At 71.7% G+C, this 57,671-nt stretch carries 43 protein-coding genes and 3 pseudogenes (1 of these 46 running past the window's edge); 22 read left to right on the top strand and 24 right to left on the bottom strand.

Annotated elements, in window-relative coordinates:
• Both BMY61_RS38500 and BMY61_RS38495 read left to right on the top strand, forming a co-directional pair.
• Nucleotides 1–36: the 3' portion of a type 1 glutamine amidotransferase domain-containing protein gene (locus BMY61_RS38500; protein WP_042452798.1), read on the top strand. Its footprint begins 663 nt before the window's first position; 36 of the gene's 699 nt are visible here — the last part of the coding sequence; its start codon lies off the left edge, out of view; it ends in the stop codon at nt 34–36.
• 176 nt (nt 37–212) lie between these two features.
• Nucleotides 213–1,568: an aldehyde dehydrogenase family protein gene (locus tag BMY61_RS38495; protein WP_042452800.1), complete on the top strand. Its 1,356-nt coding sequence runs from the start codon at nt 213–215 to the stop codon at nt 1,566–1,568.
• A 257-nt stretch (nt 1,569–1,825) separates the two neighbouring features.
• On the opposite strand, the gene BMY61_RS38490 is transcribed toward BMY61_RS38495, so the two are convergent.
• A complete protein-coding gene (locus tag BMY61_RS38490; protein WP_042452802.1) occupies nt 1,826–2,455 on the bottom strand; it encodes a MerR family transcriptional regulator in 630 nt (209 codons plus the stop codon).
• Between the two features lie 97 nt (nt 2,456–2,552).
• Here BMY61_RS38490 and BMY61_RS38485 point away from each other — a divergent pair, with 97 nt between their 5' ends.
• A complete protein-coding gene (locus tag BMY61_RS38485; RefSeq protein WP_042452804.1) occupies nt 2,553–2,963 on the top strand; it encodes a DUF3291 domain-containing protein in 411 nt (136 codons plus the stop codon).
• On the opposite strand, the gene BMY61_RS38480 is transcribed toward BMY61_RS38485, so the two are convergent.
• Entirely contained in the window at nt 2,951–5,833 is a 2,883-nt protein-coding gene (locus BMY61_RS38480) for an ATP-binding protein (RefSeq protein WP_052439026.1), read from the bottom strand. The genes BMY61_RS38485 and BMY61_RS38480 overlap by 13 nt on opposite strands.
• 329 nt (nt 5,834–6,162) lie before the next feature.
• Here BMY61_RS38480 and BMY61_RS38475 point away from each other — a divergent pair, with 329 nt between their 5' ends.
• Together BMY61_RS38475 and BMY61_RS38470 are read left to right on the top strand one after the other, a co-directional pair.
• On the top strand, nt 6,163–6,945 hold the full coding sequence (locus tag BMY61_RS38475; protein WP_042452805.1) for a dioxygenase family protein: 783 nt from the start codon (nt 6,163–6,165) through the stop codon (nt 6,943–6,945).
• A gap of 244 nt (nt 6,946–7,189) precedes the next feature.
• Nucleotides 7,190–8,230: an NAD-dependent epimerase/dehydratase family protein gene (locus tag BMY61_RS38470; RefSeq protein ID WP_042452807.1), complete on the top strand. Its 1,041-nt coding sequence runs from the start codon at nt 7,190–7,192 to the stop codon at nt 8,228–8,230.
• 124 nt (nt 8,231–8,354) lie between these two features.
• Here BMY61_RS38470 and BMY61_RS38465 read toward each other — a convergent pair whose 3' ends face one another.
• Nucleotides 8,355–8,582, bottom strand: a complete 228-nt coding sequence (locus BMY61_RS38465; RefSeq protein ID WP_042452809.1) for a hypothetical protein — start codon at nt 8,580–8,582, stop codon at nt 8,355–8,357.
• Nucleotides 8,583–8,684: 102 nt separating this feature from the next.
• Complete coding sequence (locus tag BMY61_RS38460; protein WP_042452810.1) at nt 8,685–9,602, bottom strand: helix-turn-helix transcriptional regulator; 918 nt, start codon at nt 9,600–9,602, stop codon at nt 8,685–8,687.
• A gap of 101 nt (nt 9,603–9,703) precedes the next feature.
• Between BMY61_RS38460 and BMY61_RS38455 the strand changes: the two genes are divergently transcribed.
• The 3 genes from BMY61_RS38455 (at nt 9,704) to BMY61_RS44535 (ending at nt 12,643) form a co-directional block, all read left to right on the top strand.
• Complete coding sequence (locus tag BMY61_RS38455; RefSeq protein WP_042452812.1) at nt 9,704–10,756, top strand: NAD(P)-dependent alcohol dehydrogenase; 1,053 nt, start codon at nt 9,704–9,706, stop codon at nt 10,754–10,756.
• Nucleotides 10,757–10,799: 43 nt separating this feature from the next.
• Nucleotides 10,800–11,879: an NADH:flavin oxidoreductase/NADH oxidase gene (locus tag BMY61_RS38450; protein WP_042452814.1), complete on the top strand. Its 1,080-nt coding sequence runs from the start codon at nt 10,800–10,802 to the stop codon at nt 11,877–11,879.
• A gap of 254 nt (nt 11,880–12,133) precedes the next feature.
• Complete coding sequence (locus BMY61_RS44535) at nt 12,134–12,643, top strand: hypothetical protein (RefSeq protein ID WP_052439027.1); 510 nt, start codon at nt 12,134–12,136, stop codon at nt 12,641–12,643.
• A gap of 621 nt (nt 12,644–13,264) precedes the next feature.
• Here BMY61_RS44535 and BMY61_RS38440 read toward each other — a convergent pair.
• The 4 genes and pseudogenes from BMY61_RS38440 to BMY61_RS38425 form a co-directional block, all read right to left on the bottom strand.
• Nucleotides 13,265–14,332, bottom strand: a complete 1,068-nt coding sequence (locus BMY61_RS38440) for an NAD(+)/NADH kinase (protein ID WP_042452926.1) — start codon at nt 14,330–14,332, stop codon at nt 13,265–13,267.
• A gap of 1,100 nt (nt 14,333–15,432) precedes the next feature.
• Nucleotides 15,433–15,993, bottom strand: coding sequence for a sigma-70 family RNA polymerase sigma factor (locus BMY61_RS38435; protein WP_042452816.1), 561 nt, complete (start codon nt 15,991–15,993; stop codon nt 15,433–15,435).
• Between the two features lie 545 nt (nt 15,994–16,538).
• Nucleotides 16,539–16,851 (bottom strand): annotated as a pseudogene (locus BMY61_RS48140) (hypothetical protein).
• Nucleotides 16,848–17,663 (bottom strand): phytanoyl-CoA dioxygenase family protein, encoded by an 816-nt coding sequence (locus tag BMY61_RS38425; protein WP_236656303.1) that lies wholly within the window; start codon nt 17,661–17,663, stop codon nt 16,848–16,850. Before BMY61_RS38425 ends, BMY61_RS48140 begins: the two are co-directional and overlap by 4 nt.
• 111 nt (nt 17,664–17,774) lie before the next feature.
• Between BMY61_RS38425 and BMY61_RS38420 the strand changes: the two genes are divergently transcribed.
• Nucleotides 17,775–18,584 (top strand): helix-turn-helix domain-containing protein, encoded by an 810-nt coding sequence (locus tag BMY61_RS38420; protein ID WP_042452818.1) that lies wholly within the window; start codon nt 17,775–17,777, stop codon nt 18,582–18,584.
• A gap of 22 nt (nt 18,585–18,606) precedes the next feature.
• Here the strand turns inward: BMY61_RS38420 and BMY61_RS38415 are convergent, their stop codons facing one another.
• On the bottom strand, nt 18,607–18,984 hold the full coding sequence (locus BMY61_RS38415) for a bleomycin resistance protein (protein ID WP_042452819.1): 378 nt from the start codon (nt 18,982–18,984) through the stop codon (nt 18,607–18,609).
• 98 nt (nt 18,985–19,082) lie between these two features.
• Here BMY61_RS38415 and BMY61_RS38410 point away from each other — a divergent pair, with 98 nt between their 5' ends.
• A complete protein-coding gene (locus BMY61_RS38410) occupies nt 19,083–19,928 on the top strand; it encodes a nucleotidyltransferase domain-containing protein (protein WP_143094727.1) in 846 nt (281 codons plus the stop codon).
• Between the two features lie 15 nt (nt 19,929–19,943).
• On the opposite strand, the pseudogene BMY61_RS48135 reads toward BMY61_RS38410, so the two are convergent.
• Nucleotides 19,944–20,078: pseudogene (locus tag BMY61_RS48135) on the bottom strand (universal stress protein); the annotation flags it as partial.
• 12 nt (nt 20,079–20,090) lie between these two features.
• Nucleotides 20,091–21,113, bottom strand: coding sequence for a LacI family DNA-binding transcriptional regulator (locus BMY61_RS38400; RefSeq protein ID WP_042452822.1), 1,023 nt, complete (start codon nt 21,111–21,113; stop codon nt 20,091–20,093).
• 217 nt (nt 21,114–21,330) lie between these two features.
• Here BMY61_RS38400 and BMY61_RS38395 point away from each other — a divergent pair, with 217 nt between their 5' ends.
• From BMY61_RS38395 to BMY61_RS38375, 5 genes are all read left to right on the top strand, one after another.
• Nucleotides 21,331–23,358, top strand: coding sequence for a glycoside hydrolase family 127 protein (locus BMY61_RS38395; RefSeq protein ID WP_042452825.1), 2,028 nt, complete (start codon nt 21,331–21,333; stop codon nt 23,356–23,358).
• Nucleotides 23,359–23,434: 76 nt separating this feature from the next.
• Nucleotides 23,435–24,694, top strand: coding sequence for a sugar ABC transporter substrate-binding protein (locus BMY61_RS38390; protein WP_052439029.1), 1,260 nt, complete (start codon nt 23,435–23,437; stop codon nt 24,692–24,694).
• Between the two features lie 60 nt (nt 24,695–24,754).
• Nucleotides 24,755–25,732, top strand: a complete 978-nt coding sequence (locus BMY61_RS38385; protein ID WP_042452828.1) for a carbohydrate ABC transporter permease — start codon at nt 24,755–24,757, stop codon at nt 25,730–25,732.
• Nucleotides 25,729–26,553 (top strand): carbohydrate ABC transporter permease, encoded by an 825-nt coding sequence (locus BMY61_RS38380; RefSeq protein WP_042452830.1) that lies wholly within the window; start codon nt 25,729–25,731, stop codon nt 26,551–26,553. Before BMY61_RS38385 ends, BMY61_RS38380 begins: the two co-directional genes overlap by 4 nt.
• A 99-nt stretch (nt 26,554–26,652) precedes the next feature.
• Nucleotides 26,653–28,410: an RICIN domain-containing protein gene (locus BMY61_RS38375; RefSeq protein WP_042452832.1), complete on the top strand. Its 1,758-nt coding sequence runs from the start codon at nt 26,653–26,655 to the stop codon at nt 28,408–28,410.
• 74 nt (nt 28,411–28,484) lie between these two features.
• On the opposite strand, the gene BMY61_RS38370 is transcribed toward BMY61_RS38375, so the two are convergent.
• The 11 genes from BMY61_RS38370 to BMY61_RS38320 all read right to left on the bottom strand — a co-directional run bounded on the left by BMY61_RS38370 (nt 28,485) and on the right by BMY61_RS38320 (nt 41,317).
• On the bottom strand, nt 28,485–29,249 hold the full coding sequence (locus BMY61_RS38370; RefSeq protein ID WP_042452834.1) for a hypothetical protein: 765 nt from the start codon (nt 29,247–29,249) through the stop codon (nt 28,485–28,487).
• The gene (locus BMY61_RS38365) at nt 29,246–29,776 is read right to left on the bottom strand and encodes a SigE family RNA polymerase sigma factor (RefSeq protein WP_042452838.1); all 531 of its coding nucleotides are present in this window, start codon (nt 29,774–29,776) and stop codon (nt 29,246–29,248) included. Before BMY61_RS38365 ends, BMY61_RS38370 begins: the two co-directional genes overlap by 4 nt.
• Before the next feature lie 95 nt (nt 29,777–29,871).
• Nucleotides 29,872–30,771, bottom strand: a complete 900-nt coding sequence (locus BMY61_RS38360) for an expansin EXLX1 family cellulose-binding protein (protein WP_236656305.1) — start codon at nt 30,769–30,771, stop codon at nt 29,872–29,874.
• 177 nt (nt 30,772–30,948) lie between these two features.
• Nucleotides 30,949–32,697, bottom strand: a complete 1,749-nt coding sequence (locus tag BMY61_RS38355; RefSeq protein ID WP_042452843.1) for a cellulase family glycosylhydrolase — start codon at nt 32,695–32,697, stop codon at nt 30,949–30,951.
• A gap of 37 nt (nt 32,698–32,734) precedes the next feature.
• Nucleotides 32,735–34,237 carry a glycoside hydrolase family 43 protein gene (locus BMY61_RS38350; RefSeq protein ID WP_042452845.1) on the bottom strand — a complete coding sequence of 501 codons (1,503 nt, stop codon included), beginning with the start codon at nt 34,235–34,237 and terminating at the stop codon, nt 32,735–32,737.
• Nucleotides 34,238–34,241: 4 nt separating this feature from the next.
• Nucleotides 34,242–34,448 carry a hypothetical protein gene (locus tag BMY61_RS38345; RefSeq protein ID WP_042452847.1) on the bottom strand — a complete coding sequence of 69 codons (207 nt, stop codon included), beginning with the start codon at nt 34,446–34,448 and terminating at the stop codon, nt 34,242–34,244.
• 104 nt (nt 34,449–34,552) lie between these two features.
• A complete protein-coding gene (locus BMY61_RS38340; RefSeq protein ID WP_042452849.1) occupies nt 34,553–36,538 on the bottom strand; it encodes a beta-galactosidase in 1,986 nt (661 codons plus the stop codon).
• Between the two features lie 22 nt (nt 36,539–36,560).
• Complete coding sequence (locus BMY61_RS38335; protein ID WP_042452854.1) at nt 36,561–37,601, bottom strand: LacI family DNA-binding transcriptional regulator; 1,041 nt, start codon at nt 37,599–37,601, stop codon at nt 36,561–36,563.
• A 118-nt stretch (nt 37,602–37,719) separates the two neighbouring features.
• Nucleotides 37,720–38,694: a carbohydrate ABC transporter permease gene (locus BMY61_RS38330; protein WP_052439030.1), complete on the bottom strand. Its 975-nt coding sequence runs from the start codon at nt 38,692–38,694 to the stop codon at nt 37,720–37,722.
• Nucleotides 38,691–39,551 carry an ABC transporter permease subunit gene (locus BMY61_RS38325; RefSeq protein WP_082015298.1) on the bottom strand — a complete coding sequence of 287 codons (861 nt, stop codon included), beginning with the start codon at nt 39,549–39,551 and terminating at the stop codon, nt 38,691–38,693. Before BMY61_RS38325 ends, BMY61_RS38330 begins: the two co-directional genes overlap by 4 nt.
• Before the next feature lie 83 nt (nt 39,552–39,634).
• Nucleotides 39,635–41,317 (bottom strand): type 2 periplasmic-binding domain-containing protein, encoded by a 1,683-nt coding sequence (locus BMY61_RS38320; RefSeq protein ID WP_042452861.1) that lies wholly within the window; start codon nt 41,315–41,317, stop codon nt 39,635–39,637.
• A gap of 158 nt (nt 41,318–41,475) precedes the next feature.
• Between BMY61_RS38320 and BMY61_RS38315 the strand changes: the two genes are divergently transcribed.
• The 5 genes from BMY61_RS38315 (at nt 41,476) to BMY61_RS38295 (ending at nt 51,632) form a co-directional block, all read left to right on the top strand.
• Entirely contained in the window at nt 41,476–44,388 is a 2,913-nt protein-coding gene (locus tag BMY61_RS38315) for a glycoside hydrolase family 3 protein (protein ID WP_169791876.1), read from the top strand.
• An 88-nt stretch (nt 44,389–44,476) separates the two neighbouring features.
• Nucleotides 44,477–45,460: an acetylxylan esterase gene (locus tag BMY61_RS38310; RefSeq protein ID WP_042452866.1), complete on the top strand. Its 984-nt coding sequence runs from the start codon at nt 44,477–44,479 to the stop codon at nt 45,458–45,460.
• Nucleotides 45,461–45,534: 74 nt separating this feature from the next.
• Complete coding sequence (yicI, locus tag BMY61_RS38305; protein WP_042452870.1) at nt 45,535–47,823, top strand: alpha-xylosidase; 2,289 nt, start codon at nt 45,535–45,537, stop codon at nt 47,821–47,823.
• Nucleotides 47,820–49,031 (top strand): M20 metallopeptidase family protein, encoded by a 1,212-nt coding sequence (locus tag BMY61_RS38300; RefSeq protein WP_174514531.1) that lies wholly within the window; start codon nt 47,820–47,822, stop codon nt 49,029–49,031. The genes yicI and BMY61_RS38300 overlap by 4 nt, the downstream gene beginning before the upstream one ends.
• Before the next feature lie 117 nt (nt 49,032–49,148).
• The gene (locus tag BMY61_RS38295; RefSeq protein ID WP_052439032.1) at nt 49,149–51,632 is read left to right on the top strand and encodes a glycoside hydrolase family 95 protein; all 2,484 of its coding nucleotides are present in this window, start codon (nt 49,149–49,151) and stop codon (nt 51,630–51,632) included.
• Here BMY61_RS38295 and BMY61_RS38290 read toward each other — a convergent pair.
• The gene (locus tag BMY61_RS38290; RefSeq protein WP_042452873.1) at nt 51,584–53,344 is read right to left on the bottom strand and encodes a cellulase family glycosylhydrolase; all 1,761 of its coding nucleotides are present in this window, start codon (nt 53,342–53,344) and stop codon (nt 51,584–51,586) included. The genes BMY61_RS38295 and BMY61_RS38290 overlap by 49 nt on opposite strands.
• A gap of 304 nt (nt 53,345–53,648) precedes the next feature.
• Here BMY61_RS38290 and BMY61_RS38285 point away from each other — a divergent pair, with 304 nt between their 5' ends.
• Both BMY61_RS38285 and BMY61_RS38280 read left to right on the top strand, forming a co-directional pair.
• The gene (locus BMY61_RS38285) at nt 53,649–55,823 is read left to right on the top strand and encodes a cellulose binding domain-containing protein (RefSeq protein WP_052439033.1); all 2,175 of its coding nucleotides are present in this window, start codon (nt 53,649–53,651) and stop codon (nt 55,821–55,823) included.
• Between the two features lie 247 nt (nt 55,824–56,070).
• Entirely contained in the window at nt 56,071–57,243 is a 1,173-nt protein-coding gene (locus tag BMY61_RS38280; RefSeq protein ID WP_042452875.1) for an endo-1,4-beta-xylanase, read from the top strand.
• A 62-nt stretch (nt 57,244–57,305) separates the two neighbouring features.
• On the opposite strand, the pseudogene BMY61_RS38275 reads toward BMY61_RS38280, so the two are convergent.
• Nucleotides 57,306–57,671 (bottom strand): annotated as a pseudogene (locus tag BMY61_RS38275) (xylose isomerase); the annotation flags it as partial.

Genomic DNA, 57,671 nt, shown 5'->3' with positions numbered 1-57,671 from the left:
CCGCTCGCCGTCCAGCTGCTCGAGCAGATGGCCTGAACGGCGAGTTGCTCGAGCAGCCGGCCTGACCGCAGCCCCGGACCACCCCTGCCGTCATTCCTGCGCTCGTCCTGCTCCACCTCCTCCTCCCGGTCGGCGGGCGCCCACCGCCCTGACGACCCGCCGACCGGGCCCCCTTGGGCAGGCAGCGCCGCATCACAGGAAGCACCAGAAGCATGAGCACCACCCCGACACCCGAAGCCGCCCAGCTCTTCACCGAGGCCGACGCCGGCGCCCTCGTCACGCGTCACCGCGCGGTCCACCGCAGCGGCCGCACCAAGCCGCTCGCCTGGCGCAGGGAGCAGCTCGGCCGCCTGCGCGCGCTGCTGACCGAGAACCGTGAGGCGATCGCCGACGCCCTCCACGCGGACCTGCGCAAGCCGCGTGCGGAGGCCGGTGCCGCCGAGATCGACCTGCCCGTCCGCGAGATCGACCACACGCTGGCGCACCTCGAGCAGTGGCTCGCGCCCGAGCCGGTCGCCGCCGAGGAGCTCGCGGGGCTGCCCGAGGGCACCACGGCGAGCGCCACGTACGAGCCGCTCGGCACCGTCCTGGTCATCGCGCCGTGGAACTACCCCGTCCAGCTGCTGCTGGTCCCGATCGCGGGCGCGCTGGCGGCGGGGAACACGGTAGTGGCCAAGCCCAGCGAACTGGCGCCCGCGACCTCCGCGTTGATGGCCCGTCTGATCCCGCGCCACCTCGATCCCGAGACGGTGACCGTGGTCGAGGGCGGGGTCGCCGAGACCACCGCGCTGCTGGCGCAGCGCTTCGACCACATCTTCTACACCGGCAACGGCACCGTCGGCCGGATCGTCATGCGGGCCGCCGCCGAGCACCTGACCCCCGTCACGCTCGAGCTCGGCGGCAAGTCCCCGGTCTTCGTCGACCGCGGCGTGGACGTCGATGCCGTCGCCCGGCGGCTGGCGGACGCGAAGTTCCGCAACGCCGGCCAGACCTGCGTGGCCCCGGACTACGTGCTGACCGACGCGGCCACCGCGCCGGCCCTCGCCGAGGCGTTGGAGCGCGCGACCAAGGCCCTGTTCGGCGCGGACCCGCAGACCTCGGCGGCCTACGGACGCCTGGTCAACGAGCGCCACTTCGACCGCGTCGCCGCGCTGCTCGCCTCCGGTCGCACCGCCTTCGGCGGGCGCGCCGACCGGGCGGACCGCTACATCGAGCCGACGGTGCTGCTGGACGTGCGCCCGGACGAGCCGGTGATGCAGGAGGAGATCTTCGGTCCGGTGCTGCCGATCGTGACCGTCGCCGACCTGACGGAGGCGATCGCGTTCGTCAACGACCGCGACAAGCCCCTGGCCCTGTACGGGTTCACGGAGGACGAGTCCACCCGGCGGCGCCTCGCGGCCGAGACGTCCAGCGGCGGCCTCGGCTTCGGCCTGCCGATGGCCCACCTGCGCGTCCCGGCCCTGCCGTTCGGTGGTGTCGGCGAGAGCGGCATGGGCGCCTACCACGGGCAGCATTCGATCGCCACCTTCAGCCACCGCAAGGCCCGCCTCGACGTGCCCCTGGGCTGACCGCTTCCTGCGCGGGCGGCGATCAGCCGGTTGCAGGCGTCAGGGGCCCGAGGAACTGCGCGAGCCTCCACCGGCGTGCGGATGGCCCCGCTCGCTGAGCGACTCACCACGCAGGGTTGCTTGTCGCGCCCAGGGTGGCTTCTCGCTCCCAGTCAGGGGGCATCTCCCGGCCCAAGGCGGGGGAGGAGCCGCAGATCAGCAGAGCCTCGCGCCCCCTGTGGCCACGCCAGGCGCGCCCGTCACGGCCGGGCGCGGCGTCAGCCGCCGTGGCGCCGGGCGGACTCGTCCTCCTGGGCGAGCCTGCGCAGCGCCATCAGGGCCGGTTCCAGCAGGGTCGTCAGCACGACGGCGCGCTCGGCCATCTCCAGCGGATCGGGCGCGCCCTCCAGCGCGTCCAGGTCGAGACGGGCCGTCTGCTCCGCCAGTCGTGCGTAGGGGAGCAGGCCGGTCCAGTCCAGCGCGACGCCGAACTCCCGCAGGCCGGCCATGGTCCTGGCCAGCTCGGCGCGCGCGGGAGAGCCCTCGTAGACCTGCCAGCCGAGCTCCCGGACCAGCGCGTCGACCGCGCCGTCCTGCTCCGTCGGCGCCTCCGCCGCCGTGCCCTCGCCCTCGGCGGGCGGGATGACGCCGAGAGCCAGGCCCAGGACGAGGTGCGGGCTGGCCTGCTGCTCCGCGAGCGCGCCCAGCACCTGCCGCGTCGCGTCCACGGAGAGGCCACGCACGCCGATCAGCGCGCGGATCAGCCGCAGGCGGCGCAGGTGCTGTTCGTCGTAGTCGGCCTGGTTCGGAGAGGTGAGCCGGCCCGCTGGGAGCAACTCCTCGCGGATGTAGTACTTGATCGTGGGCACGGAGACCCCGCTCCGACGGCTGAGTTCCGAGATCCGCATCCTGATTCGCTTTCCGCTCGCCTATGGATAGTTCTACTGTCTATCATGGATAGTGGAACTATCCGATGTGTTGACGCGGATCCAGGAAGGCACGGCCATGCCCACCATCCCTTGGACGACCCCGAATCAGCCCGCCCCCGGCACCGCCACCGCGCTCGTGATGGCCTCCCGCTTCGAGGTCCGCACCCTGCGCGACGTGCCGCGCTTCTTCCTCCGCTCCCTCGCCGCCTGGAAGCAGCTGCGTCAGGCGCGCGGAGCCCTCGGCGCCTCCCTGGTGGCCCAGCCGCTGCGGCGCACCTTCTGGACCCTCTCGGCATGGGAGGGTCGTGAGCAGCTGAACGCGTTCGCGGCCGCCGAACCGCACCGGACGATCATGCGCGAGCTGCACCCCACCATGCGCGAGTCCGTCTTCACCTTCTGGGAGGTCCCGGTCGGCGAGCTGCCGATCTCCTGGGACGACGCCCGGCGTCGCGTCGCCGCGCAGCCGGCGGTGGATCAGGCCTCCTGACCCGCGGTTTCCCCACCCGCGGCTGCCCCACCCGCAGCTTCCCGGGGGAGCGTCACGCCGGCGCGCGCGTGGAGCTCCCGGGCCTGGATGCGGTCCGCCTCGGCCGCTGCGGGGTCGTCGGGGTTGCTGCGCGCGGCGCCGTCGAGCGCACGGGCCTCGTGGAGCGGGCTGCCGGCCGCGCGGGCGGCGTCACCGGCCCGGCGGTAGGCGGCCAGCGCCTCGCTCGGGTGGCCGGCCGCGAGCGCGAGGTCGCCGACGGCGACCAGGATCTCCGACTCGCCCTGGGCGTCGCCCGCGTTCCGGTAGATCGTCAGAGCACGCTCGAGCAGGTCGTGCGCCTGGGCCGGGTCCCCGGCGCGCGCGGCCAGCCGGGCGCCCACGTCCATGGCATTGGCCTCGCCCAGCGCGTAGCCGGTCTCCCGGCTGAGCCGCAGCGCGAGGCGGTGCGACTCGGCCGCGGCGGACCACTGTCCGGTCAGGTACTGGACCCTGCCCTGGGCGTTCAGGACGTTCGTGGTGCCCTGGCGGTCGCCGAGAGTGTTGTAGATCTGCAACGACCGGTCCAGGAAACCGCCGGCCAGGCCGTGGTCGCCCATGTCGGTGTGCACCCGACCCTCCTCCCACAGGCAGGCGGCCACGCCGTGCCGGTGGCCCAGCTCCTCGAAGCCGGCCCGGGCGCGGTTCAACAGGTCCAGGCATTGCGGGAGATCGCCGACATCCCGGTGGAGTTGGGCCAGCTCCCACACCACCGCCGTCTCACCGAACCGGTGGCCGAGACGCCCCAGCAGAGCCTGCGCGGTGTCGAGCGCCTCGGCCGCCTCCCGGGACTCGCCCCACACCCGGTGCAGTCGAGCCAGCTCCCACAGGCTGAAGGCCCGGCCCATCGGCTGGTCGAGCTCGCGGAAGATCTCCAGGGCGCGCAGGTGCGGCTTCAGCGCACCGTGGTAGTCGCCCGTCATCATCACCACCCGCCCCTGCTCCTGCAGCGCGTTCGCCTCGCCGAGCCGGTCCCCGAGCTCACGGTAGAGCGTGAGGGCCCGTTCGACCGCCTCGGCACTGCCGCCGAAGTCGGAGGTGATGATCCGCGCACGGGTGAGGTCGTACAGGGCGTTCGCCTCGCCGAGGCGGTCTCCCGCCTCCCGGGCGCGGCTCACCGCCGCCGTGTGCAGGGCGAGCGCCTCGGCCCAGTGGCCCTCCTGTCGGAGGAAGGCGGCGAGGGCGCCGCACATCGCCCTGGACCTGGCGGGCGCCGCGGTCGCCAGGTACTCCGTGGTGGCCAACAGGTTCGGCAGCTCGGAGCGGAACCACTCCAGTGCGGCGACCCCGCCGTCCGGTTCGACGGGCGCGAAGGCGCCTGCCACCCCTGCCTCCGCGTCGCCGCCGGGACGTACATGGCGCCGCAGATGCCGATCGGCCGCGCGGGCGCTGTGCTCGTAGAAGTCGAGCAGCCGCTCCCGCGCGGTCTCCTGCTCGGCCTGATCGCGGCGCGCGAGCACGCTGCGCGCGTACAACCTGGTCAGGTCGTGGAAGCGGTAGCGGCCGGGGGCGTGCTCGGCGACCAGGTTGTGGTCGAGCAGCGCCTCCAGGCGCCGCTGCGCGGCCGCGGGGGTGGCGGCGACGAGGTTGGCGGCGGCGTACACGTCGAAGTCCGGGCCGACGACGAGGCCCAGCAGGCGGAACAGCTGCCGCTCGCCCGCGGGCAGCGCCCGGTAGGAGGACTCGTAGACGGCCGCCAGGTCCCGGTCGTCGTCACGCAGCTGGTCCAGGCGGCCCTGCTCGTCCCGCAACTGCTCGACGAGCCCGCGCACGCGCAGAGTGGGACGGTGCCGCAGGCGGGCGGCGGCGATCCGCAGCGCGAGCGGCATCCGCTCACACAGGGCCGTCAGCTCGGCCAGGGAGGTCTCGTCCTCGGGTGTCAGATCGTGGACGGCGACCTTGCGCAGCAGTGCCGCGGCCTCGTCGTCGGGCAGACCGTCGAGGCCGAGCAGGCGGGCCTCGTCCAGCCCGGTCAGCCGCCTGCGGCTGGTCACCAGGACCAGGCAGCCGGGTGTTCCCGGCAGCAGCGGCCGCACCTGGGCGGTGCCGACGGCGTTGTCGAGCACGACGAGTGTGCGGGTGTCGGCGAGCCGCTGCCGGTACAGCGCAGCGCGCTCGTGCTCGTCGCGCGGGACGGCGGATGCCGGGACGCCGAGCCCGCGCAGCAGCCAGGCCAACGCCTCCCCGGAGCTGACCGGCTCGAGCCCGGGGGTGTGACCGTGCAGGTCGATGAAGAGCTGGCCGTCGGGGAAGCGGTCGCGCAGGCGGTGGGCGACGTGGAGGGCGAGGGCGGACTTGCCGACGCCGCCCATCCCGTCGATGGCGACGATCTCCAGGGCGGGGTCCGGTGCGAGGCCGTCGAGGAGCCAGGCGACCTCGGCCTCGCGGCCGGTGAACAGGCGCGTGTCGGCGGGCAGCTGGCAGCGGGCACCCTCGCCGGAGCCGGAGCCGGAGCCGGAGCCGGAGCCGGAGCCGGAGCCGGAGCCGGAGCCGGAGCCGGAGCCGGAGCCGGAGCCGGAGCCGGGCGCGGGCCTGGCCGTACCTGTGGTGCCGGCCGGGCCGGCCGCCGTTGCTGGGGTGGCTCCGTCCGGGTCGGTGGCTGCCGCGGCGATCAGCTGCTCCCGGTCGCCGCCGTCCAGGCCCAGCGCATCCGCGAGGCGGGCGACGGACGACAGGCGCGGACGGCGGCGGCCCCGCTCCAGCACATTGATCGCGTGCGCGGAGACACCGGACTTCGTGGCCAGATCTTCCTGCGTCCAGCCTGCGCACAGCCGGTGACCGCGCAGCAGCTCGCCGAACGACCCCGCCCGGCTCGACCCAGCCCCTCCCACCACGGCCCCTGTCCCTCGAGTCCTTCGTGCCCTTCGCGCTCGTCGCCGCTCGGTGCCGCTGGTCGCGGCAGAAGCGGACCCGAGGCGTCCAGTCGCTGACCTTATGGCGCGGTTGCCCCGAAACGCCAGACGAACGCCAGGTCTGCGCCGTGGCGTGGACCCGCGGCGGGGGGCGAAGCTGGAGTCACCAGCGACGCGCGGTGAGCGGTCGGGTCTGCGCGGGGGGCAGACCCGACCGGTCGCCGCGGTGCGTCGCGGCATATGTTGTTCAAATCTGAACGTGGGGCTACTCTCAAGGTAGTTCAGATTTGAACCAGTGGAACGAGGAAGCCATGACCACCCCCACGGCAGCGCGGATGCCCGCCCTCTACCTGGGCCACGGTGCCCCGCCCCTCGCCGACGACGCCCTGTGGACCAGCCAGCTCGCGCACTGGGCGGCCGACCTGCCCAAGCCCACGGCCGTCCTCATGGTCTCCGCCCACTGGGAGGAGGCGCCGCTGGCGCTCGGCGCGACCACGACCCTGCCGCTGGTCTACGACTTCTGGGGCTTCCCGCAGCACTACTACGAGGTCACCTACGCGGCCCCCGGCGCGCCCGGGCTCGCCGACTCCGTGCGCAAGCTGCTGCGTGGCGCCGGCACGCCCGTCCAGGACATCCCGGACCGCGGCCTCGACCACGGTGCCTACGTCCCGCTCGTCGAGATGTACCCCGACGCGGACGTGCCCGTGCTCCAGATCTCCCTGCCCACCCTCGATCCCACCGAGCTGATGAAGATCGGCCGCAAGCTCGCACCCCTGCGCGACGAGGGCGTTCTCATCGTCGGCAGCGGCTTCTTCACCCACAATCTGCGGGCGCTCACGCAGGACGGCAGCGTCCACTCGATCATGACCGAGTTCGACGACTGGGGCCGCCGCGCCCTGGAGGCCCAGGACATCGACGCCCTCCTCGACTTCGAGCACAAGGCACCGGCCGGCCACCTCGTCCACCCGCGCACCGAGCACTTCGCCCCGCTCTTCGTCACCCTCGGCGCGTCCGAGAACGAGTTGGGCAGCGGGCGCAGCGTGATCGACGGCTTCTGGATGGGCCTGTCCAAGCGCTCCCTCCAGTTCGGCTGAGCCCGAGAAGTCCCACCTCGCCACCTGGACCGGCCGCCGCACCCGCGCCGACGGGATCGCCGACGGGATCGCCGACGCGATCGCCGACGCGATCCGTGCCGCGGCAGGACGGCCGCCGAAGCGCGCACGCCACGACTTCGCCGTCCGAGCAGACGTGGCGCGCGGCCGTTCGCCGTCCGCGCAACTCGTTCGCCCAGCGCGCATCCGGGTTCCGGCGGGCCGTCCGGTGCGCAGACTCCTGCTCATGAGACTTCTCGTGATCGGTGGATCGGTGTTCGTCGGACGGGCCTTCGCCGAGGAGGGCGTGCGCCGGGGCTGGGAGGTGACCGTCTTCAACCGCGGCCGGACCCAGGACGATCCCGCAGGCGTCCGCTCGCTGCGCGGTGACCGCACCGACGAGGCGGACCTCGCCGCGCTCGCCGCCGCCGGCCCCTACGACGCCGTCGTCGACGTCTGCGGCTACGTCCCGACCGAGGTCGCCCGCTCCGCCGCCGCGCTCGCGCAGAGCGCGGACGCCTACCTGTTCGTGTCGACGATCAACGTCTACCCCGACTACCCGGCCCTGCCCACCGACGAGTCCTCCCGCCGGCACGGCGGTCGGGCCGACGCCGGCCCGGGAGAGGGTGACTACGGCTGGCTCAAGGACGGCTGCGAGCAGGCGGTCCGCGCCGCGTTCCCCGGCCGCGTCGTCGTGCTGCAGCCCGGCATGATCGTCGGCCCCCACGACCGCGCCCGGCGCACCACGGCCTGGCTGCGCCGCGCCGCGCGGGGAGGCCGCATGGCCGTGCCCGGCACCGCCGACCGCGCCCTGCGCCTCATCGACGTGCGCGACCTCGCGGCGTTCGGCCTCGACCTCCTCGCGGGAGCCCCGCGCGACGCCGTCGAGGACTACCTCCTGCCCGGCGCCCCCGACAACGGCACCTGGGGCGACTACCTGGCCGCATGCGTCGCCGCGACCGGAGCGCGGGCCGAGCTCACCTACGTCGACGACAGCCTCTTCGTCGACCACGACGTCGAACCCTGGACAGAGGTCCCCCTCTGGCTCCCGGCAGGCCGGGAGGAGTTCGTCGCCACCTGGGACGCCTCCTGCGCCAAGGCCCTCGCCGCAGGCCTGCGCTGCCGCCCCCTCGCGACCTCCGTCCACGAGACGGCCGCCTGGCTCTTCACCCCGGGCGGCGAGTCGGAGGCCTTCGAGGACTACCGCCAAGTCGGCACCTGGACGCCCTTCCTCTCCCCGGACAAGGAAGCAGCGATCCTCGCCGCCCACGACGAGAGGAACCGGTAAGGAAGTCGGTGCCCGCTGCAGACAGCCGGGTTCGGCACCGGGCGGGTCGGCCCCGTTGGTGCTCGTTCAGCGCGGAGACGAGGTCGGTGCCTGTGACACGGGGGGTCCGGAGGTCGTGGCCCGGTCAGCGCGCGGCGTTCAGCTCGTTCGCTATCGCGACGAACGCCCGGCGCTCCGCGCGGGAGAGCGAGACCTGCTCCAGCGGGTGCAGTCCGATCCCGCTGCTGCCGACCGCCCACGGCCGGAACGTGGCCAGCCATACGGCGCGCACGCCCATCAGCGTCCACAGGCCCGCGACGGTGAGCAGCGTGTACAGCGCGAGCGCGTGCAGGGGAGTCAGCTGCTGATGCATGCCGGGACCGTCCTAACTGTCGAGCGGGACATGGAGGACTTGCCCACGCTTCGGGCCTAGTTAACACCCCGTTCCAGGTCCTTCGGCAGGGGGGCCGCGCCCCTATGCCCTGTTGTCCGACGCCTCCGCAGTCGCCGCGGACTGCGCCACCTCGGCGGTCCAGCTCGCCAGCAGTCGCAGCGCCTCGGCCGAGGCGGAGCCGGGCTCCGCGGCGTAGGTCACCAGGAGCTGGTCGGGATCGGCGGGCAGCACCATCGACTCGTTGGCGAGGGTGAGGCGGCCGACCACGGGGTGGTGCAGCTCCTTGGTGCACGGGCCCGTCCCCCGCACGTCGTGCGCGGCCCACCACTGGCGGAACTCGGGGCTCTTGACCGACAGCTCGCCGATCAGCGCGGCCAGCCGCGGGTCGTCGGGGGAGCGGCCCGCGTGCATCCGCAGGCCCGCGACCATGTCGCGGGCCTTGCCCTCCCAGTCGTCGTACAGCTCGCGGGTGGCCGGCTCCATGAAGACCAGCCACGCCATGTTCCGCTGCTCCGGCGGCAGCGCCGCGAAATCGCCGAGGAGCGCACAGGCCAGCCGGTTCCAGGCGAGGATGTCGCAGCGGCGGCCCAGCACGTACGCGGGGACGGAGTCCATCGCGTCCAGCAGGTGCTGCAGCTGCGGGCGCACCCGCTGCGGGCGCGGCGGAACCGCGCGACCGCGGCGCGGCGCGGGCTTGGCCAGGTGGTCCAGGTGCTCGCGTTCGGCACGGTCCAGGCGCAACGCGTCCGCGATCGCCTCCAGCACCGCCGCCGACACGTTGCGCGCGTTGCCCTGCTCCAGCCGCGTGTAGTAGGCGGCGCTCACCCCGGCCAGCTGAGCCAGCTCCTCCCGGCGCAGGCCCGGCACCCGGCGGCGGGCGCCGAAGTACGGCAGGCCCACGTCCTCCGGCTGCAGTCGGGCGCGGCGGGTCCGCAGGAACTCGCTCAGCTCGTTGCGCGGGTCGAGCGGATCGAGGGGGGACGGTTCGGAGGAGCTCATGTCTGCCAAGTATGAGGGTGTTCCTCCCAGTGGTAGGAACACCAGGCGTACGTTCAACGAGGGGCTGGCTGCACCCTCGCTCACCCGGCACGCTGGTCACCATGACTACGAGCACGATCCCCGCGTATGCCGCCCCGGCCGCGAAGGCCCCGCTGGAGCGCACCACCGTGCCGCGCCGCGAGCTCGGCCCGCACGACATCCTCATCGACATCGCCTACGCCGGTATCTGCCACTCCGACATCCACCAGGTCAACGAGGAGTGGGGCCCGGCGATCTTCCCGATGGTCCCCGGCCACGAGATCGCCGGCACCGTCGCCGAGGTCGGCTCGGCCGTGACCCGCCACCAGGTCGGCGACCGCGTCGGTGTCGGCTGTCTGGTCGACTCCTGCGGCGCGTGCGAGCAGTGCACCGCCGGTTTCGAGCAGTTCTGCACCGGCCCCGGTGGTGCCACCGGCACCTACAACGACACCGGCCGCGACGGTGAGCCGACCTACGGCGGCTACGCCAAGCAGGTCGTGGTGACCGAGCGCTTCGCGCTCAAGATCCCCGAGGGCATCCCGCTGGACGCCGCCGCGCCGCTGCTGTGCGCGGGCATCACCACCTACTCCCCGCTCGCCCGCTTCGGCGCCGGCCCGGGCAAGAAGGTCGCCGTCGTGGGCCTGGGTGGTCTCGGCCACATGGGCGTCAAGATCGCCCACGCCAAGGGCGCCGAGGTGACGGTGCTCTCGCAGTCGCTGCGCAAGAAGGAGGAGGGCCTCAAGCTGGGCGCGGACCACTACTTCGCCACCAGTGACCCGGCCACCTTCGAGCAGCTGGCCGGGACCTTCGACCTGATCGTCAACACCGTCTCGGCGGAGATCGACCTCAACGCCTACCTGGCGCTGCTCAAGCCCACGGGTGCCATGGTCCAGGTCGGCGCCCCGCCGGTGCCGGTGCCGGTCGCGGTCTTCTCCCTCATCGGCGGGAACAAGACCCTGGCGGGTTCCATGATCGGCGGAATCCCCGAGACGCAGGAGATGTTGGACTTCTGCGCGGAGCACGGCATCGGAGCGGAGATCGAGGTGATTCGCGCGGACCAGGTCAACGAGGCCTACGACCGCGTTCTCGCCAGCGACGTCCGCTACCGATTCGTGATCGACACCGCCACGATCTGACGATCCGGCGGCCCACCCACCACGTTCAGGAGCACTTCCCCCGATGAGCCTGCTGTTCGAGCCCCTCGCCCTGCGTGACGTCACCCTACCCAACCGGGTCTGGATGGCGCCGATGTGCCAGTACTCGGCACCGGCCGAGGGGCCCGACACCGGCGCACCGGGGGAGTGGCACTTCCAGCACCTGGCCTCCCGGGCGGCCGGCGGCACGGGCCTGATCCTCACCGAGGCCACCGCCGTGGCGCCCGAGGGTCGGATCAGCCCCTGGGACCTGGGCCTGTGGAACGACCGTCAGCGCGACGCGTTCGGTCGGATCACCGCGTTCCTGCGCGAGCTGGGCACCGTCCCCGGCATCCAGCTCGCGCACGCGGGGCGCAAGGCCTCGTCGTTCCGTCCGTGGGACGTGCCGGGCGGCTCGCTGCCCTCCGGCCACCCGCTGGCCTGGCGGACGGTGGGCCCGAGCGACCGCGCCTTCGGCGCGATGACGGCGCCGTCGGAGCTGAGCGTCGATCAGATCGCCGTGATCGTGCGGCAGTTCGCGGACGCGGCCGAGCGGGCCCTCGCGGCGGGCTTCCAGGTCCCGGAGATCCACGGCGCGCACGGCTACCTCGTGCACGAGTTCCTCTCCCCGGCCTCCAACCACCGCGTCGACGCCTACGGCGGCTCGTTGCAGAACCGGATGCGGTTCGCGCTGGAGGTCACCGAGGCGGTTCGCGCGGTGTGGCCGGACGAGCTGCCGGTCTTCTTCCGCGTCTCGGCCACGGACTGGTTGGACGAGGGCGGCTGGACGGCCGACGACACCGTTCTGCTGGCCAAGGAGCTGCAGGCCCGGGGCGTGGACCTGGTCGACGTCTCCACGGGCGGCAACGTCCCGGACGCCCGCATCCCGGTCGAGCCCGACTACCAGGTCCCCTTCGCGGCCCGGGTCCGCAACGAGGCCGGCCTCGCCACCGCGGCCGTCGGCCTCATCACCGACCCGCACCAGGCCGAGCAGATCCTCGCCTCCGGCGATGCCGACGCGGTCCTCCTGGGCCGCGAGCTGCTCCGCAACCCGTACTGGGCCCGCCACGCGGCCACCACGCTCGGCCACGACCTCCCCAAGCTCGACCAGTACGCCCGCGCGTGACGTGCCCGCGCACGCCCAGCGGTGGATGACTGCCGACCGCGCGGAAGCGGTTCACCAAGACGCGGGGGACCAGGCGCTGCTTCGGCTTTCGCGGGGTGTCACAGCCCGGCGCAGTGACATGCCGGAGTCGCGCCCCACTGGTCCTCCCTCTCCGCGGGCCCTTAGGAGCTGTCCGGCCGATCACTCGCCTGTGCGCCGGTGCGGAGCCGGGAAGCTTGAATCACGGCCGGACAGCTCGTCATAGGCTGGGCCCTATGAGGTTGCGGGACGTCTTGCCGGACAGTGAACGACTGTCGTGGATCTTGGATCCGTTTGAGAGCGTGGGCCCGTTGCGGTTCGGAATGACGTCGGCCGAGGTGTCTGCCGCGCTCGAAGGGTGTGTCCCCGGCCTTGAGTCGGGGACGGCATTCCGTATCTATCCCGAGGAAGTGGGCCTCGAGATCCACTATGACGAGGCTGACCGGTTGTGGGCAGTCTCGGTCGATGCATTGCGGGGACCGCAGGTGCAGGTGGACGGGATGCCTCTGGTCGGCCGGGTTCCCTCGGAGCTGGAGGCCTGGCTGTTCGAACGCGCTGAAAACCGGGGACTCGGCACGGATGTCGTCTATCTGCCCGGGGCACAAGCCGGTTCGAACACGCTCGGCGTGGTGCTGTGCGTGCAGCGGGCGGGCGACCGTCTGCTCACGCGACCGGTCTTCCTGCCGGCCGAGGCGATGGACGACGTGTATCACATGCTGCCGCAAGAGGCGTGGGACCACGTCTGACCGTGTGCCGTCCTGCCTGGACGTTGGGTAGCGCGTAGCCGGTCCTGAGCCGGATGATCGGCTGCGCTGATCATCCGGCTCAGGACATGACTGCCGTGACCCAGAGCGCGGAAAGTAGAGTGCGTGCCGGACGCTCACTACCTTCGAAAGAAGAGCCATGCCCCGGAAGACCGCGGCTGCTCTACGTCTGGACGCCATCTGCCAGTCCCATCTTCGAGACTATCGGCGTCGGCCATCAGAATTCTCGACTCGCACTCGCGGCAAAGCCGCACGCTTCGAGGCCGAACGTGGCCTGACTCCCCGGGTGCTCGAAGACGCCATCAGCAGGTGGCGGGCCTTCGCGAGCCAACCGGGATGGCCGCTCTACCTGCCAGAATCTGGCCTCCCGGGCTTCGACCTCTGGGACGACCGTCTGCTGATCGAGCGTGCCATCGGCAGTGTTGACAGACGAGCGGCCCGGGAAGTCGCCTCGATCATCAAAGACGTCGACAGAGACTTCCTGGCACGTACCCTGCCCAACCCCCGCGCCCCAAGAACTTGGCCGTGGTGGCGCCGCAGATGCCGAGACCTCGGCAAGGTCCTGCTCGTTCCGTCACAACAGCAAGATCGGCCGGCCGGGCCCTAGCTGGCGGAGGGCGGCAGGCGCAGATCCGCGAGTTCTGGTGGGACGGGGGAGTCGCGACGGAAGAAGGGTGCTGACTCGCCGTCGGTCGCGGTGGCGGGGGCGTCAGTGAGGCGGAAGCGGTCGCGGAGGCGGCCGTAGAAGTCGGTCGGGTGGAGGCGGATGAGGCGGAGCCGGTGCGGGGCTCGGTAGACGCCGATCCAGTCGCCCGGGTCGAGTACCCCGCGGGGCTGGCCGTCGATGCTCACGGCCGCGCGACCGGAGTGCGGCAGCATGCGCAGCGCGATTGGCTCGTCCGGGGCTGCCACGACGGTGCGGTTGAAGGTCATGTGCGGCGCGATCGGGGTGAACACGACGGCGTCCATGTGCGGGGAGAGCACCGGGCCGCCGGCGGCGAAGGAGTAGGCGGTGGAGCCGGTGGGCGTGGCCACCACCAGCGCGTCCGCGGAATACGCCGCGAGCAAGCGACCGGAGATGTAGACGCCGGCGGAGACCTGGTGGTCACGGGCCAGCTTCTCCACCACGATGTCGTTGAGTGCGTTGACGTCCAGGGGCACGCCCCAGCTGTTGTCCGTGGCGGTCGTGGACGTCGTAGCCCGAACCGGTGGCGGGGGCAGTGCAGAGCCGCGTCCGTAGCAGAGGAGCGCCTCCATCTCGGCGGGAACTTCCGGTTGCCGGGAGGCGCGCATGGTCAACGTCATGCGTTCCTCCACCAAGGCCCCGTCCGCGTGGACAGCCTCCAGGGCGGAGATGGCGTCGCCGACCGGCACCTCAGTGAGGAAGCCGACCTTGCCCAGGTCGACGCCTAGCACACTGGCCCCCGTCTTGATGGCGATCCGGGCTCCACGCAGGAACGTCCCATCCCCGCCGAGTGTGACGACCAGGTCAGGGTCCCCGGCCGCGTGGGCTTCCTCGCGGCCGGAGCGGCGTTCGTGGTCGGCCGACCACACGTCGATGTCGGTGCAGCGGATCCCGTGCGCCCGGGACCAGGCGTGCACGTCGCGGGCGGCGGCCAGGGCAGAGGCGTGACCTTGGTGGACGACCAGTCCGATGCGATCTACTGGCATGAGGGACCTTGCCTTGCTGCTGCGGTGGCTGAGCGTGCCCGTGACGAGCCCGGACACGAAGGACATGACGACTACCAGGCTGGTCGCGGGCTCGGTTTCCAGCCACCGTCTTTCGCCAGTGTGGGCCTAGCGGCGCTCAACTAGCCCCGGTGCGCAGTGAGCTTTGAGCTAAGACGGCAGCTGAAGGACCAGATTGCCAGTCGTTGCACCGCTGAAGTTCGGTCGGAGCGGATCGCGGCGCCGTTGGGCTGAGCGGGTGACGGGGCCGACCAACTGTCGCCAGGGTCGCTGCAGCCGCCGACGACCCCACGCTCGTCGAACGCACCTGGGTGCTGCTGACCGAGGCCCCGGACGGCGGCTGGGGCCTCGCGGGCAAGGCCCACACCAACGCCGACCTCGTCACGGCCGCTCGCGCTCAGATCGCCGAGATCGCCGCCAGGAAGGCCTGACCGCACCACCCGCCCACCATCAGGAGACCCATGCCCGTCTCGAAGGCCCACGCCGCCTGGCACGGCGACATCCCCACCGGCTCCGGCGAGTTCACCGCCGGCGGCAGCATCACCGGAGGCGTCACCTACAAGTCCCGCTTCGAGGGCGGCCCGGGATCAACCCCGAGCAGCTCATCGCCGCGGCACACGCCTTCTGCTTCGAGAATTGAGCCTGGTGCTGGGCGATGCCGTGCACAACGCTCGCTCGGCCCTCCCGTCGTCGGCCGGCCCGCCGAACAGCACGACACCCCACCGCCCGAAGCAGGGGCGGGATTCGATGATCGGCTCCTTGATCCCCGGGCCGCCGGACAAGTGCCTCTCACCGCAGACCTCGGCCTACGCCCCATCGGGACCGGACCGCTCCCAAGCCCGGCGGTGCGCTGCGGCAACGATGCCACATGCGCGCAGGGCGTGTGCGGGGCCGTGATGTGAGCACGGACGCCGGTCCCCGGCACGAGTAGTACTGCGGGGCACCGGCCGGCGGCGGTCAGGGAGATTCGACCACCACACTCCCTGATCGCCGCGCGGCGTCCGGCTCAGCGTCGACCCGCCTCGTGTGTCAGCGGGCCGGACGGCGGCTGCCGCGACGTATCCGGTGGGCAACCGGCCAGGTCACGCCTCGAGTTCTCGACGGAGCCGGATCAACGCACTGCGGATGCGACTTTTGGCGGTTCCGACCGGGATGCCCAATCGCAGGGCGACTTGCGTGTAGGTGCAGTGCTCGTAGAAGGCGAGTCTGATCGCCTCACCTTGAAGCGGAGTCAGGTTCATCAGGACGCGATGCAGGTGCTCGGATTCCAAGACCCGTTCTACATGCTCCGCAACACTGTCGTGGACCGGCGGCGGAGTCAGAGCTGAGGCGCGCTGTTCGAGACGGTGTTGCGCACGCTGGTGACGGACCCGGTCGATCGCCCGTCGGCGAGCGATGGACGCGGCCCAGGCCCGGGGGTTTCCGCGCTCAGGCTGAAAGCGGCCGGCAAGGGTCCAGAGTTCCACTATCACCTCCTGGGCGACCTCGTCGGTCTGCGCGGAGTCGGGCAGCACCCGCCGGGCCGTGGCCCACACGAGCGGCAGGAGACCCGTGTAGACGCCGACGAACGCCTCGTGATCACCGGCCGCCGCCGCGCTCAGGCATTGCTCGATCTGGAGGCCGGCAAGGTGGCTGTGAGACATGGTCAGAGATTTGGACTCGGTCGCCCGGTAGGCATGCCAAGGGCATCGCCTGCGCATCGATTCGTCGCTGTCTCGACAAACGACCCCGCCTGGGTGGTGCCGTCTTCGGTGACTACGCCGGCATGGGCGTGCCATCCCGACCCGTGCGGGGCCCGCCACGCGGCCACTGTCCTCGGCCACGACCCCCCCAAGCTCGACCAGTACGCCCGCGCCTGACGCACCAGCCCTTCGGCCATGCGTTTCGGCCTGCGCGAAGGCCGGGGCGACCGCCGCGGCTGGGGAGGGGACCGCATCGAGCACCGGCTCGCCCCGACGATGACGCAGTCCCTCCTCGCTCCGGAGAGCCGACCAGGAGGCGCGGCGGATGACGGCGCCGCCCGATCGGGGCTCGGTCCCATGCAGTCCCGCGTTGGCGCGCCGAAATGTCGGCGCCGGCACGCCGCTTGGTGTCCTGCCCGCTGCTGGTTGCCCGCGCCCCGGTGCCCGCCTGGCGCCGACCCGTGACGTGGACCGGTTCAACCGCGGTCCGTGCCCAGGGGCGCGGGTCACAGAGCGGCGTGGAGCTTTTCGAGCCGCTCGAAGAAGAACTCGTGCTTGAGGAAGGAGACGTCGTACTCGTGGCCCGGGGTAGGGCGGGACGAGCTGGGCGGCCTGGATCAGCCGCCAGCCGTCCCTGAGCGCGTCGAGTCCGGTCGCGTACGGCGGTTCCGCGCCGTCCCCCGTGGTCGGGGACGTGCGGCCGGTGCCGTCGTACCGCGACCAACCGACCACCTCCGCGTCCAGTGCGGAGTTCAGCAGGTAGAGCACGAGTACCTGCTGACGGAGCGTGGGGGTGGATGAGGGCGAGTCGATCGTCATGCCGTCGCCTCCTGCGGGCGGTTGGAGACCCTGGTCACCCAGTGGTCGAGGTCGAAGCCGGGGTCGCCGGTCAGCTCGCGCCACAGCAGGGCGCGGTTGTAGCGCTCGAGACGCCCGGTCGCCTGTTCGTACCAGGGGAACGCGACGTCCAGTTCGGAGACCACGCGTGGGTCGTGCAGGTCCGAGGCGTCCCACAGGCGGCGCTGGCGGACCGTCGGGTTGAAGCGGATCTTGAACATGTAGCGGGTCGTGTCGCTGTCGTTGCGGCGACCGCCGTGCCAGAGGCCGTGGTGCACGAACACCACCGTTCCGGCCGGACAGACCAGCCGGTCCTGGCCGCGGAGGTTCTGGTAGCGGCCGGTGTCCGACTCGTTGATCCGGCGCAGGTGGCTGCCGGGGACGCTGAGGGTGCCACCCATCTCGAGTGTCACCGTCTGCGGGTAGTACATCAGTTGCACGTCGAAGGCGTCCGGTCGGACGTCGATGATGGCGTCCGCGTGCAGCGCCTGCGCCTCCCCGCCGTGGGGCTCGCGGACGTGCACGGCGTGGTGGTCCACGAGCGGTTCCGGGCCGACCAGGCTGCGCAGCGCGCCTGCGACCAGCGGGACCGCCAGCAGCCTGGCGGGGAAGGAGTCCGGGGCGTAGGCCTTCGACAGGGGCGTCCCGTAGTCGACCGGCGGCACGCCCTGCGCCAGCACCGCCAGCGCCTCGGCGTTCAGCTCCGCGGGCACGACCGCGTCCAGCCGGAGAGATCCGTGGGCCACGAAGCGGGCCATCTGCACCGAGTTGAGCAGGATCGGTTGGTTGTCCATGCCGACAGACGCTAGGGCCGCGTGCCGCCGCTGCGAGTGGGCCCGGAACGCCGTCCAGTGGTCAATTCTCACCGCCCCTCGCGGCCGCGGCAGGCGTGGTAGAACTCCGGGATGCACACGGCCCTCGCCCATCTCGACGAGCCCCCCGACCTGGCCGCCGTCGGAATCGGAGTGCACGGCTGCGCCAGCCGCACGGACGTCTTCTCGCTGCCGAACCTCTGGCAGCTGCATCTCTACGGCTACGACGCCGACCTGACGGTGGACGACACCGCGCACGCGATCCGGCCGGGGCGGGTCAGCCTGGTCCCGCCCGGCACCACGGTGCGCTACCGCTACCGGGGCCGCTCCGAGCACCTGTACGTGCACCTGCGCCTCGGATCGGAGGGCGCGCCGCTCGGCATCCCGGTGATCCAGGACGCCGGGACCGAACTCGTGCCGCTGGCCGCGCAGTTGCAGAGCGCCCTCGCGGCCTGGCCGCACGCGCCCGCGCGGGCGAGGGCCGAGGTGTGGGCCGCGCTGTGGCGGGTGGCGGAGCTGACCTCGCGGCCCACGGGCGGGGTCGCTGCCACCCATCCTGCGGTCACGGCGGCCCTGGCCCTGATCGAGGCCCGGTTGGCGGAGCCGCTGAGCGTGGCGGGGATCGCGAAGGCGGCGGGCGTCTCGCACAACCACCTGACCAGGCTCTTCCGCGCCGCCACGGGGGAGACCGTCGTCGGTTACCTCCGCGCTCGACGGATGGAGCGGGCCCGCCACTTCCTGCAGGCCACCACCTTGTCCATCCCCGCCGTCGCGGCCTCGGTCGGCATCCCCGACCTCCAGGCCTTCAACAAGGCCTGCCGCCGCGCCCTGGGCGCCTCTCCCCGCGCCGTCCGGGCCGACCTGCACAGCCGCTTCGCCGTGCGGCCGCCGGGACCGCGGTAGCGCTTCCGCGACCGAAGCAGGGCTAGGAACCGCGCCGGCTGCCGATCCGCAGGAGGTTGCCGCTGCGATCGACCAGGGCGAACTCCCGCATGCGGTAGTCGGTGTCGGTCACCGGCGTCAGTCGGCTGCCGGTGGTCGGCTCGGTCGGGACACCGATCCGGGCCCAGTCCTGATGCAGCGCGCCCGCGTCCCGGACCTGGAGGTAGCAGCTGCCGGCGGTGGCCAGGGGGTCCACCTCGGGGTCGTGACGGAAGTGGAGTTCCACCGTGCCGCGGACGACGATCAGGTAGCCGTCCGGCCCGTCCCAGCGACCACGGGGCTCGAAGCCCAGCCGGCCGTAGAACTCCAGCGTCTCGTCGAGGTCCCGGCTCGGGAGGATCGGGACCGCGTACTCGTCCATGCCACCACCCTAGGGCCTGCCGACGGGCTCCGGGGTTTCACCGCCATGGGTCGACCGGACGCGTCGATATCGCGTTGCCGGGCCCGAGCGTCGGGTGCTTGGGTGTTGCCGTGCTGTTCCAGGAGGAGCTGATCGGGCGTGTCCGCGCCGCGTGCGAGGCCGACGAGGGCCTGGACGCGGCCCTGATGTACGGATCGTTCGCCGCCGGGGAGGCGGACGAGCACAGCGACATCGAGTTCTGGCTGTTCTTCACCGAGCGGAGGCGTGCCGAGATCCACCCGCCGGCGTGGTGTGCCGGCATCGCGCCGACGCGCTACGGCCTGGTCAACGAGTTCGGCACTTATGTGGCGTTCTTCCCCGGTCTCGTGCGTGGTGAGTTCCACTTCGCGACCGTGGACGAGATCGCCGGTGTGGCGCAGTGGCCGGCGCGCGGTGCCGCGGTCGAGCGGATGCTGATGGTGGATCGCAGCGGAGCGCTGGCTCCGGTGCTCACCGGACTGCCGCAGCGCTACGAGCCGCCGGTCGACAGTCCCGAGACCATCGCGAAGTACTGCGACCCCTTCGTCAACTGGCTGGTGCTGGCGCACCATCTGGCGGCACGCGGTGAGGACCTGCGCGCGTGGGACGCGCTCGGGCACGCTCAGCGCCATCTGCTGTGGATGGCCCGCCTCGCCGAGGAGTCGACTGCGCACTGGTTGACTCCGTCGCGCGGAGCCGAGCGTGAGTTGTCGGCGCACACGGTGGCGGGGCTGAGGGCGGCCACGGCTCCCGCTTCGCCGCAGGAGCTGGTCGGGGCGCTGCGTGCGGCGTCGGGACTGGGCGGTCGCCTCTGGTCGGCGATCTCCGCCCGCCACGGGCGAACGGCCCCGACCGCGCTCTTCGCCGAGCTGGACGCCGCCCTCGAACGCCGTGCGGCCGACCAGGGCGGCAGCGCGGTCGCGTGACGCCCACCGGGCAGCTCAGTGGGGTGAGGGAGGCGGAGGAGGAAGGGCCGTCAGCCTCGGGGCGGCCTTCGGCCAGACCAGGAGGACGGGGCACGGGGCGTGGTCGACGACGAGGCGGGTGGCGTGGCCGAGGCCGTGCGGTCGGAGGCGGGTGATCACCCCCTACGCGGACTCGCGCACGACCAGGCGGCACGGCACCTGGACCCCCCCCGGCTGCGGGTTCTCGTCGATGGCGGCCAGCAGGCGCAGCGCCGCGACGCGGCCGATCTCCGTCAGGTCGACGTCGATGGTCGTCAGCGGGGGGCGGGCGGCCAGGGCCATGGTGTCCCAGTTGTCGTAGCCGACGACCGCGATCTCCTCCGGCACGCGGACGGCGCGCTCGCGCAGGGTGTCCGTCACGCCGCGCGCGATCTGGTCGTTGCCGCAGAAGAACGCGTCGGTGTCGGGCGCGGCCCGCAGCACCGCCTCGGCGGCGCGGCGCCCCCATGCCTCGCTCCAGTCCCCGAAGTGGACGCGCCCGGTGGAGAGTTCGAGTGAGGCCTCGTCGAGCAGCGTCCGGGTGTACCGGGCCCGGTCCTGCGCCGCCGCGTGGTGGCCGGGGCCGGTGACATGGGCGATCCGACTGCGGCCGATGGCCAGCAGGTGCTCGATCGCGAGGCGGCAGCCCTGGGCGTCGTCGGAGACGACGGAGATGTCCTCCGGGTCCATGGAGGGGGACAGGGCGTAGACGACGGGAACGCCGTCGTGGATGCCCGAGAGCGGCGGCCGGGGGTCGGTGCGGCGTCCGGTGACGATGATGCCGTCGACCCGCCGGTCCATCAGGTTGCGCAGGTGGTGCTGCTCGCGGATGGCGTCGCCGCGGGTGTCGCAGAGCAGGACGGAGATCTTGCCGGCCCCGAGCGCGTCCTCCGCGCCGAGCAGGACGGGCGTGCTGAAGCGGCCGATCCCGTCGGTCGTCATCAGCCCGACGGTCCAGCTGCGGCCCGAGTGCAGGCTCTGGGCCTGCTGGTTGGGACGGAAGTCGAGTGCGCGCACGGCGTCGAGGACTCGCTGGCGGGTCTCCGGGCGCATCCGGCCGGTGCCGCTGAGCGCCTTCGAGGCGGTGCCCACACTCACACCGGCGTGAGCGGCCACGTCGGTGAGGGTGGCTCTGACCTTCGGGGCGAGGTGGCTCGGCTTCGACACGCGCAATCCTTTTCTCATGCGGCTGTTCCGTCCATCGTGCCACCCTGCGCAGCCGCTTGCCCAGTCATCGGCGAACGAGAACTCACGTGGTGCGAAGTCTTGACGCTCCCTCAAGGGCGCCATACGTTTCGGGCTCGGAAAAGGTTTGCGCAGTTGCTCACGGCCTTGCACAACGGATCGTCATGAGCGCCGCCTTCGGCCCTAGCTGGGGAGTCCCATGTCCCGCACGCCCCCGTCCCGTCCATCGAGCGGCCCGGTCCGACTCGGGCCGCAGGCGCGCGCAGCGCTGTGGCCCGTCGTCGCGGCCGAGGTGACCTCGGGCTTCTGGCACGAGCGCCGCCGGGTCAACGCCCGGGTCGGCATCCCGCAGGGGCCGGCGCTGCTGGAGGCCGCGGGCAACCTGCACAACCTGCGCCTGGTCGCCGGGGCGACCGAGGGATCCTTCGTCGGCGACTACCCCTTCCAGGACACCGACGTCTACAAGTGGCTTGAGGCCGCCTCCTGGCAGCTCGCGCAGCTCACGGACGACCCTCAGGACGAGCTCGCCGCGGACGTGGAGCGGATCGTCGCCCTGGTCGCCGCCGCGCAGCAGGAGGACGGCTACCTCAACACCTGGTTCCAGTCCGGCAAGGGAGAGGGGCGCTACTCGGACCTGCGGTGGGGCCACGAGCTCTACTGCGCGGGCCACCTGATCCAGGCCGCCGTCGCCCACCACCGCGCCACCGGCCGCGAGGAACTGCTGGACGTGGCCCGCCGTTTCGCCGACCACATCGACGCGACCTTCGGGCCCGAGGGCAGCGGCAGGCCGCTGGACACCTTCGACGCGCACCCGGAGGTGGAGACCGCGCTCGTCGAGCTCCATCGGGAGACGGGCGAGCGGCGCTACCTGGACCTCGCCGCCTACTTCGTCGACCGCCACGGCCACGGCGCCCACCGCCACGAGGCCTACTGCCAGGACCGGGTGCCGCTGCGCGAGGCCGAGACCGTCGAGGGCCATGCCGTGCGGCAGCTCTACCTCCTCGCCGCGGCGGCGGACCTCGCCACCGAGACCGGAGAACCTGCGCTCATCGAGGCCTGCGTCCGGCTCTGGCACGCCATGGCGGCCACCAAGACGCACCTGACCGGCGGCGTCGGCGCCCATCACGACAAGGAGGACTTCGGCGACCCGTTCGAACTGCCCAACGAACGCGCCTACTGCGAGACCTGCGCCGCGATCGCGTCGATCCAGTTCGGCTGGCGCATGGCGCTGCTCACCGGCCAGGCCCGCTACAGCGACCTCGTCGAGCGCACCCTCTTCAACGGCTTCCTGGCCGGCATGTCGCTGGACGGCGAGAGCTGGCTCTACGTCAACCCGCTCCAGGTCCGCGACGGCTACGTGGACGCGGGCGGTGACCAGTCCTCCCGCCGCACCCGCTGGTTCCGCTGCGCCTGCTGCCCGCCGAATGTGATGCGGTTGCTCGGCAGCCTGGCGCACTACCTCGCCTCCACCGACGGTCGCGGCCTGCAACTGCACCAGTACGCCTCGGGGCGCTTCGAGGGGGAGGCGCACAGTCGGCCCATAGTTGTGAGCGTTAACACGGACTATCCGTGGCAGGGCCGCATCGAGATCACCGTCGAGCAGACCCCGACCCGGCCGTGGACACTGTCGCTGCGCGTCCCCCAGTGGTGCGGCCGGTACCGCCTCGCTCACGGCCACGACGGCCCGCCCGTCGAGAGCGCGGTCCTGGACGACGGCTGGCTGCGGGTCGAGCGCGCGTGGGCGCCGGGGGAGCGGGTGGTGCTGGACCTGGAGCTGCACCCGCGCCTGGTCGTCGCCGATCCGCGCGTGGATGCGGTGCGCGGCTGCGTCGCGATCGAGCGCGGTCCGCTGGTCCACTGCCTGGAGCAGGTGGACCACCCCGGCGGTGGCTTGGACGAGGTGACCGTGGACCTCGGGGTCCCGCTCGCCGTCAAGGAGCGCCCCGAACTGCTCGGCGGGGTCGTCACCGTCGTGGCGGGCGGACACCGCAGGCCGTTGCCCGCCACGGACTGGTGGCCCTACCGCCCCGCCGACGCAGCGGGCGCCACCGAGCCCGCCGACGCCGTCCACCCTGCCGCTGCGGACGGCTCGGCCGAGGCCACGACCGAGCCGGGTGCGGCGGACGCCGCGCTGCGCGGCGTCCCGCTGGAGCTGACGGCCGTTCCCTACTTCGCCTGGGCCAACCGCGGCTCCGGCTCGATGCGCGTCTGGCTGCCCACCGGCTGACCACGCCCCCGCCGCACCGCGCACGACTCCGATCGTCAACGACCCCGCCCACACCTTCAGATCGAGGCCGCCCACCATGAGACACCTGCCCCGTACCCTGCTCGCCGTCGCCCTGGCCGGTACCACGCTGGCCGCCGTCGCCGCCTGCTCCTCCGGATCCGGCTCGGCCGCCACCGCCGGTTCCGGCTCCGGCGCGGGAGGCACCTACACCTTCTGGGACCCCTACCCGCAGTTCGACACGGACTCCAACTGGGGACGCACCGTCACCGCCTGCGGCACCGCCGCCGGGGTCACCGTCAAGCGCACCGGTATGGACACCACCGACCTCGGGAACAAGGCGCTGCTCGCCGCGCAGCAGGGCAACGACCCGGACATCATGCTCGTCGACAACCCCGTGGTCTCCACCCTCGTCCAGGCCGGCATCCTCAACAAGACCAGCGACCTGGCCCTGGACACCACCGCCATCCAGAAGAACGTCATCGGCGCGGGCGTCGTCGACGGTTCCGCCTACGTCGTACCGATCGGCGCTAACACCCTCGCCCTCTACTACAACAAGAACGTCCTGAAGGCGGCAGGGGTCGACCCGGCGTCGATCAAGGACTGGGCGTCCCTCACCGCCGCCCTGCAGAAGGTCAAGGCCGCCGGCAAGAAGGGCATCACCTTCTCCGCGATCGGCACCGAGGAGGGCAGTTTCCAGTTCCTGCCCTGGTTCTGGGGCGCGGGCGGTGACCTGACCAAGCTGGACGACGCAAACGCGGTGGCCGCGCTGACCCTGTGGAAGAGCTGGGTCTCGCAGGGCCTGGCCCCCAACGACGTGCTGCAGAACACCCAGACCACCAGCTGGCAGGAGTTCGCCACCGGCGACTACGCCTTCGGCGAGAACGGCACCTGGCAGCTGGGCAACGCCGCCAAGGCGGGCTTCCCCTACGGCGTCATCAGCATCCCCGGCCGCAACGGCGGCTCCGCACCCGCGCCCACCGGCGGCGAGTTCGTCACGGTGCCCGTGCAGAAGGACAGCTCCCGCTACGCCACCGACAAGAAGATCGTCGAGTGCCTGATCAGCGCCCGGAACCTGCTGGCCACCGACACCACCCTCTCCTACGTCGCCCCGACCTCCGCCGTGCAGACGCAGCAGGTGCAGGCGAACCCGGCGCTGGGGCCCTGGGTGGCCGCGGTCGCCGCGGCACGTGGCCGCACCAGCGGCGGCCTCGGCACCAAGTACCCGGTCATCTCGCAGCAGCTGTGGACCGCCGTGCAGTCCGCCCTGTCCGGCGGCCAGAGCCCGCAGGCGGCGCTCGGCGCCGCACAGCAGGCCGTCGCCAACCACCAGGGCTGATCCCCACCCGCACCCCGATGCCGTCCCTGGACGCCTCCACCCGCAGCAAGGAGCACCCGTATGACCCTCGCCCGCGCCGACCGCCCACAGCGGTCACCGGCCGCGTCCAGGGCGACCGCGACCGCGACCGCCGCCGACGCCGGTGACGCCCGCCGCCGGCGCCTGCGCGGCCGGCTCACCTCCTGGGCCTTCGTCGCGCCCCTGATCGTCTATCTGGCCGCGTTCTACCTCTACCCGCTCTACCGCAACCTCGACCTGAGCCTGCACCACTACACCGTCCGTTCCTTCGTCGACGGCGACGCGCCCTTCTCGGGCCTCGACAACTTCCGGCAGGTGCTGGACGACCCGACGTTCTGGCCGGCGCTGCGCAACACGATGGTGTTCACCCTCGTCTCGATCGCGCTCCAGTACGGCGCCGGGCTCGGCCTCGCGGTCTTCTTCAACCGGCGCTTCCGGCTCTCCGGACTGCTGCGTGCGCTGTTCCTGATCCCCTGGCTGCTGCCGCTGATCGTCTCCTCGTCCACCTGGGCGTGGATGCTCAACAGTGAGTCGGGCGTGGTGAACTACGGCCTGCACCTGATCGGCGTCGCGCCGGTCGACTGGCTGACCTCGCCCGGTTGGGCGCTGAACTCCGTCATCCTCGCCAACATCTGGATCGGCATTCCGTTCAACCTGGTGATCCTGCACTCCGGTCTGCAGAACATCCCCGGCGAGCTCTACGAGGCCGCCGCACTGGACGGTGCGGGTGCCTGGCAGCAGTTCCGTCGGATCACCTTCCCGCTGCTGCGGCCCGTCTCCGCGATCGTGCTGCTGCTGGGCTTCGTCTACACGCTCAAGGTCTTCGACCTGATCTGGATCATGACCAAGGGCGGGCCTGGCGACTCCTCGAACACCCTGGCCACCTGGTCCTACCGCCTCGGCTTCGGCTCGCTGCTGCCGCAGTTCGGGCCCGGGGCGGCGGTCGGCAACATCCTCATCCTGATTGCCCTGGTCTTCGGGCTGCTCTACATCCGCGTCCAGAGGAGGCAGGAAGCATGACCACGCCCGCACGCCGCAGCACGGGAACCACGGTGATCGGCCTCGTGCTCACGGCGCTGATGCTCTTCCCCGTCTACTGGATGCTCAACGTCTCGCTCACCCCGCAGCAGGACATGCGCCGGACCCCGCCGGACCTGTTCCCGCTGCACCCCACCTTCGCGGGCTACCAGGCGGTCCTCCAGGACCAACTGCCCTACCTGCTCACCAGCCTTCTCATCGGCCTCGGCACGGTGGCCCTCACCCTGCTGATCTCCGCGCCCGCCGGTTACGCGCTGGCCAAGCTGCGCCCGCGCGGCGGGGGAGCGCTGTCGATCGTGCTGCTGGTCGCCCAGATGATCCCCGGCATCGTCATGGCCATGGGCTTCTACGGGATCTTCCTGGACCTCGGCCTGATGAACACCTGGTGGGGTCTGATCGTCGCCGACTCGACCATCGCCGTCCCCTTCGGGGTGATGATCTTCATCGCGTTCATGTCCGGCATCCCCGACGAGCTGACCGCCGCCGCCAAGGTGGACGGCGCCGGGACCTTCCGCACCTTCTGGTCGGTGATCCTCCCGGTCAGCCGCAACGCGCTCGTCACCGTCTCGCTGTTCGGCTTCCTGTGGGCCTGGTCCGACTTCGTCTTCGCCAACACCCTCGACAGCGGCGGCGACTGGCGACCGATCACGCTCGGCATCTACCGCTACATCGGCAACAACAACCAGGAGTGGAACGCCATCATGGCCACCGCCGTGGTCGCCTCCGTTCCGGCTGCGCTGCTGCTCGTTCTGGCCCAGCGCTACGTCGCCGCCGGCGTCACCGCGGGCGCCGTCAAGGACTGAGCCCCGCTCGTTCCGAACGCCCCTCACGCGCACCCCGAACGCCCCTCACACGCACCGCTCTGCTGTCCCACCCACCTCCCACCCGTCAGGAGAGCAACCGTGACCACCACCCCGGACCACCGGGCAGGGCGGCGAGCCGCCGCCCTGCTCGCCGCCTTCACCCTGGCCGCCGTGGCGACGCCGCTCGCCGCCGCCCCGGCCCAGGCCGCCCCCACCGCCTTGACCACCCTGGTCGTCAACGCCAACCAGACCCTGCGCGGCGTCACCCACGTCGCCTCGGGCAGCCTCTACGGGCTGGACACCGCGACCGTCCCGGCCGACAGCCTGGTCGAGCCGCTCAAGCCCAACACCTTCGTGCAGATGGCCCCCGGCGGCTCGCAGCTGCCCAACGGCGAGAGCGGACCCGGCGGCGACGCCCTCGTCGTCGCACCGGAGGCGGCGAAGGCCGGGGCCAAGGTCGTCGTGCGGATGCCCGACTGGTACCCGAACTTCCCCTACAAGTGGGTCAGCTGGAGCAACTGGCTCTCCGCCGTCGACACCCAGGTCGCCTCCGTGAAGTCCTCCGGCGCGACGAACATCGCCGCCTACGAGCTGTGGAACGAGCCCGACTGGACCTGGGACACCACCAACGCGGGCTCCTTCGACGCCGGGTGGGCCCGCACCTACCAGGAGGTGCGGTCGAAGGACGCTGCCACGCCGATCCAGGGCCCCAGCTATTCCGCCTGGAACCAGGGCTGGATGACCACCTTCCTCACCGACGCAAAGAACAGCGGAACCGTGCCCGACGTCGTCAGCTGGCACGAACTCGGGGGTGCCCAGAACATCGCCGCCGACGTCGCCGCCTACCGCGCTCTGGAGTCGAGCCTCGGGATCAGCCCGCGTCCGATCGCGATCGAGGAGTACGGGACGACCGGCGAGGTCGGCGTGCCCGGCGCGATGGTCGGCTACATCGCCAAGTTCGAGCGGGCGGGTGTCCACGACGCCGAGATGGCGTTCTGGAACCACTACGGCACCCTCGGCGACACCCTGACCGACACCGGCGCCGCACCCAACGGCGCGTACTGGCTCTACAAGTGGTACGGCGACATGAGCGGCAGCATGGTCGTCACCACGCCCCCGGCCCAGACCGGGATCGACGGCGCTGCGTCCGTCAACAGCGCGCGGAACCAGGTCAGCGTCGTCTTCGGCGGCGGCAGCGGCGCGACGGCCGTGACCGTCAACGGCCTGAACTCCCTCGCGGCCTTCGGCGGCACGGTGAACGTGAAACTCGAGTACACGCCGTCCCTCGGCCGCACGGCGGCGGTCTCCGGGCCGGTCACGATCTCGCAGACGACGTACACCGTCTCGAACGGATCCCTCACCGTGCCCGTCGCGATGAACCCCGCCTACGGCTACCACCTCGTCGTCACCCCGACCGGCGCGACCAGCTCGCTGGCCGGCCGCTACCAGATCACCAACCTCAACAGCGGCCAGGCGCTCGACACCCAGGGTTCAGGCACCGCCCAGGGCACGCTGGTCGACCAGGCGACCCCGAGCGGCAGCACCACCCAGAACTGGACCCTCGTCGCGGCGGGTTCCGGCCTCTACAAGCTGGTGAACCAGGCGAGCGGTCTGCTGCTCGGCGTCCAGAACATGAGCACCGGCGACGGCGGGGACGCGCTCATCTGGGGCGACAGCGGCACCGCCGACCACCTGTGGCAGCTGATCCCCGACGGCGCCGGTCACGACAAGATCGCCAACTACAACAGCGGCCTGCTCCTCGGCGTCACCGGCATGAGCACCAGCTCCGGCGCCCAGGTCCTCCAGTGGGACGACAACGGCACCGCCGACCACCTCTGGACCCTGACCGCCCGCTGAGACCCCACCCCGGGCACACCGGCGGGCGCGAGGCTCTCCCTCGCGCCCATCGGTGTGCGGGTTCTGGACGGGCCCTACCGGGCCGGCAGGAACCCGCCCCAGACCGCCACCGGGGAACCGGCCGAGGTCCGCACGTCCACCCGGTAGCCGTCGCCGCCCGCGTCACGCACGCCGACGGAGTGGTTGAACTGGGCGGCGAACTCGTACTGCCCGGCTGGCACGGTCAGGCCGGGTTTGAGCACCCAGCGGTAGACCAGCGCGCCGCCGACCTCCCGCACGGTGACGGTGAACTCGTCGACCGGCAGGGTGCGCCAGCTGCCCGTGCTCTGCACGCCGCCGGTCTGCGCGACGCGCAGCTCCAGCGTGAGCGAGGTGAGCGGCTGCTTGGTCCGCAGGACGAAGTCGCTCTGCGACCAGTAGACGGTGCTGTGCGGGTCCACCGAGCCTGCCGACCAGAGCGGTCCGGCCGCGGGCCGCGGACCGGTGGGCTGAGGCTGATGCCCGCCCCCGGCCGCGGTCGACGGCGTCGCGGGGGTGGTGGCGGAATCCGAGGGTGTCGGGCGGGGCATGGGCGACGGCGATTCGGTGGGCGTGGTGACGGTGGTCGACGGCGACGGGCCGTGCACGATGTCGGCGACGGCGAAGCCGCCGGTCGCCAGCAGGCCCGCCGTGGCCAGCCCGGCGAGGACGGTCCGCGGGCCCGACCTGGTGAAGGAACGGGTGCGGTGACGGACGACGGGACCGGCCAGGCCGCGCTCCGCGCGGGCCAGCATCCTCGCGCGGTCCGGCTGGTAGACCCGGGCGGACTCGCGCAGCTGCCGCTTGATCTCCTCGCTCACGAAACCCTCCTCCCTGCCACCAACACCTCGGCGGATCGTACGCCGAGTATGCGTTCCAGCTCGGCCAGCCCCTTCGAGGTCTGGCTCTTGACCGTACCGACCGATATGCCGAGCGCCATCGCGGTGTCCTTCTCCGACAGGTCGAAGGCGTGCCGCAGCACGACGCAGGCCCGTCTGCGGAACGGCAGCCGCGTCAGCGCGGTGCGCACGTCGAGCACGGCGGCCACGTCGGGTCCTTCCGTCCGCTCCGGGACGCGGGACCAGAAGAGCGTGATCCGCCGGCGCTCCCGGACCGTGCTCCGAACCCGTTCGCGGGCCATGTTGGCCACCACGCCGCGCGCGTAGGCGCGCGGGTGCTCGGCCGCGCGGAGTCGGTCCCAGTTCTGCCAGAGCGTGACCAGGGCGTCGGCGGCCAGGTCGTCGGCCGCATCCGCCTCGCCGGTCAGCAGGTGGGCGAAGCGCGCCAGTTCGGCGTAGTGGCGTTCGAAGAAGTCGTGGAACTCTGCGGACGCGTCGTCGGGGAGCATCTCCCTCGGTCGCCCTTTCTTGCCATGTGCGCGTTAACAACGCGTGAGGGTAGCAGCGGTCGTCAACGAGACCGGGCGGCTGGATGGCTGCCCGGTCAATGCCGGGCGAACTGGACGCCGGTCGGCTGCGCGACATCCGGCCGCAGCGCGATCCCGTCGACGGTCAGCTGCTGGCCGTAGATGTCGGTGATCCTGACCGGCCCGCCGCAGCCGCTGCCGTCGGCGGAGACGAAGTAGTCGTAGTCGGTGCGTGGGAGCCGACGCCAGCCGCCCGCCGTCCGGACCTCCAGCAGGGCGACCGGGTTCCGGTGACCGATCACCTGGATCGCGCACCACCACTGGGTGGAGCCGGTCTTGTACCGCAGGGAGAGCGGGCCGAGCGAGGCGGGGCTCAGCAGCGTCCAGGTGATCGGCAGACGGCCGACCCTGAGGTCGGCGAGGCGCGCGAACGCCTGCTGACTCAGGTCGAGTTGGCCGGGCGCGCAGGGCAGGGGGCACTCGTTCACGATCCGCACCGTCAGCGAGGCGCCGTTGGCGGCGTGCACGAGCACGTAGTCCCCGCAGGCCTTGGACGACTCGTAGTCGGTGTAGTTCATGGCCGCGACCATCAGGTCACTGGTCGGCCCGAACAGGCACGCGCCGTTGCCGTCCGCAGCGGCGTAGGCGGTGGCGACGCCGTGGTAGGCGACGCCGGGCTTGATCCGCCCGGCCAGGGGCGCCACCGCCGACCCGGCGAGCGAAGCGGCGCCGCCGGTCGCCGAGTGGGGTGAGGACACCGACGCCGAGGCGGTTCCGGTGTGCGGCGGCAGCGACGACGAGGCCACCGCCCCGGCGGCACCGGAAGCGGCCACCGGTGCGGTGCCGGGCAGGGCGCCCGTCCGGGCGGCCGCGAGGGCACGCCCTGCGTCGGTGGGACCGCCGTCCGGCAGGAAGGCCAGCACCAGGCAGGTCAGCACCCCGACCGCCAGCAACGCGGCCGGAACGCCCGTGGTCAACCCGCGTCCCTGCTCGCGTCCGTGTCGTGAATGCGGCGCGGCGCGCCTCGTTCCCCTCATGCCCATCCGTTCGTTCGCCCCTGTCGAGTCGGTGTTACCACCGCTTCGTTGCCGCCGGGCGCGGAAAGGTTGCCGACCCGCGCGAGGTTTTTCGCGCGGGCCGATCCAACGGAGTGGTCAGGAGGAGGTGCCGGTGACCGAGGTCCCGGACTTGGTCAGGTGGTAGGTATCGCTGGTGCCGCTCCAGAAGTGGAAGGTGAGCGTCACCGGCGCGCCGTCCTTGAGCGAGGTCAGGAACGCGGAGGTGAGGGTCAGTGCGCCGCCCGTGTAGTCGGGGGAGAAGGCGGTGCCGAACTCCTGGTAGGTGGTCCAGGAGGCGGGGCCGGCGCCGGTGCCGTCGGCGTAGGAGGCCTCCATGGTGGCGATCCGGTCGCCGTGGAACTGGGTGGGGATGGCGAGGGAGTCGCTGGTGCCGGTCGCGCCCGAGAGCGCCGGCGTGTCGTTGGTGATCACCTGAATCTGCCAGGGCAGGCCCCGGGAGAAGTGGACCTGGAGGGTGGAGTTGACGCCGTACGCCCCCGTGCCGGTCAACTTCGCGAGTTCGGCCGCGGTCAGGGTGAGCTGGTTGCCGGAGACGGCGTAGTCCCGGCCACGGACCAGGCGGGTGTCGTCCTGCCAGATGCTGAGGAAATCCGTCCCGTTGAGGTTCAGCGTGAGCGTCTGGGCGCTGACGGGACCGGACTTCGAGACGAAGACCTGGTCGGTGGAGGCGGTGCCGGACTCGGTGTGGTAGCTCGACTTGATCCAGGAGAACAGGGCCGGGTCGCGCCACTGCAGCGCGTTGCGGTCCAGGAAGTTGCCGTCGTCCCACAGCGCGGTGGTCACGTGGTCGAGGCGCGCCTGATAGGCCACCTCCTGGAAGTACTTGAGCATTTCGCCGCGCTCGACGATGCCGGAGTCGGGCTCGCTCAGCAGTCCGTACTCGCCGAGGTACACGGGGATGCCCTTGGAGGTGAAGATGTCCCGCATCCGGTTGAAGGCGTCGGTGAGGTCCTGCTGCGTCTGGGCATTGAAGGTGGTGTAGCCCGCGATGTTCACGCTGAACGGCCAGAAGCTGTAGTAGTGCACGGTGGCGACCAGGTCGGGGTCGTTCAGCGTCGCCATGTCGGCGGCCAGATGCTCCATGGAGGTCTGGTCCGGGCTGGAGCCGACGGGCGGAAGGATGAGCAGGCGGGTGGCGTTCCCGCCGCCCGACCGGCGCACGATGCTGTGGAAGGAGTTGTTCAACTCGTCCAGCAGCGACATCTTCTGGGCGTCGCCGGTGGCGCCCGTGAAGCCGGGCTCGTTGACGCTCTCGAAGAGCAGCCGGTCCGACTCGTTGCGGAAGGTCTCCGCGAGCTGCGTCCAGGTCGCGTCGAACCGGGCCAGCACCTGGTCGTGCTGGGTGGGCATGTTGGTGATCCACTGCCAGGAGTCGTGGTGGACGTTCATGTCCACGTACAGGCCGTCGGCCAGGGCGTAGTCGACGACCTGCTTGACCCGGGCCAGGTAGGTCGGGTCGATGGTGTACGGGGCGGTCGCCGACTGGCCGTTGCTCCAGGCGACGGGGATGCGGACGCTGCGGAAGCCCTGCGACTTGATGTAGTCGAACAGCGCCTTGGTCGCGGGCGGGTTGCCCCAGGAGGTCTCGTCGGGGATGGCGTCCAGGCTGTTGCCCATGTTCCAGCTGGGCTGCATCCGCGCGACGGTGTCCATGGCCCGGTTGTGGACCATCGGGGTCGCGTCGGTGGGGGTTGTGGGGGCCGTGCTGTCGACGGCGAAGGCCGTGCCGCCGATCGTGGCCGGGGCCAACAGGAGCAGAGCGGCGGTCGCGGCCAGGCTCGCCCCGCGTGCGCGGTGGCGTGCCACGGGCAGGTGGTGCGTCATGTCGTTGTCTGCCTTTCGCTGTCGGGTGCGGTGGGGATCAGCGCGACCGGTAGTCGCACCAGTCGAAGTGGACGGAGCCGGAGGCGGCGTACGGGCCGATCACGCGGCCGGTGAAGCCGCCGGCGACCTCCGTGGAGAGGTAGCGGCCTTCTAGTTCGGCGAGCACGGTGAAGGTGCCGTCCGGCGCCTCGACGCCGAAGGAGAGCAGGTCGGGGCCGGTGCGCGCGTCGCGCGGCTGCAGTGGGGCGATGTCGACGCCGAGGACCACCGCACCGGTGGGCACCGGTCGGGAGGCCACCTCCGTGCGCAGCGGACCGATGCGGGCGAAGACCGTGACCTCGCCCGGGCCCGCCTCGATCTCGTAGTGGTGGCTCTCGTCCAGCCGGACGGCCAGGCCGCCACGCCCGTCGGACGGGTCGACCAGCGTGCGCGCCTCGCAGGCCAGGTGCTGCTGGCGGCGGCCCACGAAGACCGCGTCCGGCTCGTCGAGGGAGCTGCCGGCAGCGTGGAGGGTCAGCCAGCCGGGCCGCTCCTTGGTCGAGCACAGCTCGACCGGACGCTGCCGCACGGAGATCCAGCGCGGGTGCAGCTCGGGCTGGTCGAAGTCGTCGCGTGCGGGAACGGCTGGGGCGGGTTGGAGCGGCCAGGTGGGCGCGGCGATCTCGGGGGTGAGCTCGCCGACGACGGGCCAGCCGTCCACCCAGGTGACCGGTGCGAGGAAGGTCTCGCGGCCCAGCACATGCCAGCCGGGGGTGCCGCCGCCCGGTCGCACGCCCAGCAGCACCAGCCACCACGAGCCGTCGGGGCCCTGCACGAGATCCGCGTGGCCGGTGTTCTGGACGGGACGGTCGGTGCTGCGGTGCGTCAGGATCGGGTTGGCCGGGCATGGCTCGAAAGGGCCGGTGGGCGTGAGGCCGCGGGCGACGGACACGCCGTGGCCGCGCTCGGTGCCGCCCTCGGCGATCAGCAGATACCAGTAGTCGCCGATCCGGTAGAGGTGCGGCGCCTCCGGGGCCAGCGCGCCCGGCGTGCCGGACCACAGGCGGTGCGCCGGCCCGAGGGCCTCGCCGGTGTGCGGGTCGATGGGGAGTTGGGAGATCCCGGCGACGGTGACCCAGCAGGTGCCGTCCTCGTCCCAGGCGAGGTCGGGATCGATGCCGGGGACGTCAGGCAGCCGGATCGGATCCGACCAGGGCCCGGTCGGGTCGGTGGCCGTGAAGAGCATGTTGCCGCCGTCGCCCACGTTCGTGACGATCAGCCAGAAGCGGCCGCCGTGGTGACGCAGCGTGGGGGCGTAGATCCCGGCCGAGGACGGCATGTCGAGCGGCAGTCGCAGCTGGCTCGGCCGGTCGAGGGCGTTGCCGAGCTGCGTCCAGCGCACCAGGTCCCGGCTGTGGAAGACGGGGATGCCGGGGAAGTACTCGAAGCTGGAGCAGACGAGGTAGTAGTCGTCGCCGACCCGGCACACGCTGGGGTCGGGATGGAAGCCGGGGATGACGGGATTGGCGACGGTGTCGCTCTTCGGGTGCTGCGCTGACATGCGGTCAGTTCCTTTCCTTTGCGAGGAGGGGGTGGTGGTGCCACGGCGCTCCTGGGGTCGCGGCCGGGGCACCACCGGTCCTGGGGCTCAGCCGATCGCGCAGGCCGCCGACACCGACACGCCGGTCACAGCGGCCGCGGGCGGTGGCGGTGGCGGTGGCGGTGAGCGTGCCGAGTGCCGCGAGCGACAGGGTCGCAGCGACGGCGGTCATGCGCTGACGCAGTGTGAGCGCTCTCATGCGTGCGCCTCCGGGTGGGAAGGGCGAGGGATGGCGATCAGCGGCAGAGCTGGAGGGAGGTCGGAGGACCAAGCGGCTCAGCGAGCGCGCAGGACCGCGCAGCCGCCGGGCGGCAGCGCGCTCACCGGGCCGTCGGTCAGCAGGTCGTGCAGGGGCTGCGGCAGCTGTGCGGGCTCGGCGCCGTGGTTCATGACCACGTGCCAGCGGCGGCCGTCCGCCGCGTGCCGGGTGACGGCTTCGACGCCCGGCGGCAGTCCGGGCAGCTCGGGCCGGACACCGGTGGCATCGAGCAGCCGGGCGACCAGCGCGGCGTGGTCGGTGTCGTCGAGGCGGGCGGAAAGGTACCAGCCCTGGCCGGCGCCGAAACTGTGGCGGGTGAGCGCGGGGGTGCCCGCGAGCAGGCCGTGGGTGTAGGAGGCGATCGTCTCGGCGCCCTCGGCGCGCAGCGACTCACTCCACGCCGTGGCGTGCGAGCCGTCGGACAGCGTGATCCGCTCCTCCCGCCGCAGCGGGCGGTACTCCTCGACGCGGATGCCGAGGGCCTCGCGCAACGGCGCGGCCGGGTAGCCGCCGAGGCGGGCGTGCAGGCGGTCGTCGACGTAGCCCGTCGCGTGCTGGACGAACAGCGTGCCGCCGCCCTCGACGTAGCGGCGCAGGTTGACGGCGCCAGCGTCGGAGAGCAGGAAGAGCGCCGGGGCGACCACGAGGCGGTAGCGGCCGAGTTCCTGCTCCGGATGGGCGAAGTCCGTGGTGACGCCCGCGTCCCACAGGGCGCGGTGGGCGCGGCGCAGCGCCGCGTGGTAGTCGAGTTCGGCCGAGGGCAGGCCGTCGACGTCCAGCGCCCACCAGGCGTCGGAGTCGTGCAGCACCGCCACCTCGGCCCGCACCGTGGAGCCGGCGAGCTCACCGAGGCGGCCGACGGCCGCACCGGTCCGGGCGACCTCGCGGAAGGTACGGCTGTCCGGTCCGGCGTGCGGCACCATCGCCGAGTGCCAGGTCTCCGCACCGGCCCGCGACTGGCGCCACTGGAAGAACAGTGCGCCCTCGGAGCCGCGAGCGATGTGGCCGAGCGAGTGCCGCAGGATCTCGCCGGGCTCCTTGCCGAGCGTGCGGTCCCCGGCGTAGACGGTGTTGGTGCCCTGCTCCATCAGCAGCCAGGGCGCACCGCCCGCGAAGGAGCGGGCGCGGTCGGCGCCGAAGGCGGTGTCGGCGGCGGCGTCCACGCCCGGAGCGGTCGGGTAGTGGTCGATGCTGACGAGGTCGACCTCGCGACCGAAATCCCACAGGTCCAGGTTCTGGTAGCCGGGCAGCATCAGATTCGTCGTCACCGGCCGGTCACTGTGGGCGCGGATGGCGTCGCGCTGCTCGCGGTAGGCGGCGAGGGTCTCGTCGGACCAGAAGCGCCGGAAGTCGAGTGCCTGCCCGGGGTTCTTGTGCCACTGCGTGGCGCGTGGCGGCAGGACCTGCTCCCAGGAGGTGTACCGCTGGCTCCAGAACGCCGTTCCCCAGGCCTCGTTGAGGGCGTCGAGCGAACCGTGCCGGGCCCGCAGCCAGACCCGGAAGGCAGCTGCGGTCCGGTCGCACCAGCACAGCGTCACGTACTCGTTGTGCACGTGCCACAGCACCACTGCCGGATGGTCGCCGTAGCGCTCGGCCAGGACGCTCGCGAGGCCGCGGGCAGCGTCGCGGTAGGCGGGGGCGGCCAGGCAGTAGGTGTCGCGGCTGCCGTGCGTCAGCCGCGTGCCGTCGGGGCCGACCGGCAGGGCGTCCGGGTGGGCGAGGGTGAACCACGGGGGCGGGGAGGCGGTCGGCGTGGCCAGGTCGACGGCGACGCCGTTGGTGTGCAGGCGGTCCAGGTGGGCGTCGAGCCAGGCGAAGTCGTAGCGGCCCTCCTCCGGCTCCAGCAAGGCCCAGGAGAAGACGCCGACCGTGGCCAGGTTGACCCCGGCCCGGCGCATCAGCTCGTCGTCCTGCTTCCAGACCTCCTCGTCCCACTGCTCCGGGTTGTAGTCACCGCCGAAGGCGAGGCCGCCGAGGCGGTCTGTCAGGCGACGGGTCGTCATGGGGACTCCTTGGATGGAGGCGTCAATGGTCGGTGCGCCGACGCGGCGCGGGCGCCGTGCTCTCGCGGACCACCAGGTCCGGCGAGAGCAGCAGCAGCCCGTCCTCCGGCTGCGGGGCGCCGTCGGCGGCTGCGGAGATCCTGGCCATGACCTGCTCGACGGCGACCGAGCCGAGCTCGTTCGGCGGGCCCGTGACGGCCGTGAGCCGGGGCGCGTACTGCTCCGCCAGCTGGTCGGGGCAGATGGCCATGACCGAGGCGTCCTCGGGGACGGTCCGCCCGGTTGCGCGCAGCAGGCTCAGCAGCGGGCCGATCGCTCCCTCGTTCTGCACCACGAACCCCGTGGTCGCCGGGCGGTCGGAGAGGATGCGGGCCAGGGTGCCCGCCGTGCTTTCGTAGGTGCCCTCGCACGGGCGGTGCAGGAAGCGCAGGTCGCGCTGTTCCGCCTGGTCGCGGAAGCCGTTCAGGGTCCGCTCGGCGTAGCCGGCGTGGCGTTGGTAGACGCCGGCGGCGTAGCCGATGAACGCGACGTCGCGGTGGCCGAGGTCGGCCAGGTGGTCGGCGCAGAGGGCGCCCGCCGCGGCGAAGTCGTGGTCGACGCAGGACAGGCCGTGCGGGTCGTCGGGGATGCCGATGAGGGCCGCGGGGATGCCCTGGGCGCGCAGGACCGGGACGCGGTCGTCGTCGAGGCGGACGTCCATGAGGATCACCCCGTCGGCCAGGCCGCTGCCGGCGACCCGGCGCACGCCCTCGGGGCCCTCGTCGTTGGTGATGAGCAGGACGTCGTAGCCGTACTGACGGGCCGCCATGGTGACGGCGATGGCGATCTCCATCATCGTGGGCACGTACACGTTGGTGTGCAGGGGCACCACCAGGGCGATGATGTGCGAGCGCTTGCCCGCCAGTGCGCGGGCACCGGCGTTGGGGTGGTAGCCGAGCTCCGTGATGGCCTGCTCGATCCGCTGCCGGGTCTCGCCCGAGATCGAGCGCTTGCCGCTGAGCGCGTAGCTCACCGTGCTCGACGAGACGCCTGCGTGCTTGGCCACGTCGGCAATGGTCGCCATCTGTGCTTCCTTCGGGTCGGTTCGGGCTGGGGGAGCGGTTCCTTCTCTGTCACGCGGCGGGGATTCGCGCGGGAACCGCTCCCGGTCAGTGTGGACCGTCCGTCGACGGCGGTCCGCGTCAGCCCTTGATCGCGCCGGTGAGGACACCGGTGCGGAAGTGCTTCTGCACGAACGGGTAGACGATCAGCAGCGGCACCAGCGTGAGCACCACCACCGCCATCTGCAGGGACAGCGGCGCGGTCTGGGCGTGAGTGTTGCCGAAGCCGGCGTTGATCGAACCCGGCAGCCCGACTCCGCGGTTCACGTAGGTGAGCAGCACGTACTGCAGCGGCCACTTCTGGCTGTCCGTCGGCATGTAGAGCATGACGTTGAAGAACGAGTTCCAGTAGCCCACGGCGTAGAACAGTGCGATCACCGCGGTCACCGCCCGCGAGGTGGGCAGCACGACCGACCACAGGATGCGCCAGTCGCCCGCGCCGTCCATCCGCGCGGCGTCGATCAGCTCGGCTGAGGTCTCGCTGTAGAAGGACCGCAGGATCAGGATGTTGAAGACCGAGACGCAGCCCGGAAGGATCAGCGCCCACCACTGGTCGTAGCCGCCGAGGCCGGTGACCACCAGGAAGGTGGGGATGAGCCCGCCGCTGACGAACATCGTGATGATCAGCAGCACCAGGACGAAGCGGTGGCCCAGCGAGCGCGGTCGCGAGAGGCCGTAGGCGCACAGGACCGAGACCACCATGGAGACCGCCGTGCCGACCCCGGTGATGGCGAGGCTCACCAGCAGGGAGGTGCTCACGGTCGGGTCGCCCAGCATCTCCCGGTAGGCCTCGGTGGTCAGCCCGTCCGGCCAGACCACCAGACCGCCGGCGCGGTTGATCGCGCCCGGCGTGGAGAAGCTGGTCACCACGATGATCCACAGAGGCACCAGGACCACGGCCAGCATGCCGCCGAGGGTCAGTCCTTTGGCCGCCTGGCCGACGGTGGTCGGCGGCTCCTGCCACGGCGGGCGCGCCGACCGCGTCCTGTGCCGGGGGACTGATGCCGTCGTGCTGCGCTCGCGTGCTTTGCGTCCGATGGTGAGTGTGTTCGTCATCCGCGGTACAACCCGTCCTCTCCGAAGGCGTGCGCCAGCCTGTTCGCACCCCAGATGAGCAGCAGCGAGATCACGCTCTTGAAGAGCCCGGCCGCCGCGCCGTAGCTGTAGTTGCCGGTGGCGATGCCGTAGTAGAAGGAGAAGGTGTCGAGCACGTCCGCCGCGTCGTGGCCGACGGCGTCGCGCTGGATCAGGAACTGCTCGAATCCGACCGACAGCGCGTTGCCCAGGCGCAGCACCAGCATGAGCACGACGACGCCGCGCATCCCTGGCAGGGTGATGTGCCACATCCGCCGGAACCGGCCGGCCCCGTCCACCGCGGCGGCCTCGTAGAGCTCCTGGTTGATGCCGGCGAGGGCGGCCAGGAAGACGATGATCCCCCAGCCCGCCTCCTTCCACACCGCCTGGGAGGTGACCAGCAGCGCGAAGGTGTGCGGGTTGGTCATGATGTCCCAGGTGCCCATGTTGTGCTGGCGCAGGAACTGGTTGAGCGCGCCGGCGCCGCCGAGCATCTGCTGGAAGACCGTGATGGTCAGCACCCACGAGAAGAAGTGGGGCAGGTAGGCCACCGACTGGATGAAGTTGCGCAGTCGTTCGCTCAGCACCGAGTTGAGCAGCAGCGCCAGCGCGACGGGGACCGGGAAGAACAGGATCAGCTGGACGAAGCTGAGGTAGAGCGTGTTCTTCATCGACTCCCAGAACAGCGGGTCCGAGAAGAGCTGCCGGAACTGGTCGAAGCCGACCCAGTCGCTGTGCCAGACGCCGACGAGCGGGTCGTAGTCCTGGAAGGCGGTGGCGAGGCCGAACAGTGGCAGGTAGTTGAAGGCCAGCAGCAGGACGACGGCGGGAACCGTCATCAGGATCAAGGACTTGTCACGGCGCAGCCTGATCCGCCAGTTCAGCCGCGGGGGGCGTCGGGCCCTCTCGGCCCGCGCGGTGCTCACTGGCCCGTGCCGTGCTTGTCGAGGACGTTGGTGGTCATCCACTGGGTGAGCCGGTCGCCGCCGCCGTTGGACTTCCAGGTGGCGATGGCGGCCTGCACGTCGGACACCTTCTTCTTGCCGTGGTAGCAGTCCTTGATGGTGTCCTCGACGGCCTGCGCGGCGTTGGCGGTCGCCATCTCCTGCGGCATGGTGATGTTCATGCCCCAGAAGAGGGGCTTCGTCAGGGTCTTGACGTTCGCGGCCTGCCAGGCGGCGTAGTCCTTGGTGACGATGTCGGCCCCGGGGTTGCTGATCACGGAGGGGGAGGAGGCGAGGAACGCGTAGGTGGTCGGCTGCGCGTCCTTCTTGCCCTCGTCGGTGAAGGTCGGCACGCCGTTCTGCCGGGTGTGGTGCACGCCCTCCACGCCGAAGTTCACCATCGTGTACTCGGCCGAACCGTAGGGCGCGGCCAGGTAGTTGGCGACCGAGAGCAGCTCCTCGATCTGGCCGGGCTTCAGGTTGGCGTTCAGGTAGCTGAGGATGCTCGTGGAGGCGCCCATGTAGAACTGGGGCGTGCTCTTGCCGTCGGCCGAGAAGGCGTTGAACGAGCCGCGGCGGTAGTTCTTGTTCGCGGCGGTGCCGGACTGGTAGTCGGCGAGGTTCCAGGCGCCGGTTCCGCCGCCGGCGATCAGCACCTTGCCGGCGTAGAAGCGGGTGCTCGCGTCGGCTGCGTTGCCGGCCAACGCGTCCGGGTGCATGTAACCGGAGTTGGCCAGCCGGTAGTGCCAGTCCAGGGCCTCGAGGAACTCGGGGGTCTCGTACTTGTAGACCAGCTTGCCGCCGTCCAGCCGCCAGTTCAGCGGGGCGCCGAAGAACGTGAAGAGGTAGGTCCACACGTCGTCGAAGGCCCACACACCGCTTTTGGCGTCGGTCAGTTCCTTGCCGAGGCTCATCAGGTCGGCCGCGGAGGTCACCTGGTCGGCGGTGATGCCATGCGAGTCGAGAATGTCGCGGCGGTGGAAGGTGGTGCCCGCGATCGCGAAGCCGGTGGAGAAGGAGGGGATTCCGTAGATCTTGTCGTCCCACGCGCCGACCCGCCACGCGGCCGTGGGTATCGCGGCCAGGTTGGGGTACTTCTTGATGTTGTCGCCGGACAGGTACGGCGTCAGGTCCGCGAGCTGCGTGCCGGCCAGCTCGCCCACGTTGAAGTTCGGGTCCCACCAGGACGGCAGCTGGATCCAGTCGGGCAGCTTCTTGGCGGCCGTCATGGTGGGGATGATCGTGGCGTAGTTGTTCCCGTCCGCCGGCTTGACGGTCAGATTGACGCCGAGGGCCTTGTTCATGGCCTGGTAGAAGGAGTTGCCGACCGGCGGCACGGTGCCCCACAGCGGCGTGACCGCGGTGTAGCTGCCACCCTTGCCCGGCACGCCCGAGACGGTGGCGACGGGGTTGGCCGGGTAGCTCAGGAAGCCGGGATCGGTGGCCGCGTCCGGGCCCCCCGCCACGGACGGGAGGTCGGCCTTGAGAGCGGTGCTGGGGACGTAGGCCGGCAGTGCGGACTTGAGGCCCTGGGCCGTGTTCGCGCCCGTCCTGTGCTGTGAGCCGCCGCCGCAGGCGGACAGAAGCGGGGTCATCGCGGTGGCTCCCGCGATCGAGACGGCGGCGCTCACGAACGCTCTGCGGTTCAACGCTGTGCTCATGGTGGGGCGGCCCCTTCTCCGGCGACGATGAAGTGTCGAAGCGCTTGGATGTTGCGGCGAGACTAACGACGCGTTACAGGTTCGGCAAGGCCCTGAACAAATCAAAAACTCGTTGGTACTGGGGCTGTTGACAGGTCGTCGGCCGCGTGTCAGCGTCGATGCGCTTCGACTTGAAGTTTCGGACCCCACCTGCCCGAAGGATCTGCCACGTGAGTTCCCCGTCCGTGTCCGCAACCGACCGGCTTCCGTTCCGCGATCCGGCGCTGCCGCTGCGCAAGCGCGTCGACGACCTGCTCGAACGGCTCACTCCCGACGAGCGGATCGCGATGCTGCACCAGTACGCGCCGGCCGTCCTGCGGCTCGGTCTCGCGGCGTTCCGCACCGGGTCCGAGGCCCTGCACGGCGTCGCCTGGCTCGGCGAGGCGACGGTCTTCCCGCAGGCCGTGGGGCTCGGTGCGACCTGGGACGAGGAGCTGGTCCGGCAGGTCGGTGAGGCCACCTCGGTCGAGCTGCGCGCCTTCCACCACCACCGCGAGCCGCTGACGGCCCCCGGGCGCGGACCGATCAGCCTCCAGGCCTGGGCGCCGGTGCTGAACCTGCTGCGCGACCCGCGCTGGGGCCGTAACGAGGAGGGCTACGCCGAGGACCCGGTGCACACCGCCCGCCTCGGCGAGGCCTTCTGCCGCGGCCTGGCCGGGGACCACCCCGACCACCTGCGGGCCGCGCCCGTCCTCAAGCACTTCCTCGCCTACAACAACGAGGACGACCGCTGCACCACCTCCTCCGGTGTGCGACCGCGCGTGCTGCACGAGTACGACCTTGCGGCCTTCCGCCCCGTCGTCGCCTCCGGTGCCGCCACCGGCGCGATGGCCGCCTACAACCTGGTCAACGGCCGCCCTTGTCACGTCTCCCCGCTCATCGAGACGGAGCTGCGCCGCTGGGCCGGGCCCACCGGGCACGAGCTCTTCGTCGTCAGCGACGCCGAGGCCCCCTCCAACCTGGTCGACCCCGAGCACTACTTCGACGACCATGCCGAGTCCCATGCCGCCGCGCTCAAGGCGGGCATCGACAGCTTCACCGACCATGGCGAGGACAGCGCCACTCCCGTCGGCCGGCTGCGCGAGGCACGCGAACGCGGCCTGATCGACGAGACCGACATCGACCGCGCCGTCCGCCGCCAGCTCGAACTGCGCTTCCGGCTCGGCGAGTTCGACCCCGACCTGGACCCGTATGCCGGCATCGGCCCCGAGGTGATCGGCTGCCCCGAGCACCGCGCCCTCGCCCGCCGGGCGGCGACGGAGTCCGTGGTGCTGCTCAAGAACACCGGCCTGCTGCCGCTCGACCCCGCCCGCACGCCACGCGTCGCCGTCATCGGACCGCTCGCGGGGATGCTGTGTGAGGACTGGTACAGCGCCACCCTCCCGTACCAGGTCACCGTCGCGGCCGGGCTCGGCGCGGCACTCGGCGCTCACGGAGGCGAGGTGGTCCAGGAGGAGGGCACCGACCGGATCGCACTGCGTTCGCGCACCAGCGGGGAACTGCTCGGAAAGACGGCGTTCGACGTCGTCGACTGGGGACGCTCCATGCTGACCCTGCGCGACGCCGACACCGGCCGCTACCTCAGCCTCAAGGACGACGGTTCCCTCGTCGCCGACCGGGAAGTGCTCAAGACCTGGGACGTGCACGAGACCTTCCGGCTGGAGCCCGCCGAGGACGGCACCGTGCTGCTGCGCTCCGTGCTGACCGGCCGCTACGCCGCCGTCGACCCCGTCGACGGCCGGGCCGCTGTCACCGCCGAGACCCCGGAGACGGCCGAGCGCTGGCAGCGCGAACTGCTGCGCGACGGCGCGGCCGAGGCGCGGGCGGCGGCAGAGGCCGCCGACGTCGCGGTCGTCGTGCTGGGCAACCACCCGATGGTCAACGGACGCGAGACCGAGGACCGCGTCGACACCGCGCTGCCCGCCGGGCAGGAGGCACTGCTGCGCGAGGTCGCCGCCGTCCGCCCGGAGACGGCGCTCGTGGTGATGAGCAGCTACCCCTACGCCCTCGACTGGGCCGACGAGCACCTGCCCGCGGTGGTGTGGACCTCCCACGGCGGGCAGGAGACAGGCCACGCCTTGTCCGACGTCCTGCTGGGCGCGGCCGAGCCGGCCGGCCGCCTGCCGCAGACCTGGTACCGGGGCGAGGACCCGCTGCCCGACGCACTCGACTACGACATCATCCAGGCCGGCTGGACCTACCAGTACCACCGAGCCGCCCCGCTCTACCCCTACGGCCACGGCCTGTCCTACACCGCCTTCACCCACCGCGACCTGCGGCTCTCGCGGGACTCGATCGCGGCCGGCGGATCGGTCGACGTCACTGTCACGCTCGCCAACTCCGGTGCGCGGACCGGCAGCGAGATCGTCCAGCTCTACGTCCGCGCGCTCGACGCCCGCTACGAGGCGCCCCGGCTGCGCCTGGCCGACTTCCGCAAGGTGCGCCTGGAAGCCGGCGAGAGCCGGGAGCTGACCTTCGAGCTCCCCGCAGAGCGGCTCACCCACTGGGACGTGGCCACCGGGACGTTCACCGTCGACCCCGGCGCCTACGAGATCCTGGTCGCCCGTTCCGCCGAATACGTCGTCCTGACCGCACCGCTCACGGTGACCGGGACGGCCCCCCAGCCCCGCGTGGTCGTCGACCGTCGAACCCTGACCGTCGACTTCGACGACCACGCGGCCCTCACCCTCGTCGACGTGAACCGCGTCGGCGGTGACGCCGTCACCCCGGCCGATCCCGACCGGCCCGCGACGCTGCTGTTCCGCTCCGTCGACCTGACCGGCGCGGCCCGTGTCGATGTCGAGGTGGCCCGTGCGGACGGCGACGCGGGCGAGGCGCGCCTAGAGATCCGCGCCGGAGAGCGGGAGCTCACCCGGTTCGCGGTGCCCGTGACCGGCGACCACTACGCATGGACCACCGTGGGCGCGGAGCTGCCCGGAGCGGAGGACGGAGTCCACGACCTGACCCTCGTCCTGCACGGAGCCTTCCGGCTTGCGGCGTTCCGCTTCGGTTCCTCCCGCACCACCGACTGACCGCCACCACTGGACCGGCGGCGGCCCGCCTTGAGGGTGGCGGGCCGCCGCCTCCGCACACGCCCCCACCTGAACTCGGAGACAGCCCATGCCGCTGACGGACTTCGGCGCCGACGAACTCGCCCACTACCGACCGGAGTCGCCCGCCCCGCACGACTTCGACGCCTTCTGGCAGGGCACCCTCGACGAGGCCCGCGCGCAGGGGGGCGCGGTGAAGGGCGAACGCGTCACCGACCGGTACCGGCTGTACACCGTCGAGGTCGACGACGTGCGCTTCCCCGGCTGGAACGGCGAGCCGGTGGCCGCCTGGTTGCTGCGCCCGCAGGGAGCCGAAGGGCTGCTGCCGGTCGTTGTCACCTACATCGGTTACAGCGGTGGACGCGGCCTGCCCACCGAACACCTCTTCTGGTCCGCGGCCGGCTACGCCCAACTCGTCGTCGACAGCCGCGGCCAGGGCCACGACACCCCGGACCGGCCCCAGGGCGACGGCACACAGTGGGTCGAGGGCTTCATGACGCGCGGCATCGACTCACCCGAGAACCACTACTACCGGCGCCTGATCACCGACTGCGCGCGGGCGGTGGACGCCGTCGCGGAGCTGCCCGGCCTCGACGCCGACCGGATCGTGGTGACCGGCGGCAGCCAGGGCGGCGGACTGGCCCTCGCCGTCGCGGGACTGCTCGGGGAGCGGGTGGCTGCAGTGATGCCCGACGTGCCGTTCCTGTGCCACTTCCGTCGCGCGGTCCAGATCGCCGGGGAGGGCCCCTACCCGGAGATCGTCAACTACCTGCGCTGGCACAGCCGCGACAAGGTCGAGCAGACCTTCGCCACCCTCGACTACGTCGACGGCGTCCACTTCGCCCAGCGGGCCACCGCACCGGTCCTGTTCAGCGTCGCCCTGATGGACCCCGTCTGCCCGGCGTCCACGGTCTACGCCGCATTCAACCACTACGCGGGCGAGGACCGGACCATGACCGTCTGGCCCTTCGCCGACCACGGCGGCGGCTGCGGCTCCACGCCGCCCACCCAACTGGAGTGGCTCGCCGAGCGCGGGCTGACTCCTCGGCCCTGACACCAGCCGCTCTCCTCCGAACCGAAGAACCGCCCCTGATCACCGCGCACCGCGCGGACTAAGGAACCTGCCTGATGAAGTTCACCGACGGCTACTGGCTGATGCGGCCCGGCTGCACCGCGCGCTACGCCGCCGAGGTCGCCGACATCCGGGCCGACGAGCGCCGGCTGACGCTCTACGCGCCGGTCAAGCACGTGCACGGACGTGGTGACACCCTCAACAGCCCGCTGCTGACCGTCGAGTGCTGGTCGCCCGCCGAGGGCGTGATCGGGGTGCGCGCCACCCACCACGCCGGAACGGTCGACCGCGGACCGGAGTTCGCCCTTCCCGGCGCCGAGGAGGGCGCCGGGAAGGTCCACCGCGACGGCGAGGTGGTGCAGCTGAGCTCGGGCGCGCTGACGCTGCGCGTCGACGCTTCCCAGCCGTGGAGACTGGAGTTCGTCGCCGACGGACGGGTGCTGACGGCGGCGGGGGAGCGCGGCACCGGCTTCGTCACCGACGCCGAGGGACGCCACCACATGCTCGGCCAGCTCTCCCTGTCGGTCGGCGAGCTGGTCTACGGGCTCGGCGAGCGGTTCACCCCCTTCGTCAGAAACGGCCAGACGGTGGACATCTGGCAGGCCGACGGCGGCACCACCAGTGAACTGGCCTACAAGAACATCCCGTTCCACCTGACCAACCAGGGCTACGGCGTCTTCGTCAACCACCCCGGCAAGGTCAGCTACGAGGTCGGCTCCGAGTCCGTCGGACAGGTCCAGTTCAGCGTCGAGGACCAGTCGCTGGAGTACTTCGTCGTGTACGGGCCCACGCCGAAGGAGATCCTCACCCGCTACACCGCCCTGACCGGACGCCCCGCGCTGCCCCCGGCCTGGGCACTGGGCCTCTGGCTGACCACCTCGTTCACCACCGACTACGACGAGGCCACCGTCAACCGCTTCGTCGGCGGCATGGCCGAGCGCGGCATTCCGCTCAGCGTCTTCCACTTCGACTGCTTCTGGATGCGCGAGTACCAGTGGTCCGACTTCACCTGGGACGCGCAGACCTTCCCCGACCCGGTCGGCATGCTGGCCCGGCTCAAGGAGCAGGGGCTGCGGATCTGCGCCTGGATCAACCCCTACATCGCCCAGAAGTCGCACCTGTTCGAGGAGGGCCGGCGCGCCGGCTATCTGATGCGGCGCGCCGACGGCAGCGTGTGGCAGTGGGACCTGTGGCAGCCCGGTATGGCCCTGGTGGACTTCACCAATCCCGCCGCGCGTGACTGGTACACCGCCGAGCTGCGCAAGCTGCTCGCCCAGGGCGTGGACTGCTTCAAGACCGACTTCGGCGAGCGCGTCCCCACCGACGTCATCTGGCACGACGGCTCCGACCCGGAGCGGATGCACAACTACTACACGCACCTCTACAACAAGGCCGTCTTCGAGCTGCTGCGCGAGGAGCGCGGCGAGGGCGAGGTCATGCTCTTCGCCCGCTCCGCCACGGCCGGCGGCCAGCAGTATCCGGTGCACTGGGGCGGGGACTGCGAGTCCCACTTCAACGCCATGGCCGAGTCACTGCGCGGCGGGCTCTCCCTCGGCCTGTCCGGCTTCGGCTTCTGGAGCCACGACATCGGCGGCTTCGAGGGCACCCCGACACCGACCGTCTTCAAGCGCTGGGTGCAGTTCGGTCTGCTCTCCTCCCACAGCCGCCTGCACGGCAGCAGGTCCTACCGGGTCCCGTGGGACTACGGTGAGGAGGCCGTCGACGTGACCCGCGCGTTCACCCTCCTCAAGCACCGCCTTGCCCCCTACCTGCACCGCGCGGCCCAGCAGGCGCACGCCACCGGCGTCCCGGTGATGCGCGCCATGGTCCTGGAGTTCCCCGACGACCCGGCGGCCGCCACCCTCGACCGGCAGTACCTGCTCGGCGACGACCTGCTCGTCGCCCCGGTGTTCACCGACGACGGAACGGTCGACTACTACGTCCCGGAGGGAACCTGGACCAACATCCTGACGGGGGAGCAGGTCACCGGCCCGCGCTGGACGCGCGAACAGCACGGCTTCCACACCCTGCCGCTGCTCGCCCGGCCCGACTCCGTCATTCCGTTCGGCGCCGACGACCAGCACCCCGTCTCCGCCTGGGCGGACGGCGTCGAACTGCGGGTCCACGCCTTCGCCGACGGGGTTGAACGCACGCTGGTGATCCTGAGCCCGAACGACCCGGGCGAGTCGGCCCGCTTCCATCTGCTCCGCGAGGGCGACCGGCTCCACGTCACCACCGACAGCCCCCACCCCTGGCAGCTGCGCCTCGGCGGACCGCACGGAACCGTCCACGCCTGCCCCGCCGGCACCGGGGCCGCCGACTTCCCGTACCGGGGGCGGGAGTGACGAGCCTCGAAGACGAGCTGATCGAGCTCCGCCGGGAGATCCACCGCCACCCCGAGCTGGCCGGTGAGGAGCGGGAGACGGCCGGACTGGTCGCGGAGCAGCTGCGCGCGGCCGGACTGGAGGTGACGACCGGCGTCGGCGGGCACGGAGTAGTCGCGGTGCTCGACGGCTCCGCGGACGGCCCGACACTGGCGTACCGGGCGGACATGGACGCCGTCGACGCGCGAACGAACGTGCTGCCGTTCCCGGTGTCGGGCCGGGCTGTCGACGAGGCCTTCGCCTCCCGCGTCCCCGGCGTCGCGCACCTGTGCGGGCACGACCTGCACACCGCGATCGGCGTCGGCATCGCCCGCACGCTCGCGCAGGCCGCCGAGCCGGTACGCGGGCGGCTGGTGTTCGTCTTCCAGCCGGCCGAGGAGCCGTTGCAGGGCGCTCGCGCGATGCTGGAGACCGGGTTGGTGCAGCGCCTCGCACCGCGGGAGTTCTATGCGCTGCACTGTGCTCCGTTCCCGTCCGGCACCATCGCGGTCTCTCCGGGGCACGGCCTGCCGGGGCTGGACCACTTCCGGATCGTGCTGCCGGGCGACGATCCTGCCGCTGTCGTCGCGGTGGAGACCGAGGTGGCGGAGCTCGGCACGGTCGGGTTCCCGCAGGACCTGGCCGACTACACCGCGCAGTTCCACGCCCTGACGGAACCCGGGCGATCCGCGTCGGTCCAGGAGTCCGTGTGCGTCGCCCAGTGGACCGCGCGGACACCTGACGGCCGGACGGTCCCCAACGGGCTGCTGCGCTTCTGGCCGCAGGAACGGCATCCGGAGCTGCGCGCCCGGGTCATGCGGATCGCGTCGGCCGCAGGCGGGCATGCCGAGTTCTCGGGCGACCCGGTTCCCGCCCTGGTGAACTCCGTGGAGCTCAGTACGGCGGCAGGCCGGTACCTGGGCGCGGCGCTGGGACCGGAGTCCGTCCTGTGGGCCCGGGCGTCCTGGCCGTACAACTGCGAGGACTTCGCCCTGTTCCTCGACCAGGCGCCGGGCGCGCAGCTCTACCTCGGCGTCGCGGACCCCGACGCGGGGATGAACGGCGCCCCGCACACCCCCGACTTCGCCGCCGACGAGCGGGCGATCGGCCACGGCGTGCGCGCGATGACCGGCTGGCTGACCCACCGGCTGTCGGCGCAGCCGACGCCGAACCATCAGGCGTCGGGGTAGGTCGGATAGGCGAGGGAGGACAGTGATGTCTCCGCCGCGAGGCCCGCATCCTTCCTACGCCCGGATGGCGATCTCCACCTCCACCTGGACGCCGACCTTCACGATCGGAATGACGCCGTGCTGACGGACTCCCACCACTCCTGCATCGACCGGCTCTGGTACCGCCGGCCGGCTGACGCCTTCCTGGAGGCACTGCCACTGGGCAACGGCCGACTGGGCGCCCTGGTGTACGGGGGCGTGCACACCGAGCGGATCGAGCTCAACGCGGACACGCTGTGGTCCGGCGGCCCCGGACCCCGGGACCGGGAGGGCGCCGCCGACCACCTGCCAGCCCTACGGGAGGCGGTGCTGCGCGACCGCGACTACGCCCGTGCCGACGCGATCGCCGCCGCCCACCACCAGGGCCCCGACACCGAGGCGTACCAACCGCTGGCGGCCCTGCTGCTGACCTTCCCGTCCGTCGGCTCGGCCTTCGCGGCCGGCGTGGACGACGTGACCGACTACCGGCGAGTGCTCGATCTCGACCTGGCCGTGCACACCGTCTCGTTCACCGCAGGTGGGGTGCGGTACCGGCGCGAGAGCTTCGTCTCCGCCCCGGCGGGCGTGCTGGCGGTGCGCCTGACAGCGGACACGCCCGGGGCCATCTCCTTCCGGGCGGGCTTCACCACGCCTCACCCCGGCGCGGAGATGACCGCCGGGCCCGATGGCCAGGGTTTGGCGATCCACGGTCGCGTCCCCGCGCACGTTGCCCGGGGAGAGGTGACCTACCAGGCGGAGGCGGGCACGGGCTTTGCTGCCGAACTGCGCGTGCAGGCCCTGAACGGGCATGTCGTCGTCGACGCGGACAGCGTCGAGGTCACCGGCGCCGACGGGGCGGTGATTCTGGCCGCTGTCGGCACCGGGTACCGGGGATGGCACACGCAGCCCGACGGCCCCGAGACGGCGCTCGCCGAGGCGCGCCGCTGGCTGGACGAGGCGGAGGGGCAGGACTTCGACACGCTCCTCGCCGCCCACCTGACCGACCACCAGCGGCTCTTCGGCGCGGCCGGACTGCGTCTCCACGGGTCGGCCGAGGCGGACGCACTGCCGACCGACGAGCGGCTCGCCGCCGCGAACGACGGCGCCGACGATCCGGGCCTCGCCGCCCTGCTCTTCGCCTACGGCCGCTACCTGCTCATCGCCAGCTCGCGGCCCGGCACCCAGGCCGCGAACCTCCAGGGCATCTGGAACAACGAGGTCACCCCGCCCTGGAACTGCGACTGGACCTCCAACATCAACCTCCAGATGAACTACTGGCCCGCCGAGAGCACCGGCCTCGCCGAGTGCCACGAGCCGCTCTTCGACCTCGTCGCCGACCTCGTCGAGTCCGGGCGGAACACCGCACGGACCTACTACGACGCGCCCGGCTGGTGCTGCCACCACAACGCCGACCTCTGGCGGGCCACCAATCCCGTCGGCGGGGACCCGGTCTGGGCCAACTGGCCGATGGCCGGGCCGTGGCTCGCCGCCCACCTGTGGGACCACCACCTCTTCCACGGCGACCGCGCCTTCCTTGCCGAGCGCGCCTACCCGGTCATGCGCGAGGCCGCCCGCTTCCTGACCCACCTGCTGGTCGAGGACGCGGACGGTCAGCTGGTCAGCTGTCCCTCCACCTCGCCCGAGCACCACTTCCGTCTCGACGACGGCACCTTGGCCGCCGTCTCCGCCGGCTGCACCATGGACTACTGGCTCGCCGCCGAGCTGCTCGACACCACCGTCGCCGCCGCGCGCGAGCTCGGCACCGACCAGGACTTCGCCGAGGAACTGGCCGCCGTCCGCAAGCGCCTTCGGCGCCCGGGTGTCGCGGCGGACGGGCGGCTGCTGGAGTGGGGGGAGGACCTGCCCGAGGAGGACCCCGGTCACCGGCACCTCTCCCACCTCTACGGCCTCTACCCGGGCAGCGCCGTCGACCCGCTCGGCGACGACACCCTCCTGGCCCCCGCGCGCCACGCGTTGGGCCGACGCCTCCAGCACGGGGGCGGAGGTACGGGCTGGAGCCTGGCCTGGGTCGCCGCGCTGGCAGCCCGGCTCGGCGACGGGCCGCTCGCCGGGCACGCGGTCTCACGCCTGCTGGAGACGTCCATCGCGCCCAACCTCTTCGACCTGCACCCGCCGCAGTTGTTCCAGATCGACGGCAACCTCGGTATCACCGCCGCCATCGCGGAGATGCTGCTGCAGAGCCACAACGGCATCCTGCGGCTGCTACCCGCCCTCCCGCCGTCCTGGCCGGACGGCGAGGTACGCGGCCTGCGCGCGCGAGGCGGGACAGCTGTCGACCTGAGTTGGCGGCAGGGTGCGTTGCGCCGAGTCGAGCTGCGCTCCCGGCGCGTCGGGACGGTCGAGCTGTGCCTGCCCGAGAGCGGGGGCCGTCCGCACGCCACGGACGAGGAGGATCGCGAGGTCGCACTGACCCCTGTCCCAGGGGCGGGTCTGCTCCGGCTGAACTTCGAGGCGGGCCGCACCTACCGGCTCACCTTCCCGGGGGAGCCACCGAACGCCGACGGGCGTGTGCGTCAGGAGGCGGTGCCGGTGACGGAGCTGCCCCACGCCGTCACGTGGTAGGTCACGGTCGCGCCGCTCCAGAAGCGGACGGTGAGGGTGACCTGTGCACCCTGTTTGATCCCCTGGAAGAATTCGGACGACAGGGTCAGGGTGTGATGCGCGGAGTCGGGGACGACGTCGGTGTCGAAGCCCAGGAACGGCGTCCAGTTGTTCGGGCCGGCGTTGCTGCCATCGGAGTAGTGGGCCTTCACCGTCGCCAGCACGTCACCGCGGAACTGCGCCGGGACGGTGAGCCCACTGGTGCTGCCCGAGGCGCCGGATAGCACGGGCGTCGCGGAGGAGACGACACGGATCTGCCACGCCGCCCCCGCCGAGAACCGGGCCGTCAGGGTGGCGGCGACTCCGTAGCCGTGGTGTGCCGTCAGGCGGGCGAGCAAGGCCGGGGTGAGGGTGAGGCGACTGTCGGCCAGCGTGTAGTCGCGTCCCTGGACCAGCGCCGTACGGCCCTCGAACAGGCCGCGGAAGGCGGTCCCGTTCGGGTTGAGCGTCAGGGTGCGGGCGGTGACGGGCTCCGACGCCGGGACGAAGACCTGGTCGCTGGAGGCCGTGCCGGAGCGGGTCGTCCAGCCGTCCTTGATCTCCGCGAACAGGCCCGGGTCCCGCCAGCGCAGCGTGGTGCGGTCCAGGTAGGCGCCGTTGTCCCACAGGAAGCCGGTGATGCCGTTGATCCGCTCCTGGTGGCCGATCTCCTCGAAGTACTTCAGCGCCTCGCCGCGTTCGACCACGTCCGGGTGGTTGATGTCGGGGTAGCTGAGCAGCCCGTACTCGCCGAGGATGAGGGGGATGCCCTTGGCGACGAACGTGTCGTGCATGCGCGTGAAGACGGCCGTCATGTCCTGCAGACTCGCGGCGTCGAACCGGTCCACACCGGCGTTGGAGGAGCTGAACGGCCAGTAGCCGTAGTAGTGCAGGCTCGCGATGATCCGGTCGTCATGGAGCGAGGCGATCGTGGTCGCCAGGTCGTTCATCAGCGACTGGCTCGGCGTGTCGCCGATGGTCGGCAGCACCAGCAGGCGCGTCGCGTTCGCTCCGCCCGACGCGCGCACGATCCGGTGGAAGGAGGTGTTCAACTCGTCGAGCAGCGCGGCCTTCTGGGCGTCCGACGCGTTCGTGAACGTGGGCTCGTTGACGCTTTCGAAGACCAGGTGGTCCGACTCGTCGCGGAACTGCGCGGCGAGCTGCGTCCAGGTGGCGTCGTAGCGGGCCAGGACTCCGTCGTGGTCAGCGGGCATGCCGGCGATCCACTGCCAGGAGTCGTGGTGGACGTTGAGCACCACGTAGAAGCCGTCCGCCAGGGCCCAGTTCACCACCTGCTTGATCCGGGCGACGTAGGCCGGATCGATGGTCCAGCCGGGGGCGGAGCCCTGGTGGCCGCTCCAGGTGACCGGGATGCGGATGCTGCGGAAGCCCTGCGCGCGGATCGCGTCCAGTTGCGCCTTGGCGACCACCGGATTGCCCCACGAGGTCTCGGCCGGGATGGCGTCCAGGCTGTTCCCCAGGTTCCAGCCGGGCTGCATCGCGGCCACGGCCGCCATCGCGCCCGACCGCGCGTGGGCCACCGCCGAGGGCGCCTGGCCGGGCGCTCCGCCCGTGGTCGCACCCGACGCGGAGCCGTAGACGAGCCCACCGGCGGCGATCAGCGCCACCGGGGTCCCCACCATCAGCCCGAGCCTGCCACGACGGTGCCGTGCGGCCTGGCGAGTTGCCTTCATCTCTCAGTCCTTCGTGACGAACGAACTTGATCCGTCCCCTTGTTGCCGCTGGTGGCCCGAAAGGTTGCTCCGACCATGACGTGTTTGCCGCCCGCTGGGCCGGCTGCGGCGGCCCGGACGATGAAAGCTACATCCGCCGGCCTCCTCGATCACCGCAGGTGAGCCCACCCGACAACACCGAGCGCGGGTGGCACCGTTGACGTTCGTCGACGCCCCGGCCGACCCTCGGGGCACCGTCGGCGGCCCGAGCCCACCCCCACCCGCGATGCCCCGGCGGTACCCACCCGTCGAGAGGAACCGGTCCATGTCCCTGCGACCCCCGTCGCGCCCGTTACGCCTGCCCGCGACCCTGGCCGCCCTGGCGCTCCTGGCGGCCGTACCGCTCTGGAGTTCCGCGCCGAGCGCCGGTGCCGCCGTCTCCGCCACCACCACGGCCACGGTGAGCGTGAACGCCGCTCAGTCCCTCGCCACCGTGCCCGCCACCGGGATCGGCACCAACGCCTCGGTCTACGACAGCAAGCTGACCGATGCCGCCGTCCCCGGCCTGCTGAAGCAGGCCGGCGTCGGCCTGGTGCGCTTTCCGGGCGGAAGTTCGTCCGACAGCTACAACTGGAAGACCAACAGCGACCTCACCAACGGCACCCAGGCCGTCGACTTCGACCAGTACGCCACCATGCTCCAGCAGTCCGGCGCCCAGGGCATGGTGACGGTCAACTACGGCAGCGGTGACACGATCGGCGCCACCGAGAGCCCGGCCGAGACCGGCGCGCAACTGGCCGCCGACTGGGTGAGGTACGCCAACATCACGCACAACTACCACATCAAGTACTGGGAGATCGGCAACGAGGTCTACGGCAACGGCACCTACGGCGCCGACTGGGAGACCGACAAGCACTGCTCGACCGGCACGAACCCGACCGACTGCGGTCCCGCGGTGTACGCGCAGAACGCCAAGGCGTACATCGCGGCGATGAAGGCCGTCGACCCGACCATCCAGGTCGGCGTGGTGCTCACCGCACCCGGCAACTGGCCGGACGGCGCCACCTCGGCGGGCAGTCCGCAGTCGTGGAACCAGACCGTGATGACGGCGCTCGCCGGTCAGATCGGCTTCGCCGACGTGCACTGGTACCCGCAGAACCCGAGCAGCGTCGCCCCGCCCGGGCCGACCGACGCGGGCCTGCTCGCCGACGCGGCGCAGATCCCCACCATGGTCGGCACACTGCGCTCGCAGCTCGGCCAGTACGAGGGCAGCAGCTCGGTGCCGATCATGGTGACCGAGACCAACTCCGTCTCGTCCAACCCCGGCAAGCAGACCGTCGGCCTGGTCAACGCGCTCTTCCTGCCACAGGACTACCTCGGGTGGCTCGCGAACGGCGTCTCCAGTGTGGACTGGTGGCAGATCCACAACGGCATCGTGACCACGGGCGACAACGGGTCCTCGCTCTACGGCTCGGCCGGCTACGGTGACTACGGCATGCTCGCCGACGGCAGCTGCGGCGCTGTCGGCGGCGCGCAGCTGTGCGAGCCCGCGGCCGACACGCCGTTCCCGGCCTACAACGGCATGACGCTGCTCAGCCGGTTCGTCCACCCCGGGGACACCCTGGTCTCCACCGGATCCAGCCAGTCCCTGCTGCAGGCCTACTCGGTGAAGGCCGCCGACGGTTCGCTGCGCGTCCTGCTGGTGAACGACGACCCGGCCAACAGCTATGCGGTGAACCTCTCCTACGCGGGATTCAACCCCGCCTCGGGCACTCCGACCGTGACCACGATGGCGGGCCCCGCGGCGGCACTGACCACCGCGAGCATCGGCACGGCGGGTTCGCAGACCGTCGCGCCGTACAGCGCGGTGCTGCTCACCCTGCAGCCGGGCACTGCGGTGACCCCGCCGACCACCCCCGGCACGCCGACCGCCTCGGGCGTCACCAGCAGCGGCGTGAACCTGAGCTGGACCCCGTCCACCAGCTCCACGGGCCTTGCGGGCTACGACGTGGTGCAGGTGTCCGGCAGCGCCGAGACCGTCGTGGCCTCCCCGGCCGGCCCGAGCGCGACGGTGGGCGGCCTGCAGCCGAGCACCGCCTACACCTTCGCCGTCTACGCCAAGGACACGGCGGGCAACCGCTCGGCCCGCTCCGGGACCGTCACGGTGACCACGGCGGCGGCGACCGGCGGCGGGTGCAAGGTCGGCTACTCGGTGAACGACTGGGGCGGCGGCTTCACGGGCACCCTGGTGCTCACCAACACCGGCAGCACGCCGGTGAACGGCTGGACGCTCTCCTTCCGCTGGCCCGGCAACCAGCAGCTGACCAACGGTTGGAACGCCGCCTGGACCCAGTCGGGCAGCACGGTGACGGCGACCAGCCTCTCCTACAACGGCACGCTGGCGTCGGGCGCGAGCACCACCGTCGGGTTCAACGCCTCCTACTCGGGCGCCAACCAGGCCCCGAACAGCTTCTCCCTGAACGGCGCGGTCTGCAGCTGAGGCGCACAGGCTCGGCGGACGGTGGGCTCTGCACGGCCACCGTCCGCCGGACGCCCGCCGCCGAAACATTTCGAACTGGTTCTTCGTCAACATGGTGGTCCGGTGGGGCACAAGGACTAGGGGGATCGCCCGATCCAGTACGTGCAGCACCATTGACTGCGCGAGATCACCAGGTTTAGCGTCCGGGTTGTTCGGCAATCAGTTCGAAACTTTCGAATGAATCCCGCCTCAATCTGGAGAGTTCGCAGTGAAGCTACGTCGCCAGTCCACGGTCGCTGTTGGCATCGCCACCGCGCTCATGCTGATCTCGTCCGCCGTCGCAGCGGCTGACGTAAGTGGCGCTCCGTCAGTCCCGAGCGACTCCCTGCGCGCCCTGGCGGCGCAGCAGGGTCTGCGCATCGGCACCGCCGTCGACATGGGACAGCTGGGGACCAACAAGCTCTACACCGACACGGTCGCCGGTCAGTTCTCCGTCGTGACACCGGAGAACGTCATGAAGTGGGACGCTGTGGAGCCCACCCGTGGGACCTATGACTGGAAGCCCGCTGACCAGTTGGTGCAGTTCGCCGAGCAGCACGGGCAGTCGGTCCGCGGCCACACGCTCATGTGGCACAACCAGCTGCCGAGTTGGCTCACCACCGGAGTCGCCGACGGTTCCATCGGAGACTCCGAACTGCGCGACATCCTCCACCAGCACATCACCGCCGAGGTCAGCCACTTCCGCGGCGAGATCTGGCAGTGGGACGTGGTCAACGAGGTCTTCGCCAACTCCTGGGACAGTGCCACGTCCGACGGCCTGAACAGCAACGACTTCTGGATCCAGCACCTTGGAGAGGGCATCGTCGCCGACGCGTTCCGCTGGGCGCACCAGGCGGACCCGAAGGCGCTGCTCATGTACAACGACTACAACATCGCCGGCCAGGACGGTACCAACGCGAAGTTCCAGGCGGTCTACAACTTCGTCAAGGGCCTGCGCGCGCAGGGCGTGCCCATCGACGGCATCGGCGAGCAGGGGCACCTCGACACCCAGTACGGCTTCGACGCCCAACGCTTCCAGGCCGACCTCCAGGCCTATGGCGCCCTGGGGCTGAAGGTCGCCGTCACCGAGGCCGACGTGCGCACCTTCGTGAACAACGCGACGGACCAGGTGCCCACCAGTCAGCTCGCCCAGTTCGCCCAGCCGTACGAGTTCTCCGAGATGCTCAAGGGGTGCGAGCTCGTCCGGCAGTGCATCTCCTTCACGGCGTGGGGCGTCTACGACGGTGACTCCTGGATCCCCGGCACCTTCGGTGGCGAGGGTTACGGTCTGCTGTACGACGTGAACCTGCAGCCGAAGGCCGCGTACGTCGCCCTCCAGCAGGACCTGGCGCTGGCCGCGCACAGCGCGCGCCGCGACGGTGGGGGCGCCGGGGGCGAGTGATCGCTGCCGGTCCGCATGGTCCGTCGGCTCCGGCTGCCGGACCATGCGACGTCGCTCCGGGTTCAGCGGGCGCCGAGGAGGTGTTCCATGGCGAGCTGGTCCAGGACCTCGAAGGCCATGCCGCGGCGGGCGGCGGTGTCGACGTCGAAGTCCTCGAAGGCGTCCCGGTCGGCGAGGAGGCCGGCGAGGCCGTCCTGGGCGGTGGGGAGGGCGAGTTCGGGCAGGCGGGCGGCGGTCAGCGCGGCGACGACGTCCGGGTCGGCGCGGAAGGCGCGGGCGCGTTCGGCGAGCAGCAGGTAGTTGCGCATGCAGGCGGCGGCGGAGGCCCAGACGCCGGAGAGGTCCTCGGTGCGCGGGGGCTTGAAGTCGAAGTGGCGCGGGCCGTCGTAGCCGGCCGATTCCAGCAGGTCGACCAGCCAGAAGGCCTG

This window comes from Streptacidiphilus jiangxiensis (assembly GCF_900109465.1).
Classification (GTDB): Bacteria; Actinomycetota; Actinomycetes; order Streptomycetales; family Streptomycetaceae; genus Streptacidiphilus; species Streptacidiphilus jiangxiensis.
Note: the sequence above shows the minus strand (reverse complement) of the source record. Positions and strands in the feature narration are given on the sequence as shown.

Excerpts from the sequence above, each read along its gene's own strand:
- BMY61_RS38495 (WP_042452800.1), top strand. The coding sequence starts at position 213 with ATGAGCACCACCCCGACACCCGAAGCCGCCCAGCTCTTCACCGAGGCC.
- BMY61_RS38490 (WP_042452802.1), bottom strand. The coding sequence starts at position 2,455 with ATGCGGATCTCGGAACTCAGCCGTCGGAGCGGGGTCTCCGTGCCCACG.
- BMY61_RS38485 (WP_042452804.1), top strand. The coding sequence starts at position 2,553 with ATGCCCACCATCCCTTGGACGACCCCGAATCAGCCCGCCCCCGGCACC.
- BMY61_RS38475 (WP_042452805.1), top strand. The coding sequence starts at position 6,163 with ATGACCACCCCCACGGCAGCGCGGATGCCCGCCCTCTACCTGGGCCAC.
- BMY61_RS38470 (WP_042452807.1), top strand. The coding sequence starts at position 7,190 with ATGAGACTTCTCGTGATCGGTGGATCGGTGTTCGTCGGACGGGCCTTC.
- BMY61_RS38465 (WP_042452809.1), bottom strand. The coding sequence starts at position 8,582 with ATGCATCAGCAGCTGACTCCCCTGCACGCGCTCGCGCTGTACACGCTG.
- BMY61_RS38460 (WP_042452810.1), bottom strand. The coding sequence starts at position 9,602 with ATGAGCTCCTCCGAACCGTCCCCCCTCGATCCGCTCGACCCGCGCAAC.
- BMY61_RS38455 (WP_042452812.1), top strand. The coding sequence starts at position 9,704 with ATGACTACGAGCACGATCCCCGCGTATGCCGCCCCGGCCGCGAAGGCC.
- BMY61_RS38450 (WP_042452814.1), top strand. The coding sequence starts at position 10,800 with ATGAGCCTGCTGTTCGAGCCCCTCGCCCTGCGTGACGTCACCCTACCC.
- BMY61_RS44535 (WP_052439027.1), top strand. The coding sequence starts at position 12,134 with ATGAGGTTGCGGGACGTCTTGCCGGACAGTGAACGACTGTCGTGGATC.
- BMY61_RS38440 (WP_042452926.1), bottom strand. The coding sequence starts at position 14,332 with ATGCCAGTAGATCGCATCGGACTGGTCGTCCACCAAGGTCACGCCTCT.
- BMY61_RS38435 (WP_042452816.1), bottom strand. The coding sequence starts at position 15,993 with ATGTCTCACAGCCACCTTGCCGGCCTCCAGATCGAGCAATGCCTGAGC.
- BMY61_RS38425 (WP_236656303.1), bottom strand. The coding sequence starts at position 17,663 with ATGGACAACCAACCGATCCTGCTCAACTCGGTGCAGATGGCCCGCTTC.
- BMY61_RS38420 (WP_042452818.1), top strand. The coding sequence starts at position 17,775 with ATGCACACGGCCCTCGCCCATCTCGACGAGCCCCCCGACCTGGCCGCC.
- BMY61_RS38415 (WP_042452819.1), bottom strand. The coding sequence starts at position 18,984 with ATGGACGAGTACGCGGTCCCGATCCTCCCGAGCCGGGACCTCGACGAG.
- BMY61_RS38395 (WP_042452825.1), top strand. The coding sequence starts at position 21,331 with ATGTCCCGCACGCCCCCGTCCCGTCCATCGAGCGGCCCGGTCCGACTC.
- BMY61_RS38390 (WP_052439029.1), top strand. The coding sequence starts at position 23,435 with ATGAGACACCTGCCCCGTACCCTGCTCGCCGTCGCCCTGGCCGGTACC.
- BMY61_RS38385 (WP_042452828.1), top strand. The coding sequence starts at position 24,755 with ATGACCCTCGCCCGCGCCGACCGCCCACAGCGGTCACCGGCCGCGTCC.
- BMY61_RS38380 (WP_042452830.1), top strand. The coding sequence starts at position 25,729 with ATGACCACGCCCGCACGCCGCAGCACGGGAACCACGGTGATCGGCCTC.
- BMY61_RS38365 (WP_042452838.1), bottom strand. The coding sequence starts at position 29,776 with ATGCTCCCCGACGACGCGTCCGCAGAGTTCCACGACTTCTTCGAACGC.
- BMY61_RS38355 (WP_042452843.1), bottom strand. The coding sequence starts at position 32,697 with ATGACGCACCACCTGCCCGTGGCACGCCACCGCGCACGCGGGGCGAGC.
- BMY61_RS38350 (WP_042452845.1), bottom strand. The coding sequence starts at position 34,237 with ATGTCAGCGCAGCACCCGAAGAGCGACACCGTCGCCAATCCCGTCATC.
- BMY61_RS38345 (WP_042452847.1), bottom strand. The coding sequence starts at position 34,448 with ATGACCGCCGTCGCTGCGACCCTGTCGCTCGCGGCACTCGGCACGCTC.
- BMY61_RS38340 (WP_042452849.1), bottom strand. The coding sequence starts at position 36,538 with ATGACGACCCGTCGCCTGACAGACCGCCTCGGCGGCCTCGCCTTCGGC.
- BMY61_RS38335 (WP_042452854.1), bottom strand. The coding sequence starts at position 37,601 with ATGGCGACCATTGCCGACGTGGCCAAGCACGCAGGCGTCTCGTCGAGC.
- BMY61_RS38330 (WP_052439030.1), bottom strand. The coding sequence starts at position 38,694 with ATGACGAACACACTCACCATCGGACGCAAAGCACGCGAGCGCAGCACG.
- BMY61_RS38325 (WP_082015298.1), bottom strand. The coding sequence starts at position 39,551 with ATGACGGTTCCCGCCGTCGTCCTGCTGCTGGCCTTCAACTACCTGCCA.
- BMY61_RS38320 (WP_042452861.1), bottom strand. The coding sequence starts at position 41,317 with ATGAGCACAGCGTTGAACCGCAGAGCGTTCGTGAGCGCCGCCGTCTCG.
- BMY61_RS38315 (WP_169791876.1), top strand. The coding sequence starts at position 41,476 with ATGCGCTTCGACTTGAAGTTTCGGACCCCACCTGCCCGAAGGATCTGC.
- BMY61_RS38310 (WP_042452866.1), top strand. The coding sequence starts at position 44,477 with ATGCCGCTGACGGACTTCGGCGCCGACGAACTCGCCCACTACCGACCG.
- yicI (WP_042452870.1), top strand. The coding sequence starts at position 45,535 with ATGAAGTTCACCGACGGCTACTGGCTGATGCGGCCCGGCTGCACCGCG.
- BMY61_RS38290 (WP_042452873.1), bottom strand. The coding sequence starts at position 53,344 with ATGAAGGCAACTCGCCAGGCCGCACGGCACCGTCGTGGCAGGCTCGGG.
- BMY61_RS38285 (WP_052439033.1), top strand. The coding sequence starts at position 53,649 with ATGTCCCTGCGACCCCCGTCGCGCCCGTTACGCCTGCCCGCGACCCTG.